This window comes from Celeribacter litoreus, assembly GCF_020165855.1.
Classification (GTDB): Bacteria; Pseudomonadota; Alphaproteobacteria; order Rhodobacterales; family Rhodobacteraceae; genus Celeribacter; species Celeribacter litoreus.
Genome location: NZ_JAIUFY010000005.1, coordinates 168,873 through 222,698, shown reverse-complemented (window position 1 = coordinate 222,698; position 53,826 = coordinate 168,873). Strand labels below are relative to the sequence as shown.

Genomic DNA, 53,826 nt, shown 5'->3' with positions numbered 1-53,826 from the left:
GCGGCGCGGCTTCACGCATGTTGTAGCGCAGGACCGGCCCGAGCATGAGCGCGTTCGTCAGACCGTGCGGCAGGTGGTAGTGCCCCCCGAGCGGATAGGCGAGAGCATGCACCGCAGCCACAGGGCTATTGGAGAACGCCTGCCCTGCGAGGTTCGCCCCCAAGAGCATCGCTTCACGCGCAGCGCGATCCTTGCCGTCCTCGCAAGCTTTCACGAGGTTTGCGGCCATGAGACGCAGGGCCTCTTTTGCGAACACGTCAGACAGCAGGTTTTTCTTGTGCTGGCTGGTGAAGGCCTCAATCGCGTGCACCATAGCGTCAATGCCCGTCGCAGCCGTCTGAACCGGCGGCAGGCCAATGGTCAGTTCTGCATCCAACAAAACGCGGTCGGCGTAGAGCTGGTGGGAAACGATCCCCATCTTGGTGGTTTCGCCGGTCGTAAGAATGGTGATGTTCGTCACCTCGGACCCTGTGCCAGCAGTCGTCGGAACCTGCACCAGCGGAGTGCGTTTGCCCTTCACGTTACCGATGCCATAGAGATCGGCGAGCGGCTGCTCCGACAGGAGCATCACGGCGACGAGTTTGGCGATATCCATAGAAGACCCGCCCCCGAGGCCCATCACGATATCTGCGCCAGCGGACTTTGCGCGTTCGACACAGGACATTAGAACTGCTTCGGGCGGATCGGCGACAACATCGTCAAACACTGTGACGGAGAACCCGTGTTCTTCGAGCGACGCAATCGCAGGAGCAAGCAAGCCGTTCTCATGCAGGAACTTGTCGGTCACGATCAGCAGGTTGCGTTCGGGAAACCAGCTTTCCAAAAGCTCGCCCATCCGTTTCGCGCCGCCCCATTCCACGAGCATGGAGCCAGGCGTGTCGAAGGAGAATGGTTTGATGCCATCAGTCATTGATCTTGTCCTTGAAAGTATAAAGGGCGCGGCCCGCTCGGTGTGAGGCAGGCCGCGCATGGGGAAGGGATTACAGAGCGCTGCAGACGTATTTGAGCTCGAGGTAGTCCTCGATGCCGTATTTGGAGCCTTCGCGCCCCAGACCGGACTGCTTCACGCCACCGAAAGGTGCCACTTCGTTGGAGATCAGGCCGGTGTTGTGACCGACCATGCCGTATTCGAGGCCCTCGGAGACACGCACCATCCGGCCGTGATCCTTAGTGTAGAAATATGCCGCCAGACCGAAGATCGTGTCGTTCGCCATAGCGATCGCTTCTTCTTCTGTGTCGAACGGGAAAAGCGGGGCCAGAGGTCCAAAGGTCTCCTCGGTCGCAACGACCATGTCCGGCGTGACGCCCGTCAGGATCGCAGGTTCGAGGAACAGACCGCCGAGACGTTTGCCGCCTTGCACGAGCGTCGCGCCTTTGGACACAGCGTCCGCGATATGGCTCTCGACTTTATCGAGCGCTTTCGCCTCGATCATCGGGCCAATGTCCGTGCCGTCCTCGGTGCCGTCCCCAACGGTGAGCGCACTGACTTTCTCCGCGAGCTTTTTCGCGAACTCATCATAGACGCCACGCTGCACGAGGATCCGGTTTGCACAGACGCAGGTTTGGCCCGCATTGCGGTATTTGGACGCCATGGCCCCCTCCACCGCCGCATCGAGGTCTGCGTCATCGAATACGATGAACGGCGCGTTGCCGCCGAGTTCGAGAGAGACTTTTTTGATGGTATCGGCACACTGAGCCATAAGAAGGCGGCCGACTTCGGTCGAGCCGGTAAAGGATAGCTTTCGAACGACGTCGCTGTCCGTGATCACCTTGCCGATTTTCGACGCCGGACCGGTGACGACTTGGAACACGCCTGCCGGAATGCCAGCACGTTGGGCCAATTCGCCCAGCGCCAAGGCAGTCAGAGGCGTGAGGTCTGCGGGACGTACGATCATCGAACAACCGGCGGCCAGCGCAGGCGCGGCCTTGCGGGTGATCATTGCGGCCGGAAAGTTCCACGGCGTGATTGCTGCGGTCACACCAATCGGCTGACGCAGCACGGTGATGCGTTGGTTGCGGGCGGGCGCAGGGATCGTGTCGCCGTAGACGCGCTTGGCTTCTTCTGCGAACCATTCGACGAAAGAGGCCGCGTAAGCGATCTCGCCTTTTGCTTCCTTGAGAGGCTTGCCCTGCTCCAGCGTCATGATGAGACCGAGGTCTTCGGTGTTTTCGATCATAAGCTCGAACCACTTGCGCAGGACGGCGGCGCGCTCTTTTGCAGCCCACGTCGCCCATTCAGCTTGAGCAATCTGAGAGGCCTCGATTACTGCCGGGATTTCATCAGGCGACATAAACGGCACGGTTCCGACGACAGAGCCATTTGCCGGGTTGGTGACGGCAATGGTTTCACCAGAAGCCGCCTGAATCCACTCGCCATTCACGAGGCAGGCGTCTTTCAGGAGGGTCGGATCTTTAAGCTCGGGCAATTGAGACCTCATATTCTTAACTTGTAAAATTGTTTCAAATATGGAACGATGTTTTCCATGTGGAACGTATGCCGATGTATACCGCTATGTCAATTGTTCAAAAATTGAGGTAGGATTGTGTGCCAAAGGAGTAATCATGACCGAACCGAGCAAGCGGCGCGCACCAGCAGCCGAACGCACCGTGTTGATCCTTGATCGCCTCGCCGCGAGCCCAACGCCGCTCGGGGTGTCGGAACTTGCGCGCGATATCGGCGCGCCTAAAAGCTCCGTCTATGGTATCTGCGAAACCCTCGTGGAGACCGGCGTCCTTCACGCGGAATCACGCGGTTATAGCCTGAGTGCGCATTGCTTGCGGTGGAGCGGCGCGTATCTGAACCGCTCGTCTCTCGTCTCGGAATTCCAACGGATTCTCGCCGCCGATTGCAGACTGGCGAATTACACCGTCACCCTCTCGACGCTCGAAGAGGACCAGGTCGTTTATCTCGCGTGTCGAAACTCCAACAAACCGCTTGGATTCACCTTCCAGATCGGGATGCGCCTGCCCGCTGCATATTCTGCGACAGGCAAAGCAATGCTTTCTCATGTGCCCGTTGAAGAGCGACACACGATTCTTTCGAACGGCTGGGATACCCCCTTCACAGAAAATAGCGTGTCCGATCTCAAAGCCTTCGACGCAGACGCCGAAAAATGGCGCGCGCAAGGCTACGCTGTAGACGATGGTGAAATTCGTGAGGGAATGGTGTGTCTTGGCGCGCCTGTTCTCGGCCCCGACGGCGCACCTATCGCAGGCATCGCCATCTCGATGACGAGCGCTGAGGCACGCCCGGACAAGCAAAAAGAGCTTGGCGAAATCACCCGAGAAATCGCTAACATGCTCGCGCGCCATTACACCGGATAGGGTTTTGAGGGGCCTATCGCCCCAGCAAATTCTGAATGGATAACAGAGAAAGAAGCGCGCTCGTCAGCCGCGCTTTGCTCGGCTGGATCATCATCTTAGACTTAAGGGGAGGTAGTGGCGGACCGAGGAGGATTCGAACCCCCGACCCCTTGATTCGTAGTCAAGTACTCTATCCAGCTGAGCTATCGGTCCACTGAGGGCGGGGAATACATAGTCTCTCTGGGGGGTGCAAGAGCGATTTTTCAGGAAAGTGAAAAAAACTTCATTTCGCCGAAAAATTAGACCTGGTGAGCTGCCACCATTTTTTCTGCTGCACTCCCCTGCCCCTCCTCAACGAGAGAGAACCCTTTCGGCAGATGAATCGCGAAGGCCGTGCCGGTCTCATCCGTTTGCTCAAGGACGAGACGCCCACCATGTCCGCGCACCAGTTCCGCCGCGATTGCCAATCCCAAACCGAAGCCACCTTTGCGTGCGCCACCTTGGAACGGCTGGAACAAATACTCCCGCGCCTTGGGCGGCAAGCCCGGTCCCGTATCAGTCACTGAGACCACCCACTCGTCTTCATCCTCGCGGGCGGCCACAGCGATTTCACCGCACGCGCCAGTCGCCATAATCGCCTGCCGCGCATTTCGCACCAGATTGGACAACACGCGATGCATCTGCTCCGGATCGGCACGCACGACCATCGTCGCGGGCACATCCTCAGCAAACGAGAGATCAAAGTCCCCGATCGCAAGACGCTCTGCGTCTATGACTTCACCGACGAGTTCAGCGAGCCGCACACCTGTCAGAGCGGGGGCAGGCTCTTCAGCCTTGCCAAATGCGAGTGTGGTTTCACAGAGGTTTACGGCCCGCTGAATGGAGTTCACGAGTTTCGGAGCGGATCGTGTCACCGCAGGATCCTGAGACATCTCCAGTCGGTCCGTAAAGAGCTGGGCCGTGGTCAAAATATTACGGAGATCATGAGACACCTTAGCGACAGCCCCACCTAGCTGCGCAAGACGCTCTTTCTGACGCAAGGCCGAGGTGATTTCCGTCTCCATAGACTTAAGTGCGACCTCCGCCTCTCGCAGCTCGGCCACTTTTGCAGAGGGCTCAATGATCCGACGCGTATCCTCGGGCGCGAGGGTATAAGACGTCATGGCACTCACGACGCGCTTGATCGGTCGGACGAGCAGCGCCCGCACGGCAATAAAGAGCAAGGACGCAGTAAAGAACGAAATCACCGCCGACAGCATGAGAATACGCAGGCCGTAGTCGAGCATTGCGGCGCGCAATGGGGCCGTCGGCAATGTTACTTCGATCAGTAGGCCAGCTTGTTTAACCGGATCGCCGATCACGCGGATGACACGCTCTTCAGGATCGAACAATGTGACCGTCGCATCGCGGATCAGTTCGAGCGCACTGGCATCGCGCAGGTCATAGGTGGCGTAAATCTGTTCGGGAATCGGCGATGAGAGAACCAGCTGACGAATCTCGTTCCGTCGAAGGACGACGTTGTAGACCCCCGCGTTGGCGAGCAACTCGTCCTCGAGATCCATGTCGAGGCTATCGTTCGCCAAGAGCGCCAAAGACGCGATCTGCGCCCGCTCCAATCGCGACAGGAGAAAATCCTCACGGAACCGCGCCACGGACGGCACAAAGATCATGACCTCCGCAGCCATCACGAAGATGACTGTGAGCATCAGGAACCGCCCTGTCAGTGTGTTGAGAAATTTCGGCAACCGGAAAACCTCTTTTGTCGCGCTATGGTACGAGCTTTTGTATCAAACGCACGATCCAATTCACCTTGCGATTTTCAAACAACCTAGGCGTAAAATAGGCACTGGCTGCCCGTTTGTTAAGTTCTGCAAGTGTCGGATAAGGCGCGACCATTCCGGCAATCTGACTCATTTTCAGTTTGGCGGATATGGCGAGGGACCAAAGCGCGATGAGTTCACCTGCGTCGGGGCCGACGATGGTGACGCCCACGGGTCGCCCCTTGAGCACCATCAACTTCAGAAATCCGTGACCAGCGCGGACCGTGGCGATGGCGCGATCATTACCGGAATAGTCGACACGGTAGACTTCCAATTTTTCCCCATAGAGGTCTTTGGCAGCGGCCTCGGTCAGACCGACCTGCGCAAGTTCCGGGTCGGTGTAAGTTGCGTGGGGAAGATGCGCTTCCTTGAGCTTTGCGGGCAGACCAAACAGAACCTGCCTCACGATGAGGCCCGCCTGATCCCCCGCGACATGGGTGAAACGTCGCTGTCCTGAACGCACATCTCCGAGCGCATAGATCGCGCGGTTGCTCGTTCGAAGGTTTGGCCCCGTCACGATGCCATCCGGATCGACCTCCACTCCTGCGGCGTCGAAGCCAAGCCCTTCGACATTGGCGCTACGCCCAGTGGCGATCAGCAAGTGAGAACCGGAAATACGTTCGCCGCTCTCCAGTGTCAGTTGGATGTTTTCACCGTCCAACGCCGCGCGAACTGGCCGTGCGCCCTCTCGCAAGTGGATGCCCTCTGAAGCAAGTGCCCCGCGCACGACACCAACCGCTTCGGCATCCTCCCGCCCGAGAATCGCATGTGGTGTCACGACGGTGACCTCGCCGCCAAACCGCCGGAACGCCTGAGCCATTTCCATGCCGATTGGTCCACCGCCGATGATCAACAGATGTTCCGGCAGGTCAGACAGAGACCAAATCGTCTCATTGGTGAGATAGGGCACATCCCCGAGACCATCGATATCCGGAATGCGAGGACGAGAGCCCGTCGCAACGATAAATCGGCGAGCGGAGACACTGACGTTTCCCGCAATCAAACTCCGAGGACCAGTAAAGCAAGCCTCGGCACGGATCACAGTGCAGCCGAGCCCTTCGAACCGTTCTTGGCTATCGTGCGGCGCAATTGTTTCGATCGAGGATCGCACATGGGCCATCCCTTCTTTAAACCTCTGGCCTGTGGCTGAGGCATGAAGCAGCGACTTCGAGGGAACACAGCCAAAGTTGAGGCAATCGCCGCCCATCTCACCCTTTTCAATGAGAACAACCTTTGCCCCCATTTGAACGGCCCCTGCTGCCACAGACAGCCCGCCGGAGCCAGCTCCGATCACACATAGATCCGTACTTATCTCTCTCATACGACCTCACACCTCATGTCGATGCCTTCCGACGCATTTTCCGAACCACAGGGATCAGCACCAGAATACACAGGGCCAAAATCGGCAAAAGGATGTGGGGCTCAAAGATCACGCTCAGGTCCGGCATCTCGCCGTTTTCGAACACAGAGCCAAGCCCCGCGCCCACGGAGGTATAGATCAGTGCGCCCGGCACAATGCCCAGCGCCGTCGAGACAACAAACCGGAACAGTGGAACCCCGAGCAACGCAGGCAACAGGTTCGCAACGAAAAAAGGAACGACAGGAAGGAGCCGGATCAGAAACAGCATCGACCACTGGTTTTCATCGAGCCCTTTCTTGATCCGATGCACGCGTCCCTCGGAGGCATCAATCTTTGACGACAGCCACTCCCCGAGCCCCCATCGCGCCGCCAGAAACAGCAGTGACGCCCCAAGCGTCGCAGCGAAGATGTTATAGAGCACACCGGGCAAGACGCCAAAAAGAAAGCCCCCTGTCAGCGTCGCCACAGTCGCCCCCGGCAACGACAGAGAAACGATCACCGTATAGCAGAGAACAAAAACAAGCACCGAAAGCACACGATGCGAATCTGTATAGTCGATGAGCATCGCGCGATTTTCGGCCAGCGCATCAAAGCTCAGGTGATCACGGAGCGCCACGGCCAGCGCCAGACCGACCGCGAAGAGCGCAAGCGGCAACCAGAGATGCTGTTTAGATCGCGCGCGCGCCACGGGGGATGTCCTGTCTTACGGGTTGTCGTCCTTGATATTCATTGCAAAGATGCGCCATCGGTTCGCACCGCGCCAGCGCATTACAGGCATCTCACGTCCGAGTGATGGAATGTCAGGATAATCCGGCAAAGAGGCGGAATTTGTTTCAACAAACCGCCCGCAGAGAATTGACAAGACGCCAAGAGCCTCCTATTGGCAGGGCTTCGAACGATTACTCGCCTTCGAATCCCTTTGTCGTGCCAGACGGTGTGGGGATTTGGGCCCCAACGCAACCGATGGAGATAGCGCGATGAAACGCACCTATCAACCGAGCAACCTCGTCCGCAAGCGTCGTCACGGCTTCCGTGCACGTATGGCAACCAAAGCGGGCCGCAAGGTTCTGAACGCTCGCCGCGCCCGCGGCCGCAAATCCCTCTCCGCGTAATTTACGCCTCAGGGATTGCCTGAAAAGGCATAAAGCTGATGACACCGCCGGACGCACCCGAGGACAAGGCACACGCCGACGCCGAAGGGTCGCAGTCGGCGGTTTTGTCATGCGCGGATGAAAAGATGACGATTGAGACCCTCGCCAAACGCGCCGACTTTCTCAGAGCCGCCCGCGCACGACGTCAGGGAACGGGCAGCTTTCTCCTACAGGGTCGGAAACGGGCCGAGACGGAAGACGCGACCGGCATTAGGGTCGGATACACCTGCTCCAAAAAGGTCGGCAACGCCGTCGCACGCAACCATGCGAAGCGCCGCCTTCGCGAAGCTGCGCGCCTTGTCATTCCGGATCTCGGAAAAGACGGATGGGACTATGTGCTCATCGGCAAAAAAACCGATACGAGCGGACGCCCCTTTGACCTTCTCCTCAAGGACCTCCGTTACGCATTGAGAAAAGTGCATGGCGAAAATCGGGGACCGCGCGCATGACCCCCCTCGCGTGCATCGCCTCCCTGCCCGTCCGCGCCTACCGCCGCATTTTTTCGCCCTTCGTTGGGCACAATTGTCGCTATCAGCCGACCTGCTCTGCGTATGCATTAGAGGCGCTGGAAAAACACGGTGGGGTCAAAGGGACCTGGCTGACCATTCGGCGGATCGGACGATGTCACCCGCTCGGTGGCATGGGGTATGATCCGGTTCCCGACGTGAAAGACAAATCTTCCGAGGACACACCTGATGCTTGACGATCTCGACGATATCCATCCGCTGTTCCACGGCGCGCCCTCCACCACGGAGTTCAAAAAGCTGCGCAAGCGGATCATCCGCAATGTTCGTGAGGCCATCGAGCAATACGGCATGGTCGAACGCGGCGCGAAGTGGCTTGTGTGTCTCTCCGGCGGCAAGGACAGCTATACGATGCTGGCTGCGCTCTATGAGTTGAAATGGCGCGGCATGTTGCCGGTCGAACTGGTCGCCTGCAATCTCGATCAGGGCCAGCCGGGCTTTCCCGCCACGGTGCTCCCCGAGTTTCTCGAAAAGATGCAAGTGCCCCACCGGATCGAGTATCAGGACACTTATTCCATCGTCATGGACAAAGTCCCGCAAGGTCGGACCTTCTGCGCGCTGTGTTCTCGCCTGCGTCGCGGGAACCTCTACCGGATTGCCCGTGAGGAAGGCTGCACAGCCGTCGTTCTCGGCCACCATCGCGATGACATCCTCGAGACGTTTTTTATGAACCTCTTCCACGGCGGACGCCTCGCGACGATGCCGCCGAAACTTGTGAATGAGGAAGGCGATCTTTTTGTCTACCGCCCCCTCGCGCATGTCGCCGAGGAGGATTGCGAGAAATTCGCGCGGGCGATGAACTATCCCATCATTCCCTGCGATCTCTGTGGTTCTCAGGACGGGTTGCAACGCCAGCAGGTCAAACAGATCCTCGACGGCTGGGAGAAGAATAGCCCCGGTCGCCGTCAGGTGATGTTCAAGGCGCTCACCAACATCCGCCCGTCCCACATGCTCGACCCGAAACTCCACGATTTTCTCGGTCTCGCACTGTCCGGAGCGCCGCTGGAGGCCTCTGATAGCGACAATTCAACGGAAATTCCGAAGCTGCGTTAACTGCGCGGCTACATTTATGCCCCAAAGTCCGACGCAAACGGTCCTCTGGACCTTTGACGTCGGAGGAAACCGTGGCCAAGAATGCTTTGGGAACGCTTTGGGCAGCGCGTAGAGAGCAAACGCAGAGCATTGGTATTGCACTCATCCCTTTGGCTGGCCTCGTGGCATTTTTGCTTGGCGGCGAGCTCGCGCTCATCGCTTTCACCATTGGATTTCCATTAGCGCACCAGGCTTTCCTTTCGTTGAACGCAAAGGCACTCCCTCGCCCCTCGCATTTGCCCGAGCCGCTCACCGGATTGCCAAAGCGCACTGAGGCACTCGAACACCTTGATGCTCTCTTCGTGGAGGGGGCAGACTTCGACCAAAAAACGATCTGCCTTGCAGTCGAAGTCGACGAGTTTCACGCGCTTGCGACACAGTTTAGCGCGGCGGCGACGCAGCAACTTTTGCTAAATTTCAGCGCACGACTGCAGTCGGCCCTGAGAGAGGACGACTTTGTCGCTTGCCTGGACGTCGCTCGGTTTGCGGTCATTCTCACCACCAAACGACTGACCGATCTCGAAAAGTCGATCCAAATCGCCGCACGTCTTCAGGCCGCCCTATCGGAACCTTTTTTTGTTTCCGGAACAAAAATTTACGCAACGTGCTCCATTGGCTTTTGCCAACCATCGCATCTCGGCACGCGAACGGGAAAAGCACTTCTGGGAGCCCTCGAATGCGCTTTGGGAGAAGCCCTAGTCAACGGGCCGGGCGCAATCAGAGCCTACAGTCCCGCTATGCCTCATCGGCTTTCACAGGAAACCGACCTTGCCATAGAACTGGAAGCCGCACTCGAAAACGGCCAGATCGTTCCCTGGTTCCAGCCGCAGCTTTGCACTGATACAGGACGCGTGTCCGGCATGGAGGCGCTCGCACGCTGGGAGCATCCGGATAATGGCCTCATTTCGGCGGATGCCTTTGTCTCTCTCATTTGGGAGCACGGCCTGACCGACCGGTTTAACGAGGTCATTCTCTATCAGTCGCTTCGTGCGCTGCAGCAATGGACAAAGGCCGGCTTTCACGTTCCAACGGTTGCCGTGAACTTTTCCGCCTCTGATTTGGCAAACCCCAAGATCGTCGACAAAGTGAAATGGGAACTCGACCGGTTTGAAATCGAGCCGGGACGCCTCGCTGTCGAAATTCTCGAAAACGTCCTTACGTCCTCCGACAACCACACAATTAGTCGCAACATCAGCGCCTTACATGATCTCGGTTGCCGAATTGATTTGGATGATTTCGGAACAGGTCACGCATCGCTTGCGAGCATTCGACGGTTCAGCGTCAACCGGATCAAGATCGACCGATCATTTGTGTCGCGATGTGATCTCGATCGCGAACAACAAAACATGCTCGCAGCAATTCTGACGATGGCGGAGCATCTTAACGTCGAAACGCTTGCCGAGGGTATTGAGAGCATTGGAGAGCACGCCATGCTCGCACAACTCGGATGCAATCACGTTCAAGGTTTCTCCATCTCGCGTCCGTTGCCGAGCCACAAATGCATAGACTGGATGGAGACGCACCGGCGCAAACAAGCGCAGACACCACAGATCGGAAAGCGCGCAGGTTGAGCCTTTTCCCGCATTTTACGGTGAAATCCGCCAAAACTGCTTGACCTCAGCCCCTCTGGACGGTTGAACCACCGAGACAAAGTTTATCCTAAATCGGGCGGCCTCCATGGACGATCAAAACAAGAACCTGATTCTTGCGGTAGTGCTGAGCGGCATCGTGTTGCTTGCGTGGACCTATTTCTTTCCGGCACCAGAGCCGGTAACGGACCCTAATGCAGTCGTTGTGACGGAATCGGCAACTGGCGGCAGCGTCGCAGTGACGCCACCGTCAGACACGGCGACCTTCGGCGCGACTGGCGAAACGGCTGAGCAGGTCGAAGACGCGCCACGCATTGAGATCGACACGCCGCGCGTTATCGGCTCCATCTCTCTTACTGGCGGCCGCATCGACGACCTCTCGCTCAAAGACTACAAAGTCGAGCTCGACGGCGACGAAATCGTTACCCTGCTCTCACCGGTTGGCACAGATGCGCCCTACTACGCGACCTATGGCTGGGCTCCGGGCGGCGCTCTGAACATTGAGGATGTGCCCGGCGCAAACACGCTTTGGACCGCTCCTGCAGGCGCGCGCCTTACGGTCGATAGCCCGGTCACACTGACATGGGACAATGGCAAGGGCCTTGTATTCGAGCGCGAGATTTCGATCGACGCGGATTACCTCTTTACGATCACGCAATCCGTGAACAACACTTCGGCAGACACGGCGCGTCTCTTTGCCTACGGCGTGGTTGCACGTCACGGCACGCCTGAAGTGTCGAAGTACTTCGTTCTCCATGAAGGTCTGGTGCGCCTTTCCGACAAGGAATTGAACGAAGAGAAATACAAAGATATTGCTGACTTCGACTTCAGCGATCGCGAAGCGGGCCGCGCGTCCATCATTCAGGTCGAAGAAAACGGCTGGACCGGTTTCACCGACAAGAACTGGATGACTACGCTCGTCCCAGCTCCGGGTCAAAGCTTTACCTCTGTTGCAAAATACGTCGGCAATTCGGACATTTACCAAGTCGAAACCCGCATGCCGACCGTCGAGGTTGCTCCGGGCTCGTCAACGGAAACGACGTCTTACCTCTTTGCCGGTGCAAAAGAATGGGAAACCATCAAGCACTACGAGGAAGACAACGGCGTCTACCGCTTCGTCGACTCGATTGACTGGGGTTGGTTCTGGTACTTCACGAAGCCGATTTTCCGCATTCTGCATGCTCTGAATGGCCTGATTGGCAACATGGGCTGGTCGATCATCGTGCTGACGCTGATCATCAAAGGCATCATGTTCCCGCTCGCCTACAAATCCTACGTCTCCATGGCGCGGATGAAAGAGCTGCAGCCGGAAATGGAGAAGCTCAAAGAAGCTGCTGGTGATGACCGCGAAAAGCTTCAGCGCGGCATGATGGAACTCTACAAAAAGAACAAGGTGAACCCGGCCTCCGGTTGTTTGCCGCTTCTTCTGCAGATCCCGGTGTTCTTCTCGCTCTACAAAGTGATCTTTGTGACCATCGAACTGCGTCACGCACCGTGGATCGGTTGGATTCGCGACTTGTCCGCACCTGATCCGAGCTCGATCCTCAACCTGTTCGGCCTGCTGCCGTTTGCAGCACCGGACGCCACCTCCTTCCTCGCGATCATCAGCCTTGGCGTCCTGCCGATCCTGCTCGGGATTTCGATGTGGCTGCAGCAAAAACTGAACCCGGCTCCAACCGATCCGTCTCAGGCCATGATCATGGCATGGATGCCGTGGGTGTTCATGTTCATGCTCGGCAACTTTGCATCCGGCCTTGTGCTCTACTGGATTGCGAACAACACGATCACATTTACGCAGCAGTATCTGATCATGCGGAGCCACGGACACAAACCCGATGTCTTCGGCAACATCCTCCGCTCTCTGCGGTTGAAAAAGAAGGACGCCTGACCAGGCGGAAACGCGAATGGAATTACAATTCCCCATCGCTGAACCAGATGAAGCGGCCCTCGAGAAGGGCCGCTTGCTGTTTGCAGGCGAGACTGACTTTCTCAAAGGCGTCGTCGCAATGGACGGCATGCCACCAGACGACCGACTGGAGATCTGCTTCGCAGGGCGCTCGAACGTTGGCAAATCGACCCTGATCAATGCATTGACGGGTCGCAAGGCACTCGCGCGGGCCTCCAACACCCCCGGCCGGACGCAAGAGATCAACTTCTTCACCTGTGCAGACAGCCATTATGTCGTCGATTTGCCAGGCTACGGCTTTGCAAAAGCGCCTGTCAAAACCGTTGAAAAGTGGCAGCGCCTTCTTAAGGCCTATCTGTCTGGTCGCGCGACCCTGCGCCGCGCTTTCGTCCTGATCGATAGCCGACACGGCATTAAGGACGTTGATGAAGAGATCATGACACTCCTCGACAAGTCTGCCGTGACCTTTCAGATCGTGATGACGAAGGCTGACAAGGTCAAAGAAAACGAACGTGAAAAGGTGATCGCACAGGTGAGGAGCAAGGTCTCAAAACACCCCGCCGCCTACCCCGAGATGATTGTGACGTCCTCGGAAAAAGGCTGGGGCATTGACGTTTTGCGCGCCGTGATCGCAACGCTCGTCTGAGGCGCTTGGCCTACGCCGTCGAACGCGGTATTGAGAGCCAAACCCATCTGGAATCCGATAGACATGAAGAAGCAAGACATGAACAGAGACTGGATCGCAACTGCCCGCACTCTTTCCGAGGCGCTGCCATACCTGCAGCGATACGAAGGCGCGACGGTCGTGATCAAACTGGGCGGTCATGCCATGGGATCGGACGAAGCGATGGACAGCTTCGCGCGCGACGTCGTGCTCATGCAGCAGGTTGGTGTCAAACCGGTCATCGTTCATGGCGGCGGCCCGATGATCAACAAGATGCTCGACCAACTTGGGATCGAAAGCACCTTCGTGAACGGCAAACGCGTCACCGACAAAGCAACCGTTGAAGTCGTTGAGATGGTGCTCTCCGGCCTCGTAAACAAGCGCATCGTGCAAGCGATCAATGGTCAGGGCGGCCGCGCGGTCGGGATTTCCGGCAAGGACGCGAACCTGATGGTCTGTGAGCAAACGAACCCTGATCTGGGCTTCGTCGGCACGCCTGTCTCCATGAACCCCGGCATCATTCGCGAACTCGGCGACGAGAACCTCATTCCCGTGATCGCGCCGGTCGGCGCCGGTCGCAATGGCGAGACCTTCAACGTGAACGGCGATACCGCCGCGGGTGCCATCGCGGGTGCACTTCATGCCGATCGCCTTTTGCTTCTGACGGATGTCTCTGGCGTTAAAGGCGCGGACGGCGCGGTGCTCACCTCGCTGAACTCGCAGCAGATCAAAGATTTGACCGAGGAAGGCGTGATTGCGGGCGGAATGATCCCGAAGACGCAAACAGCCCTCGACGCCCTCAAAGACGGCGTTCGGGCCGTTGTGATCCTTGACGGTCGCGCGCCGAATGCATGTTTGCTGGAACTCTACACAGAGCACGGTGCAGGCTCTCTGATCCGCGACACGCAGCCGCGCATTCGCCCCTCGAAAGGCTAAGCTGACCTGTAGTTGGCGCTTGAAACAGGATGGCACGCGGCATTAGCATCACGCTATGACACTCCGCCTCATTCTCATGCGCCACGCCAAATCCAGCTGGGATGATCCATTGCAGGACGATATTGACCGGCCTCTGAACGAGCGCGGTCATCGGAATGCTCTGATGATGGGGCATTGGCTGGAGCAGAACGGATATGTTCCGGATCAGGCGCTGGTCTCCGCCGCGGCACGTACCCGAGAAACGTTTGAGCGCGTTCAGGTGGGCCTCCGGAAAAAGCCGGAAGCACGGATTTTGGACGAGCTATACCTCGCCTCAGATCTCGCCATCCTTCGCACCCTTCAGCGCGCGACCGGCCAAACGGTTTTGGTGGTTGGCCACAATCCAGGGATCGCCGAATTTGCGTCCCGATTTGCCGCCAGAGGCCATGCAAGGCCAAAATTCGATCATTATCCGACATGCGCCACAACGGTCTTCAATCTCGGGAGCACAGATTGGTCCGAGGCGAAATATGGCGAGAACCCGGTGATCGACTTTGCCGTCCCGCGCGAGATCGAAGCGGCGGGATCGGTCGTCTTTCGGCATCATCCAGAACCGACCAAATGAAAAAGGGCGCCCAACTGGGCGCCCCTTCTGATTTCGGTTTCCGTCGGCTTAATGGCCGAGGATCTGGCTCAGGAAGAGCTTCGTCCGTTCCGACTTCGGGTTGTTGAAGAATTCTTCCGGCTCGTTCTGCTCGACGATCTGACCTTGGTCCATAAAGATCACGCGGTTCGCAACCTGACGGGCAAAGCCCATCTCGTGCGTCACGCAGAGCATCGTCATTCCCTCTTCCGCGAGCTCGATCATGGTGTCGAGCACCTCTTTGATCATCTCTGGGTCGAGTGCCGAGGTCGGTTCGTCGAAGAGCATGATGCGCGGCTTCATGCAAAGCGAGCGGGCGATTGCCACACGCTGCTGCTGACCACCAGAGAGCATGCCCGGATACTTATGCGCCTGATCCGGGATCTTCACCTTCTCGAGGAAGTGCATCGCAATTTCCTCGGCCTCTTTTTTCGGGGTCTTACGAACCCACATCGGCGCGAGGGTGCAGTTCTCCAGAATGGTAAGGTGCGGGAAGAGGTTGAAGTGCTGGAAGCACATGCCAACTTCGGAGCGGATCTTGTCGATGTTTTTCAGATCCGACGTCAGTTCGGTCCCATCGACGATGATCTTGCCCTGCTGGTGCTCTTCGAGACGGTTGATGCAGCGGATCATGGTCGATTTACCGGAGCCGGACGGCCCCGCAATCACGATCCGCTCGCCACGGTTCACGGTCAGGTTGATGTCACGGAGAACGTGAAACTCTCCGTACCATTTGTTCATGTTCGTGATCTGAATGGCCACCTCATCGGAGACGGTCATGTTGGAACGATCGATTGCACGTTCGACAGCTTGAGACATCTGGTCGTCTCCTTTCTTAACGATGATCGGTGCGGAGCTTGCGCTCCAGCCACTGAGAATAGCGGGACATTGCGAAACAGCAGATCCAGAAGACCAAGCCGATGAAGATGAACAGCTCCCAATACACGCCGTTCCAAGCCGCGTTGGCGCGGATGGCGTTCGAGAGGCCCAGCATGTCGTAAATGCCGATGAACATCACGAGCGTGGTATCTTTGAACAGACCGATGAAGGTGTTCACGATGCCCGGGATAGAGATCTTCAAGGCCTGCGGCATGATGATAAGGCGCTGTGCCTTCCAGTAATCGAGACCAAGCGCATCGGCCGCCTCATACTGACCTTTCGGGAGAGCGGCGAGACCGCCCCGGATCACCTCGGCCATGTAGGCGGAGGAGAAGAAGGTCACCATGATGATCACGCGCAGTGTCAGGTCGAACGTCGTGCCGGGAGGCAGGAAGTAGTTCAAGAGAAGCGATGCGGTGAACAGCAGAGTGATCAGCGGCACGCCACGGATAAATTCGATGAACCCAACGCAGATGGTTTTCACGATGAACAAGTCCGACTTGCGACCAAGCGCAAGAACGATCCCGAGAGGAAGCGAAAACGCGATACCGGAGATACCGATGATCACACAGATCATGAACCCGCCGAGTTCACGGCTCTCGACCTCTTGAAGGTGCCCAACCGGAAGCGCGGAATCCAAACCACCGACGATGATTGGTCCAATGACGAGCCACCAAAGGAAAGCGACAATCACAGCCGAGATTGCGGAAACCGCCATCGAGTCGAGCGCATCAGTCAGTTTAAACGCGAGACCAGCGAGCGCGAAGCCCACCGCGACGGAAAGCGGTCCCCAAATCGTTCCGCCCCAGACGAGCCAAACGAGGATAAAGGGGAATGCAATGGTGAGCCATAGCAGTTTCCTCGGTACGGCATCAAACAGCACAGGAGCCAAAGCAACAAGCATCAGGACAAACGCGAGGTTTGCGCGCCAGTATTCGGTGTCCGGATAGAACCCATAGATCAGCTGGTTCCAGCGCTCGGTGATGACCGCCCAACAGGCGTAATGCGTATTGCCAAAGCGTTCATTCAGGATAGCGCGACATTCTTCGAGAGAGGTCGCATCCCAGACACCGCCAAAGAGCCACGGGAGGGAGCCGGCGAGTACCTTGTAGATCACAAAGATCGAGATCAGCGTCAGGATGGAGTTGAACCAGCCGTTGAACAGGTTCTCACGGATCCACCGTGACGCGCCCACTTGGGATCGCGGCGCCGGTTGTTGATCGAGCATCTCCTTGCGAACATAGGAGAGAGAGTTGGTCGTATCGCTCATCTCACCGCTCCTTCAGCTTAACAGATTTGTTGTAGACGTTCATGCCCGTGGAGATCAGCAAACTCACAACGAGATAAATCGCCATCATGAGCAACATGCTCTCAAGCTCACGCCCTGTCGTGTTGAGCGTGGTGCCCCCCAAGGTCGAGCGAAGGTCCATGTACCCCACGGCCAGAGCCAGAGAAGAGTTCTTCGTGAGGTTCAGATACTGAGAGATCAGCGGCGGGATGATGACGCGCATCGCCTGCGGCAAAATCACGAGGTTCATCGTGCGGGACGGACGTAGACCGAGTGCGAAGGCTGCTTCTGTCTGGCCTCGTGAAATCGCGAGAATACCCGAGCGAACGATCTCGGCGATGAACGCCCCTGTATAGAAGGACAGCGCGAGCCACAGCGCCAACATCGAGTTCCGCATGTGGAGACCTCCGCCGAAGTTGAAGCCCTTCAATTCCGGCATGGACAAGCCGATCGGGCGTCCGAGCAGGAAAAAGACGATCAACGACGGCACGAAGAAGATGGCAAGCTTGATCCAGAAGGTCGGGAGCATCTGACCCGTCGACTCAAAACGCCGCATCGCATACTTCCCGAACGCCCAGATCGCGAGGATAGAAAGCAGGAAGGTAATCACGACAAAGGCAGAGCCGCTGCCCCAGACCGGCGCGGGAATATATGTCCCGCGGTTGGTAACGGCGATACTGTCAAACAGCCACATGCTCGCCTCGGGGTTCTCTCCGCGGAAAGCGCGCGGGGTCGGCAGCGCTTCGGACAGAACAGCCATGAATGCGAGGATCCAGAGAAGCACCGGAATGTTCCGGAAGCTTTCGACATAGAACGTCATGATCCGGGCGGTCAGCCAGTTCTTGGACAGGCGAAGCACGCCGGCGATCACACCAATAATCGTCGCCAGGATACAGCCCAGGATGGCAACAAGCAGCGTATTCAGCAGGCCGACGATCGTCGCCCGCAGGTGCGTGCTATCCGAGCTATATGGAATAAGTTGTTGGTTGATATCGTAAGCCGCTCGATTGAACAGGAAGCCGAAATCGATGTCCTTGCCCAAATTCGAGAGGTTGATGATCGTGTTACGCACAAGGAAGGCTGCAATCGCCATGAATGCGATTAACGCGATCACCTGAATCGTTATAGAGCGATAACGCGTGTCGTAGATCAGCTGACTGAGCCGGAACCCGTCTTGCTGCGGATCTGGTGCTGTCGTCATGAGTGACGGTCCCCTATTTCCCCAGTTTATACCCCGCCAACGCCCAGAGCTGTCCGTGCGTTGAATTGTCTTTGTTAAATCATTCAGGGTTCACAAAGGCGAAGGGCGCGGATTGCTCCGCGCCCTTCCCTGAGTTGGTATTAGCGGAAGGGCGGCGAGTAGATGAGGCCGCCTTCGGTCCACTGAGCGTTCAGGCCGCGAGCAAGTGCCACCGGAGTGTTTTCGCCGATGTTTTTCTCGAAGCTTTCGCCGTAGTTGCCGACTTGGGTCAGGATGTTCAGAGCCCAGTCGTTTTCGAGACCGAGCATCGCACCCAGCTCACCGGAAACACCGAGGAGACGGTTGATTTCTGGGTTGTCGGTGCCGTTGGCCATTTCTGCAGCGTTTGCAGAGGTCACGCCGTATTCTTCAGCAGCGATCATAGCGTTGAGGGACCAACGCACGATGTCACCCCAAGCGTCGTCGCCGTGACGTACGAGCGGGCCGAGCGGCTCTTTGGAGATGATTTCCGGCAGAACCACATATGCATCAGGATCTTCGAAGGATGCGCGGGACGCAGCCAGAGCGGACGCGTCGGTGGTGTACACGTCGCAAGCGCCAGCAAGGAACTGGGTCTGAGCTTCGGTGAAGCTTTCAACCGGAACCGGTTCGTAATCCATGTTGTTCACACGGAAATAGTCGGCGAGGTTGAGCTCGGTCGTGGTGCCGGTCTCGATGCAGACCGTCGCGCCAGAAAGCTCTTTCGCGGAGGACACGCCGAGGTCTTTCGGGACCATGAAGCCCTGACCGTCATAGTAGTTCACGCCCACGAAGGTGTTTTTCAAGTCAACGTCACGGGAGAAAGTCCACGTGGTGTTGCGGGCGAGCATGTCAACTTCGCCGGAAGCCAGTGCGGTAAAGCGCACTGCGGAGGTCAGCGGGGTGTATTCAACAGCTTCGGAGTCACCGAGGACGGCGGCAGCAACTGCGCGGCACACGTCTACGTCAAAACCGACAAATTTGCCGTTTGCATCCGGCGCAGCGAAGCCGGGGGTGCCCGGGTTCACGCCACATTTCAGCATGCCACGTTCTTTAACGGCGGCAAGAGTAGACGAGTCCTGAGCCATTGCAGCCCCGGCGGCCAAACCAGCCATCGTCAGCGCGCCAAGAAACACGGATTTTTTCATATTTACCTCTTCCTGATACTGCGTCCTTAATGAACGCTTTTTTCGACCCTCCCTGGGGGTCGAGGCGATATCGAATTGGGCAAATGCCCGTTCAATGGGCTTAGTTTGGGAGGATTCATTCAGGAAGGTCAAGGGCGCGATCACAGAAATGCATGACCACTGATCATTTGATCAAATCGTAATCAGATGTGCGCGACGATTGTGCTTTCGCCCTTGAGAGCGCCACTTATTTGACCAAGCAATAAAATCGCGCGGCATGAAGGAAGCTTTGGCGCTTGACCTCAGCAGCTTCCGCCGCCTCTTCGTCTTCACCCCACTGCTCGACTTGGAAGTCCTCGTCGATCCTAGATAGGCGCCAAGCCTCATTCGGATCCAGATATCCCTGAGTCACAGCGAACCCGAGAATCAGTGACCCCGAGAGACCCACGAGATCGTGGAAGGCTGTGAGTTGAAAGGCGTCAAATTCGTGCGTCAGCGCGCTTAGGCGGGCAAGCGCATCCGGGTCCTGGGGTGCGTGGATGACACCACTCCGGGGAGTCAATTTGGCACTCAGAGCGCCCTCAGCCCACTCCAAGATCGGGTCCCAGGAGGCCGCTTGACGATTGATCAGGTCAGTCGGAAAGTCCGCACGGTAGCAGAGAAGGTCACTGTCGCCATACTCAGCGAGCATATCCGCCACCTCGGCATGCTGAATCGTGACTTTATCAATGGCCGCATTCGCGCTTCGGGTTGCGGGCATGGTATTCGGATTGATCTCGTTTTCCTGCGCCTCCCATTCCGACGCGATCCAGTCTGCGAGTTCGCGGCTCGGGACGACGAGCGGTGCTTTGGCAGGCGTCCGCACTGCGCGCCCGTCGAGGTGCACCGTATATCCGCCACCTGCTTCGGCAACGGTCGTCTCTTTCCAAAACCGTTTCGCAGCCCATTCCGCCATATCAATCGTCCTTCTTGCTCAGTTCCGGCCAAAGTCTCGTAAGGGCAGTCTCCAACGCGGAGAAGTCCGACAAAACTTCAACTGCACCAGCCGTCAAAAGGGCATCTGGTCCATGATACCCCCAATTGACCCCAATCGCATGACAGCGCGCAGCCTTGGCCATTTCCATATCGTATGTCGTGTCCCCGATCACAACGGCGTCTGAAGCCTCAAGACCGCACTCCATCAGACAGGTCTCGACCATCGATGGATGCGGTTTTGACGGATGTTCGTCCGCTGACTGCGTCGAGACAAACACATCTGCGAAGTCCCAACCGTCCAAGAGAGCATTTAGACCCCGGCGGCTTTTGCCGGTGGCAATCGCGAGATAAAGGTCTCCGCGCCCCGCCAAACGGCGCACCATCTCCTCGGCTCCGGGATAAAGCGGAGAGGCCGCCGCGCCCTGCGCCAATCGATGTTTCTGGAACGCGGATTTATAGGCCTCAACCATGCGCCCGAGCGTCTCGTCGTCAACGTCAGGGGCAAGTTCGCGCATCGCGAGCGGCAAAGACAATCCGACGATCGAAAGAATTTCGCCGCGGTCAGGCGCGGGGCGGCCAGCCTCAGCGAAGGCAGCACTCATCGACATGATGATATACGCCTGACTGTCTACCAGCGTCCCGTCAACGTCGAAGATGACGAGTTTCAACCGAGGATCTCCTCAAACGGATCGTCCGCTGCGAGATCTTCCGTCCAGCCGAACGTATCCCAGCTGTGCTTCATGTGATCCGGCAAAGGTGCCGTCACCGTCATTGTCTTTTTGGTCTCCGGATGCTCGAACGTCAGAGACCGTGCGTGCAGATGCAGCTTCTTGGAGATAATGCCGCCAAGTTGGGCGCCCCAGCCGTCACCGAGGTTCTCTTGGGACGACCCGCCGTATTTCCCGTCGCCAATAATCGGATGCCCGATCGCAGCCATGTGGGCACGCAATTGGTGTGTTCGGCCTGTGATCGGCTCCATAGCCACCCATGATGCCCGCGAGGCGACGCGGTAAAGCGTAGCATAGAGCGTATGCGCCCGTTTCGCACCGTCCGTCGCGTCGATGTCGCGCGGGTGGACCGTGATCATCTTCTCGCCTTCGCCACGCTTGCCATGTCCTGCAGCTTTGGCGAGGCCGTATTTGATCTCGCCGAGATACGGCGTCGGCACACCTGCGACCAATGCCCAGTAAATCTTGCGCGTATTCTTGTGACGGAACGCTGCAGTGAGCTTTGTGGCAACCACCGGCGTCCGGGCCAGCACAAGAACACCGGACGTGTCTTTGTCGAGGCGGTGCACAAGGCGCGGCTTCTCAGGGAAATCACCGCGAAGCGCCTCCGAGAGACCATCAACGTGGCGCGTCTGTTTAGAACCACCCTGTGTCGGCAAACCGGAGGGCTTGTTGATGACGATGAGATAGTCGTCCTCATAGAGCACAGCATCGCGCATCATCTTCGCGTCCGCATTGCTCACCTTGCTAGCAACAGGTTTCGGCCGCTCCGCCCCTGCATCCGGCAACGGAGGGATACGCACTTCCATCCCCGGAGCGACGCGTGTGTTCGACTTTACACGGGCCCCGTCAACACGGATCTCGCCTTTTCGGCACATCTTTTCGATGGCCCCTTGCGTGACGTGTGGAAACATCTTCCGGAACCAGCGGTCGAGCCGCTGCTCTGGCTGACTATCTTCGATTTGGATGAGTTGAACCTGGCTCATGCGTAGAATCCCCGTGCGGCGTAAAGGCCAAGTGCAATACCACCCAGCGCCAAGAAAAGCGTTCCGACGACATAGATCGCGGCCAAACCGTAGTCACCGCGCTCAAAGATGGTCATCGCATCAAGCGAGAACGCAGAATAGGTCGTGAAACCGCCCAAAACACCGGTCATTAGAAGCGGCGCAAATTTGTTGCCGTTCTCGTGGGCGAGCACCACGACAATGACCCCCATGAAGAAGCATCCGAAGAAATTCACTGTGAGAGTGCCCCACGGAAATCCCTTCCCCATGAGGCGGCTCATGAGAAGTCCAGTGAGATATCTTCCGGACGCGCCGAGTGCGCCGCCCAAGGCTACTTGGATCAAAGGTGCCATTCTGTGTCCTCTTTTCGTTCTCGCGTTCCTGTGCGCAGGAGGCTTGAATGTCAAGTTCCACGCTGTTTACGGAGCTTTTCGAAGTAAGAAACCCGTTTTGACAGCTCGCGTTCGAAACCGCGCTCGACCGGTTTGTAGAACTGGGTGCGTGGCAGACTGTCCGGAAAGAAGTTCTGGCCCGAAAACCCGTCTTCTGCATCGTGATCGTAGATGTAGCCCTCCCCGTAACCTTGCTCCGCCATCATCTTGGTCGGCGCATTCAGGATATGCTTGGGAGGCGGCTCCGAACCAGTCCTCCGCGCGGCTTCACGCGAGGCCTTCAGCGCGGCATAGACAGCGTTCGATTTAGGTGCGAGCGACAGATAGACAACACACTGTGACAGCGCCAATTCGCCCTCCGGCGATCCGAGGCGTTCGTAGGTTTCCCATGCGTGAAGCGCCACGGTGTGTGCTTGTGGATCCGCGAGCTGGATGTCCTCGACAGCCATGCACAGCAGACGCCGCGCAATATATTTTGGGTCCTCACCACCTTCGATCATGCGATTGAACCAGTAGAGGGCCGCATCGGGATCAGACCCGCGCACGGATTTATGCAAAGCCGAGATCAGGTTGTAGTGCTCTTCGCCGGACTTATCGTACTTTGAAGCGCGTCGCATAAGGCGTTTGCCGAGGGCTTCCGTCTCTAGTGGCGCCGGGACTTTCCACGCCGCAACCTGTTCAATGAGGTTCAGCAGCGTGCGCCCGTCCCCATCCGCCATCTCAAAGAGGGCGCGGCGGGCCGCCTCCGTCAATGGCAACTGAACCCCGAGCTCCGCCTCTGCGCGCTCCGTCAAACGTGCGAGATCATCAGGCGACAGACGAGTCAGCACCATAACTTGCGAGCGAGACAGCACAGCAGCATTCAGCTCGAACGAAGGGTTCTCTGTCGTCGCACCGACCAAGAGGATCGTGCCATCCTCCATATGCGGGAGAAAGCTGTCCTGCTGCGCTTTGTTGAAGCGGTGGATCTCATCGACGAAGAGGAGGGTCCCCTGCCCGTTCTGCCGGCGCAGTTTGGCCGCCTCGAATACCTTTCGAAGATCGGGCACACCTGTGAAGATCGCCGAAATCTGAACAAAATGGAGATCCGTCTCATCCGCGAGCAGACGTGCGATCGTCGTCTTCCCGACGCCCGGCGGCCCCCAGAAAACAATCGACGACAAAGATCCGGACGCCAGCATAACACCCAGAGGCGATTCCGGTCCGAGCACTTGTTCTTGACCGATCACTTCGGACAGGTTTTGGGGTCGCAACCGATCCGCCAGAGGGCGATGCGCGCCCGTCGCCTCCGGTGTCGGTTCATCTTGGGAAAAGAGGTCAGCCATGGCGCAGAGACTACGCCGCGGCGAGACCGGTGGAAAGATGAGTCGGGACCGAAATGGCAGCGTTCCGGCCCCGCTTCAAAACACATCGCTCAATGCAGCTTGTTGCTGAGATTGATGCGCATACAGGCGTTGCGCGCGCCTTCGATGTCCATGACCGGACCGATCACATCGATATCGAGGCCAACGCGGCGCCCCCAACGATTGCCGTTCTCAGGGATCAAACAAATCACAGAGGTCGCGCCGAATTCACGCGCACTATTTGTCATCTCACCAATCAAGTTCATCTGAACCTTCAGACGACTTTTTGCAGGCACGCGCGGCGAGACAAAGATACGGCTCGATTCCCAAACGTGTTGGGCAACGGGCGCTTCTTCGAACAACAAATCGGACGGGATACTATCGAGCAATCCGCGTTGAGCATCGCGGATCATATAGGAATAAATGCCACATTTCGTGGTCGTCGGCGTTAGCCGAATGCCGGCCAAGACCTCTCCGAACTCATGCACCGCGATCCAGCGCGATGCAGGCGTGTCGTATTGGTCGTATTCCATTCCATCTGCTTGCGGGAGGTCCCATTTGGCGTGCTGAATGAATGTTTCGTGTCTAGCGCGAAGCATATTCGCAAAAAGATCGCCATGGTTGTGCAGATTGGAAAAAGAAAGAGTGGTCGTTTGCATGGTAGGTCTCCAGATGAGTTGATTGAACAACGCATCGCAAAGACGGCTACCGTCAGAGCAGCTTGATCTCCTTGGCTTTTTGAATGGCCTCTGAGGTCGTCCGGGCCATGAGACGTTCGCGCGCGGAAACGAGACGCGCCTTTAGAGCGCTCTCAGAAATTCCGAGCTTGGCCGCGGCTGCTGCATGACGATCACCGCCTGCAATGCACCGGAGGGCCTGAATTTGCGCCTGTGTCAGATCGACCTGCGGCTCAGAGATTTCGTGTAGAGTTCGCACAACCTTCGCAATCGACCGGATTTCATCATCTGTGAATTCACGATCTGCGCGCGCGCACCCAACAATAGATCTCGATTGAACCGGGCCGCAGGACACCGCGACTCCAAAGTTCAGGCCGAATTCTGCGGCCTGCCTCCAAAGATTAAATGGATCGGGGAGTTCTATCTCGCTCCACCTTATTGCCCCTTCACTGCTCAGACCCCACGCGATCATCGGATCACGAAGCGCATATGCATTCGCCGTGTAATGCTCTAACCACTTCGGGTCATAAGTCGACGCCGCAACCAGCGGAGACGCAAATCGAATATGAAGCCCGGCCGAGTAACCGGCAGGCGACGCAGCGCGAAGCTGGGCAAAAAGTCGATTGAGTTCCGTTGTATCGGCCATTGAGATCATTTGCTGTATAAAGGGCGCGACAACCTAAAGGCGATCACTGTTCTTAGAGTTAAACTATAGATTTTCATTTGAAAACAAAAAATCTTGAGACCTAGTTAACTGCCGTCTCATCCGGGATGGAGTTCGCCCTGAATTTCAGCCATCGCCGCGCGATAACACACTCATTTTTAAAGGTCATTTGGGAGCGCTATCGCGTCAAGTCACAGCGACGCAGCCATTGGCCATAGCGCATAAAATCAAAGAAACATGTAAAACCTGTCATTTTAGACAAAGAAAACCCCGCACAATGGCGGGGTCTCCATGATTCGCTTGTCAGCAAAGAAATCTGAAAATCAGTCTTCTTCAGCGAAAGCAGCTTCTTCAGCTTCGAGGCGTGCTTTGTCAGCTGCACCTTTCGCTGCCGGGTCACGGTCAACGAGTTCGATGATCGCCATCGGAGCCATGTCGCCGTAGCGGAAGCCAGCTTTCAGAACGCGGGTGTAGCCACCCTGACGCTCGGCGTAACGCGGACCGAGAACTTCGAAGAGTTTCGCAACGTCTTTGTCTTGTTTCAGCTGAGCAGCAGCCTGACGACGGGCGTGCAGATCGCCACGTTTGCCGAGGGTGATCAGCTTGTCCATGATGCGCTTAAGCTCTTTGGCTTTCGGCAGCGTGGTTTTGATTTGTTCGTGCTCAATGAGCGAGCCAGCCATGTTGGAGAACATCGCTTTGCGGTGTTCGTGGGTCCGGTTGAGGCGGCGGTAACCTTTAGCGTGACGCATTTTCTATCTCCTTAGCGTGTTTTGCTTTGTCTGGCAGCCGATGCGTGTCAGCCACTCTCCTTGGGGCATGTGCCCGGATATTCCCCGCCTACGCGGGCATTGAGCGGGGGAGATCGAAACCTCCCCCGAAAGTCTTAGAACTGGTCTTCGAATTTCTTCGCCAGGTCTTCGATGTTTTCTGGCGGCCACTCTTCGACATCCATGCCGAGGTGCAGGCCCATGCCGGACAGAACCTCTTTGATCTCGTTGAGAGACTTACGGCCGAAGTTCGGCGTGCGGAGCATCTCTGCTTCGGTCTTCTGGATGAGATCGCCGATGTAAACGATGTTGTCGTTCTTGAGGCAGTTCGCGGAGCGCACGGACAGTTCCAGCTCGTCCACTTTCTTGAGCAGAAGCGGGTTGAACTCGAGACCATCGTCTTCTTCCTGACGACCTGCTGCTTCCGGCTCGTCGAAATTCACGAAGATGCCCAGTTGATCCTGAAGGATGCGTGCAGCGAATGCCACAGCGTCTTCCGGGGTCACGGAGCCATCGGTTTCGATTTTCATGGTCAGTTTGTCGTAGTCGAGAACCTGACCTTCGCGGGTCGGCTGAACGTCGTAGGAGACTTTCTTGACCGGCGAGTAGATCGCATCAACCGGGATCAGACCGATCGGCGCATCTTCCGGTTTGTTTTTGTCTGCAGAGACATAGCCTTTGCCGGTGTTCACAGTCAGTTCCATAAACAGGTCAGCGCCATCGTCGAGGTGACAGATCACGTGATCTTTGTTCAGGACTTCAATGCCAGCGGACTCAGAAATGTCACCAGCGGTCACGACGAGCGGACCTTTGGCGGAGATCGACAGGCGTTTCGGGCCTTCGACGTCCATGCGCAGGGATACACCTTTGAGGTTCAGGATAACGTCGGTCACATCCTCACGCACGCCCGCAATGGACGAGAATTCGTGCAGAACGTTGTCGATCTGAACGGAGGTGATTGCCGCGCCCTGAAGAGACGACATCAGCACGCGACGCAGCGCGTTGCCCAGCGTCAGGCCAAAGCCGCGCTCAAGCGGTTCAGCAACGACGGTCGCCTGACGTGCCGGCTCATTGCCCGGTTTCACGTCCAGCTGTTGCGGTTTAATGAGCTCGGCCCAATTCTTGTGGATCATGCTAGTGCCTCCATTCTTGTTCTAACGCCCATGTCCTAAAGCGAAAGAACGCCCGAGGGGTCTCAAAAACGCAAAGAGACCGCGGGCAACATGGCCCGCGATCCTTAAATCGTAGTCTGTGATTACACGCGGCGGCGCTTCGGCGGGCGGCAGCCGTTGTGTGCAATCGGGGTCACGTCACGAATAGACGTGATGTTGAAGCCGATAGCTGCGAGTGCGCGCAGAGCGGACTCACGACCAGAGCCTGGGCCCTGAACTTCGACTTCGAGAGTTTTAACGCCGTGATCCTGAGCTTTTTTGCCCGCATCCTCAGCAGCCATCTGAGCGGCGTACGGAGTGGATTTGCGGGAACCTTTGAAGCCCATGGTGCCAGCAGACGACCAGGAGATCGCATTGCCTTGCACGTCGGAGATCAGGATTTTGGTGTTGTTGAAGGTGGAGTTCACGTGAGCAACGCCTGCGGCGATGTTCTTGGAAACTTTTTTCTTCGTAGTACGACGGGTATCGCGTGCCATTGGTCAGATCTCCCCTTACTTCTTCTTACCAGCGATGGCCTTTGCCGGGCCTTTGCGGGTGCGAGCGTTGGTGTGGGTGCGCTGGCCGCGAACCGGAAGGTTACGACGGTGACGCAGGCCGCGGTAGCAGCCGAGGTCCATCAGACGCTTGATGTTCATCTGCGTTTCACGGCGAAGGTCGCCTTCAACGGTGTAGTTCGCGTCGATGTGCTCGCGGATCGCGAGAACTTCGGCGTCAGACAGTTCGTTCACACGACGGGTGAAGTCGATGCCAACTGCTTCGCAGATTGCTTCAGCAGAGGTCGTGCCAATGCCAGTGATGTAGGTGAGCGCGATCGGAACGCGCTTCGCGGTTGGGATGTTTACGCCGGCGATACGTGCCACGTTATTTTCCTTTCGTTGCGGTTCCGTAGTCCCGGAACCTTTTTTCACAACGGAAGCTCGCAAGGCAAAGCAAGCGAGCAACAGCTGAATTCAGGTGACGATTGAAACGGGAGCTGCCCGTTTGCGAATCTTTTACCCCTAAAGGGATGGTGTGCCATAGATGCGAATCGTGCGAGGGTCAAGGCCTTATGGCTGCCTTTGCCTCAAATAGAAAGGGCAGCGGTGATTGCTGCCCTCTACTCTCTTCTGCAAGACGTCGGCTCACGCCAGCGCTTCTGCAATCCCTGCGGCCACTTCGTCCATGGACTGGAGGCCGTCGACCGTCTTCAGGTCCGCTTTGGCATAGTAGTAGCCGATCAGCGGAGAGGTCTTTTTGTAGTATTCCATCAAGCGAATCTTGACGCTCTCTTCGTTGTCGTCTGCGCGGGCTTCCTTGCCAGCAGCGACAGCTTCAGCAGCGCGGTTGACGATACGCTTCACGAGGGTTTCGTCGTCCACTTCGAGCTGAACCACAGCATCGAGTTTCTGGCCCTTTTCAGCGAGCAGCGCATCAAGTGCATCTGCCTGACCAAGGGTGCGCGGAAAGCCGTCGAAGATGAAGCCCCCTTCGGAGCCCTTCTCGAGCTGTTCAGCAATAAGGCCGATCACGATCTCGTCGGTCACGAGCTGACCTGCGTCCATGATCGCGGCAACTTTTTTGCCCATTTCCGTGCCAGAGGTCTTTGCCGCACGCAGCATATCTCCGGTGGAAAGTTGCACCATGCCTCGCTCCTCCACGAGACGCTGCGCCTGTGTGCCTTTGCCCGCGCCCGGCGGTCCAAGCAGAATAATATTCATCGTCTTGTTGTCCCTCTTTTGCTGCGCTTCCTCCCGCGCAGCTGAGATTTCTCGATCAGCCCCTCATACTGGTGAGCCAGCAGGTGGGATTGGACTTGTTGAATTGTGTCCATCGTCACCGATACCACAATCAACACCGAAGTGCCGCCAAAATAGAATGGAATGGCGAACTGGCCCCGCAGGATCTCAGGCAGCAGACAAACAGCAGCGAGATATGCGGACCCGATCACGAGAAGACGTGCCACGATATAATCGAGGTGCTCCTCGGTTTTCTTCCCCGGGCGAATGCCAGGAATGAAGCCGTTCTGGTTCTTCAGGTTCTTGGCAACGTCTTCGGATTTGAAGGCAACGTTGGCCGTATAGAAATAGGCAAAGAAGACGATCATTGCCGTGAAGAATAGAAGGTAAAGCGGTTGACCCGGGCCGAAGTAGGCGAGGATCGTCGACATCACCGGACCTACATCGGACTGACCAGAGAAGGTCGCGATGGTGGTCGGCAGAAGCAGAAGGGAAGACGCGAAGATCGCAGGGATCACACCAGCTGGGTTCACCTTGATCGGAAGGTGAGACGACTGGGCGTCATAGATCTTCATGCCCTGTTGGCGACGCGGATACTGGATATGCACCTTGCGAAGCGCGCGTTCCATGAACACGACAAAGGCAATCACAGCAACAATCATCACAATGACGATCAGGGTCACGAGCGGAGAGATCGCGCCAGAACGGCCTGATGCAAAGAACTGAGCGAGTGCACCCGGAATCTCGGCGACGATGCCGACGAAGATGATGAGAGAGATACCGTTGCCGATGCCGCGGTTGGTAATCTGCTCACCGAGCCACATCAGGAACATGGTGCCACCAACGAGGGTGATCACGACGCCAGCGCGGAAATACCAGCCCGGATCGTGGGCGAGGTTGCCCGCTTCGAGAGAGGCCGCGAGGCCGTAGGCTTGGAACAGCGCAAGAGCGACCGTGCCGAAACGCGTGTATTGGTTGATCTTCTTACGACCCGCCTCACCCTCTTTCTTGAGGTTTTCGAGCGACGGAACCATTGAGGTCATCAGCTGCACGATAATGGAGGCCGAGATGTACGGCATGATCCCGAGGGCGAAGATACCCATACGGCCCAAGGCGCCGCCGGTGAACATGGACAGGATACCACCAAGACCAGAGGCGGCTTGCTCCATAAAGTCGCGAAGCGCGTTACCGTCGATGCCAGGAACCGGAATGAAGGTCCCGAGACGGTAAACAATCAATAGGCCGATGGTGAAAACGATGCGTTGGCGAAGCTCTTTGGCTTTCCCGAAGGTGCCCCAGTCGAGGTTCGCCGCCATTTGTTCTGCTGCGGATGCCATTTAGGTCTCTCTAATCACGTCAGCGCCGCCCGTCCGGGTTTTCCGGGGGGCGGCGCTTGGAAAACTTAAGCATGATTTAAGGGGTGTATCCCCTTGCCTCAAGCCTTATTCGGCTGCCGCGTCGGCCTTTGCTGCCACGGAGAGCGAACCGCCTGCTTTTTCAACGGCTTCAATTGCCGATTTGGAAGCGCCGGTTACGGAGATCGTCAGTTTGGATTTGACGTCGCCCTTCGCGAGAACGCGGATGCCGTCGAGCTTGCGACGAACGAGACCGGATGCAACGAGGGTGTCCTCGGTGACGTTCGCAGCGTCGAGTTTGCCAGCTTCGATGAATTTCTCGATGAGGCCGAGGTTCACAACAGCAAATTTCTTTGCGTTCGGCTTGTTGAAGCCGCGCTTCGGAAGACGCTGGTAGAGCGGCATCTGGCCACCCTCGTAGCCTTTGATCGCCACACCGGAACGGGATTTCTGACCTTTGATACCACGGCCACCCATTTTACCTTTGCCCGAACCCGGGCCACGGCCAACGCGCATGCGTTTTTTGGTTGCGCCTTCGTTGTCGCGCAGTTCATGCAATTTCATGTCGCTTCTCCTTGCCGGATGTGCCCTCCAGCGACGGAGCGGGCAACCACGGCTTACATGTGTTGATTCTTATGGACACACTTGTCCACTGGGGGCGTATAGACCCTCACGACACATGGATCAAGGCTTCGTTGAGAAACCCGGAGCGATCAAATCAATAGCAAATCGTCCGCTCACCTGAGAAAAAGGAGCCGTTGATTTGTGCAGCGCTCCATACGCATCCGCCAAGCCGGGCTTGAAGCAAAAGCTTCTCTAGCCCCTTCCCCCTTGAAAATATAACCTCATACTCATTCAGCGAGTTGTTTATTGGTAAAGGAGTAACGAGTGGCGATTAAGTACAATCTCTACCGTGGGACAATGGGAGACGACTATCTCGAAGGCGCACACGATAAGAACAATGCCTACAATAGCCTCGGAGGCGATGACATCGTCGTCGGAGGAAATCAGTTTGATAAAGTAAAGCTCGGATCAGGAAGCGACTTCTTTTACGCGGGAAACGGCCCTAACGTTGTTCTTGGCGGAAGTGGAGCTGACTACTTTGCTCCACTGGAAGGATCTAGCGGTCACACGACGATCCTTGATTGGCAAGCCGGCACCGACCGTTTCAATGTCTCCGGACTTGATCTGACCGACATGTCCGAGATCAGGGTCGGACATCGGGGTGGAGACACCTTCGTCAAGATTGAAGAGGCGACCTTCAGAATACTGGGGAATGTCTCCATCGATGAAGACGACTTCATCTTTGCAGAGCCCGCCCCCACAGGAACTCTGTTGGACTTCGATGATATCGACCTACCAAGCGAAGATACGGCCCGAATGGAGGATGGCTACGCAGGCATCGACTGGGGTGGATTTTTCGTCAAAGAGACGGACGAGTTCGACGAAAACTATGAGACCGGATACGTCCCCAACAGCGGCGACAACATCATCAAGGGCAGTGGTCGAGCCTACATCGAAGCGGAAGACAATTTCGACTTCGAGTCATTTTACGTATCTGCGGCATGGCGCGATGGTATGGAGATCACCATTAGCGGATATGATGACAGTGCGCTGATTGGAAATCAGGTCATCACGTTCGACTATGCCGAAAACCAGTACGTTAAACTGAACGACGCCATCTTTGACTCGGTTGATAGGGTGGAATTCAACATCACCGACGGCGGCACCCATCACGGAGGAGCAAGCGGCAGTGGGTCTGGCTACGCGATCGACGACATGTTTATCTTTTTCTGATACGCGGCGCTCAAGCTAGCGACAACTAAGACGCGGACCAAAACGTATGGAGCGGGCGCAAAAATCTGCTCCATCTCCCTAAGCGAGTTTCAGGCAGGCCCGCGGTGGGTAAAATGCCTCCCGCCACATCGACGCGAGGCATTTTTATCTCTGGTCGTCAGCCGTTTTCAGTCAGATCCTTGAGACCCATCGCGCGGCGCGCTGCGACCGTGCGCACTTCGGCTCGGGAGATGCCCATCTCTTGAAGCTCGCGGTTCGACTTTGCATTCAGGCGGTGGGCTTCTTGCTCCATCTTGCGGACCGCTGTGAACCCTTGGGCAATGCCGGAAATGGTTTCAGCAAGTCCATGCGCGAAGGCGGCGATATGATTTGTAAGCGGTGTCTGCGGAAGATGGAAAGCTGCGAAAGCCATGGGAGGATCCTTTACGTTGTGCGCCTCTCGGGGCCACATTGGAGCTAAACTTTGGTTCGGTTCCTCACTCCCTTTCCAGCAACTTATGCCGCAACGCAGAAAGCGACCACCTCCCTTTCAAGCTTTCCGCCATGCAAAACTTGCAAGGCATCGCTCTCAAACGCAAAACACCCCGCAGTGGCCTGCGGGGTGTCCGTTTGTCCCGAGGGGGAACCATTAAAGCACAAATTATTTCTGGGTCTCTCGAAGGTATTCCGTCCAGCTTGGCGCAGGATCTTGAGCAAACATGTCGGCAACAATTTTCAGAATTGCTGCGAAGGGGCGAAGTGCCAGCGGGGAGGAAACAGCGATTTGCATCTACAGGAACCTTCTCGATACAGAGTGCGCTTTAGACGCGAGCAGCGGTTGCACGCGCGATGTCGGTGATGTCGGAACGCGACAGGCCGATGTCGTGAAGTTCGTGATCGGAGAGTGCGTCGAGTTGATTGAAGGTAACCGCGTATGCACGTTCTTTTGCGTAGGCGTGGCGGACGCGTTCGATCCAGTTACGAAGTGCGGAGCGCAGACCAAAGTGGGTTGCGTGGGTCGTATCAGTGTAGTGTGCCATTGTTCTTGTCCTAATTTTGTGTCGCGCCAGCGAGTCGGCGCAGGTATTTCGTCGTTCTTGCGCTCATCTATGGGCTCTCTGGTCAGACGACATCCCCCATTTTTTGCGACCCTGATATGCATATTTTGCAGGCAGTTTTAAAACTGATTATATTTTAGACGGATTTCGTAAAAAGCTCATTAATACAGCGAGATAATACGGGGATTAATCCGATGTCGTGCCGCGAGGACGCAGAACTCGCCCACACAACAGAAAAGCGCCTCGCTGTTTCCAGCGAGGCGCTCCTCAATTTCTAAAGCACGTTCGGCTTAGCCGCGCTCTTCGACAATCTCGACGAGGTGCGGAATGGACGAGACCATGCCGCGAACGGACGGGGTGTCCTCGAGCTCACGGGTCTTGTGCATTTTGTTCAGGCCGAGACCGATGAGGGTCTGACGCTGTTTGGCCGGACGGCGGATCGGGGAACCGATCTGTTTGACAACGATGGTTTTAGCCATGTCTCAGGTCTCCTTACGCTTCGGCGTCTGCCGGAGCTTCATCCTTGCGGAGAATCTCGGCGACTTTTTTGCCACGACGCTGAGCCACGGAACGCGGGGAAGCCTCTTTGGTGAGACCGTCCAGCGTGGCGCGGATCATGTTGTACGGGTTCTGGGAGCCAATGGATTTGGCAACCACGTCCTGAACGCCGAGCATTTCGAACACAGCACGCATCGGACCACCGGCGATGATACCAGTACCGGTCGGCGCGGTGCGCATGACGACTTTACCTGCGCCGTGACGACCGTTCATGTCGTGGTGCAGGGTGCGGCCTTCTTTGAGCGGCACGCGGATCATTTGACGCTTGGCTTGCTCGGTGGCTTTGCGGATGGCCTCAGGGACCTCTTTCGCTTTACCTTTGCCGAAGCCGACGCGGCCTTTTTGGTCGCCAACAACCACGAGTGCGGCGAAGCCGAAACGCTTACCACCTTTCACGGTTTTGGACACACGGTTGATCGCAACAAGACGATCGGCGAATTCCGGAGCTTCGTCGCGCTCGCGACGGTCCCGGCGGTTTTCACGTTCTGCCATAGAACTTTCCTTTGAACAGGTGGCGTAGCTACGCCGGATAAACTCGATCCTAGTGAAGGGCACCGAAAGGGCGCCCGACCTGGATCATCGGGAGGGCGCGAACGCCCTCCACAAGTCGATTAGAACTTCAGACCACCTTCACGCGCAGCGTCGGCCAGAGCCTTCACTTTGCCGTGGAAGAGGAAGCCACCACGGTCGAAGTAGCACTCTTCGACGCCGGCTTTCTTCGCGCGCTCTGCGATTGCTGCGCCAACTTTGGCGGCGGCATCGACGTTGTTCTTGCCAACTACGCCCAGATCTTTCTCCAGAGTGGAGGCAGATGCGAGGGTTTTGCCTTGAACGTCGTCGATCAGCTGAGCGCTGATGTTCTTGTTCGAACGATGGATCGACAGGCGAAGCTTGCCGACATTGTTCTTCCGAAGTTTGTTCCGAACGCGCATGCGGCGTTTCAGAAACAGTGTACGTTTGCTGTTTGCCATGATGAGCGTCCTTACTTCTTCTTCCCTTCCTTGCGGAAGATGTACTCGTCTTTGTATTTGATACCTTTGCCTTTGTAAGGCTCCGGCTTGCGCCATTCGCGGATGTTAGCCGCAACTTGACCGACGAGTTGCGGGTCAGAACCCTCGACAGTGATCTCGGTCGGTTTCGCGGCGGTGACAGTGATGCCAGCCGGAACTTCGAAGTTCACTTCGTGGGAGTAACCCAGGTTGAGTTTGAGCGTGTTGCCCTGCATCTGAGCACGATAACCAACACCGTTGATCTCGAGCTCTTTTTTGAAGCCAGTGCTGACGCCGGTCACCATGTTGGCGACCATCGTGCGGGACATGCCCCACTGCTGGCGAGCACGCTTGGATTTACCACGCGGGGTGACGGTGACGGTGTTGTCTTCGACAGCGATGGTCACGTCGTCCGTTGCGGTGAAGGAGTGAGTGCCTTTCGGGCCCTTCACTTCGATGGTCTGGCCGGACACAGAGGCGGAAACGCCGCTGGGCAGGTCGACCGGTTTCTTACCAATACGAGACATCGAAAGACCTCCTTAGAAGACGGTGCAAAGCACTTCGCCACCAACATTGTTGGCACGAGCGTTTGCGTCCGACATCACACCTTTAGGGGTGGAGACAATCGACACGCCGAGGCCCTGACGGACGGACGGAATGTCTTTGACACCGAGGTATACGCGACGACCGGGTTTGGAGACCCGCTTCAGTTCACGAATGACCGGGGTGCCTTCGAAGTATTTCAGGCTGATTTCGAGGGTCGGGTGACCCGCGGCATCGACGCCTTTTTCGTAGCCACGAATGTAGCCTTCATCGAGCAGCACATCCAGAACCCATGCGCGCAGCTTGGAAGCCGGCGTGGAGACGGTGGATTTGCCACGGAGTTGGGCGTTGCGGATACGGGTGAGCATATCGCCGATAGGATCGTTCATATCTGTGCCCTCCTTACCAGCTGGATTTCACGAGACCAGGGATCTGGCCGAAAGAGCCGAGTTCCCGCAGCATGATACGGGAGACCTTCAGCTTACGGTAGTAAGCGTGAGGACGACCTGTCAGCTGACAACGGTTGTGAAGACGGGTAGCCGAGCTGTTGCGCGGCAGTTCTGCAAGCTTCAGGGAAGCGCGGAAACGCTCTTCCATCGGCTTCTCTTGGTCGTAGATAACCTCTTTGAGAGCAGCGCGCTTAGCGGCGTATTGTGCCACCAGCTTCTCGCGCTTGCGCTCACGGGCGATCATGGATTTCTTAGCCATGTTCTATAAACTCCTCGCGCGATTAGCTGTTGAAGGGCATGTTGAAAGCTTTCAACAGGCTCTTTGCTTCTGCGTCCGTCTTTGCGGTTGTCGCGAAGACGATGTCCATACCCCAGACCTCATCGACTTTGTCGAAGTTGATCTCAGGGAACACGATGTGCTCTTTGATGCCCATGGCGTAGTTGCCACGGCCGTCGAAAGAGGTGCCGGAAACACCGCGGAAGTCGCGGATGCGCGGCATTGCGATCGTGATCAGACGGTCGAGGAATTCGTACATACGGTCGCCACGAAGGGTAACCTTCGCACCAAGCGGCATATCTTCACGAACGCGGAAACCAGCGATGGATTTCTTTGCTTTCGTGGTGAGAGCCTTTTGACCGGCGATGGCAGTGAGATCTTCCTGAGCGGATTTCGCTTTCTTGGAGTCACGCACAGCTTCAGCACCGCAACCGATGTTGAGAACGATTTTGTCCAGACGCGGGATCTGCATGTCGTTCTTGTAGCCGAACTCTTCCTTCAGAGCAGCGCGGATCGAGTCCTTGTATGCTGCCTTCAGGCGCGGGGTGTAATCAGTAGTGTCGAGCATCAGATCACGTCTCCCGTTGTTTTGGCGTAGCGAACTTTTTTGTCGCCATCCATTTTGAAACCAACGCGGGTTGCTTTGCCGTTGGCGTCAAGCAGCGCGAGGTTGGACAGATCGATCGGCATAGCAACCGGACGACGACCGCCCTGGTCACCTTGGGTCGCACGCGTGTGACGGATGGCGACGTTCACGCCTTCCACAACAGCTTTGCCTTTGGACGGGTTCACAGAGGTGATTTCACCCTGTTTGCCTTTGTCCTTGCCAGCGAGCACGACGACCTTGTCGCCTTTTTTCAACTTAGCAGCCATTAGAGCACCTCCGGCGCCAGGGACACGATTTTCATCATGCCTTTTGCGCGCAACTCACGAACAACCGGCCCGAAGATACGGGTACCGACTGGCTCGTTGTTGTTGTTGAGGATCACAGCAGCGTTGCGATCGAAACGGATCGCGGTGCCGTCTTCACGACGGACTTCTTTCGCTGTGCGAACGACGACGGCTTTACGCACGTCACCTTTTTTCACGCGGCCACGCGGAATTGCTTCCTTGACCGACACCACGATGATGTCGCCCACGGAGGCGTAACGACGGTGGGAACCGCCGAGGACCTTGATGCACTGAACACGGCGAGCGCCGGAGTTGTCAGCGACATCCAGATTGGTCTGCATCTGGATCATTTGGTTTCTCCCGACCTTTGGGGCGATCTGCAGTGATCGTGACCCCCAGGGTTTCGATTAAGCTGGGAGGAGGCTTGTTCAATCAAAGATTAAACGAGCACTTCCCAACGCTTGGTTTTCGACTTCGGTGCACATTCCTGGATACGGACGGTGTCGCCGACGTTGAACTGGTTGTTCTCATCGTGAGCCCGGTATTTTTTGGACTTACGGATGGTCTTTTTCATAACCGGGTGCTTGAAGCGGCGCTCCACGGACACAGTCACGGTCTGTTCGTTAGCATTCGAGGTGACAACACCTTGCAGAATACGTTTGGGCATAGGTCAGTCTCCTCTTACTCTGCTGCTGCAGCTTTTTCGTTCAGAACCGTTTTCACGAGTGCGGCTGCACGGCGTGCTTTACGGATCTGAGCGGTGTTTTCGAGCTGGCCGGTGGCCTGCTGAAAGCGCAGGTTGAAGGATTCTTTTTTGAGGTTGGCAAGCTCTGCTTTGAGCTCGTCCGGCGTTTTAGCACGCAGTTCCTGGGCGGTCATAGTTCGCCTCTCCTTGGTTCCTGTTAGCACCGGAAAGCTCCCTATGAGGGGTGACTTTCGGTCCGGTGGGTTATGTCAATGCACACGATTCCCCCGAAGAGGAATCTGTGAGATGCCGCTCTATAAGGGTGTGGGGGAGTGGAGGCAAGGGAAAGTTGGGGAAACTGCAGCTCGGCGCGCATTTAATGCAATGAGGCAGACGCGGTGAAATGCGTCATAGCCTCTCACTTTTCGAGGTAGCGTTCCAGCCGCTCGGGGATTTCCCGCAAAAGCGGGTAAAGCCGGCGATCCAGCTCGGTTGCCGTCCGCTGATAGTCTTCTCCAAGGTTTTCGTCCACATCCGACAGCTGCTCGATATCTTCATAGATCGCGACAAACCCCTCGATCTTCTGCGCTGCCTCCTGCAATCCAAGGGGGTATAACGCAGGAAGAGCCGCAAGTACGTTTTCCGGCTCCATATTGCCGATACCTTTGTCGAGACCGTCATCAAGCAAATAGAGATAAAGCCGATAGGCGCCGTAACACACCTCCGCCTCCTCTGGCACCTCCGCATCTTCGCCACTGCGCTTGATCTCGGCGACGCGCTCATAGAGTTGGACATGAAGCGGTGTCTTTTTCGATTTCGTGAGCAGGCGCCGCGCCGACCAAATGATCAGCGAGAACCCGATGAACATCATCGCGACTGGAATCGTGAGAAAGGCGGAAGAGGGTATCATATCGCGTCACCGAACCTCGCTGTTGGAGCCATCTAAGTGCATGGCATTCCGAACATCATTTTCCAAGGTTTACCCGCGCACAGCAGGCTGCAGCAACGGAATTTCTGGTCTATAAGAGCGCAAATTCCGAGAATACCGAAAGTGAGTCTCCCCAATGGCCAATATTGAGTCCCTCTTCGTCACCCGCCTCTACAAAGCCCGCCTCAATGAATTCGGCCCGGAGGTGAGCGAAGACGAGTTGTTCGACAGCTGCTATGCCATCGCGGAGGATGACGAAGCGGGTCAGGCATGGTGCGATGAAAAAGGCTATCCGGGCTATACGTCCTATGCCTCCCTGACCGACCTGCCGTGGCGGTTCCCGATCTTCAAAGACATCGTTGAGAGCTTGGATCAGCACGTCGCAAAGTTTGCCGAAGACCTGCAATTCGACCTCGGTGGGCGCAAGCTCGTGCTCGAAGACCTCTGGATCAACATCCTGCCCGAGGGAGGCTATCACTCGGCTCACATCCACCCGCACTCCGTCATTTCCGGCACGACCTATGTCGCCATGCCTGACGGCGCCTCAAGCCTGCGTCTCGAAGATCCCCGTCATGCGATGATGATGGCGGCCCCTGCCCGCCTCAAAGATGCCCGCCGCGAAATGCAGAACTTTATCTACATGGCGCCAGAAGCGGGGGACATCATGCTCTGGGAAAGCTGGCTGCGCCACGAAGTCATGATGAACCAGTCCGAATACGACCGCGTGTCCGTCAGCTTCAACTACAAGTGGGCAGACGAGTAACTCAGCGCCGCTCCAGCGCCTTTTCGATCCGGTCCAAACGGCTCAACACGTCGTCGCGGTAACTGTCCGTGGCGGCGTGTTCTTCTTCGACGTGGGCCTCCTGCATCGTGGACACGATGAGGCCGACGACGAGGTTCATGACTGCGAACGCTGTGATCAAAATGAAGGGCACAAAGAACAGCCATGCCTGCGGATGCACCTCCATCACCGGACGCACCACCCCCATGGACCAGCTCTCAAGCGTCATGACTTGGAAAAGAGTGTAGAGCGACTCCCCCAGAGTGCCGAACCATTCGGGGAATGTCGGCCCATAGAGCTTTGTCGCGATCACTGACCCGATGTAGAAGATGATCCCAGTCAGCAGGAAAACAGAGGCCATCCCCGGCAGCGCGAGGATAAACGCCTCGACCACACGGCGCAGGCTCGGGACAACCGACACCACCCGTAGAAGTCGCAGAATGCGGAGCGCGCGAAGGACAGACAGCCCCTCCCCCACCGGTGAGAGTGAAATCCCGACAATCGCGAAATCAAAGAGGTTCCAACCGTCACGGAAGAACCTAAATCCCTTCGCATATATCTTCGCAACGAGTTCAAGCACGAAAACACTCAGACAGATCATATCGAGCGTTTCGATCAGCGCCCCTGCGCGCGCCATTATCGTCTCCGAGGTCTCAAGCCCGAGAATGATCGCGTTGAACAGGATCACCCCCATGATCACGTGGCGGGTCATATCCTGATCGAGAAACTTCGAAATCTGTGCGCGCATTTTCTATCCGTCCGGTTCTTTAGCCCTTTGATATGGAGGGCATTGGAGCTTCTACAAGAGGCGGGCCACTTGATTTTGCACGCGCAGCATGGCCTTCTGTGGGCAGGAGGCTCCCATGCGCTTCACAGTCCGGCACGAAACGCTCTATCGCTACTCGGCCCCCGTCCGCCTCGGGGATCAGGTCCTGCGCCTCAAACCCTTCGGGGTTGATGGTCTCGACCACTCCTATGACATCACCCCTGCCCCATTCTGGCGAGAAGACGGCCTGTCGCCCTTCGGGACCCCAGAGACACGGGTCGGGTTCGACGGCGAAACGGATGTGCTGAAAATTGTCAGTCGCTTTACGTGCGAGACCATCGAAGCAATTGGACCTCCGCCGGAAAGCGACCTGTCGACCTACCTAAAGCCTTCTGGTGCAAGCACCGTAGCTGACTTCGCGAGCGAGCTCCGTTCACAGGCCGGAAGCACCGACAGGTTCCTTCTGCTCCTCACGGAGACACTCTATCGTCAAACCGACCGGCACATCCGACCGACTGGATACGCGCAGACTTCTCTGGAAACTTTAGAAACCCGCAAAGGCGCCTGCCGTGACCTCGCAGTGCTCTTCATTGACGCCTGCAGAAGCCTCGGCATCCCCGCGCGGTTTGTCTCCGGCTATCAGGCCAAGGCGGAGAGCGTTGACGGCAAACGCCACCTCCAGGCCTGGCCAGAGGCCTATCTGCCGGATCTCGGCTGGCGCGGGTTCGACCCGACGCACGGGGTCGCGGTTACAGACGGTCATGTCCCTCTCTCCGCCGCACCGGACCAATTGGCCACGATGCCGATTGAAGGCGGTTTCTGGGGAGAAGGCGTCAGCTCCGAATTGGAGTTCGGGTTGGAAATTGAAGCCCGTTAGACCGACACCGACTTAGTAGGTCGCATCAAAGGAAAGGCCCCGCTCTAAAGCGGGGCCTTCTATCTTTCAAAAGACTGTCAGAACGCCGCTTTCGCGGCACTCGAACTTACCAGTCTTCTTTTTGCACAGTGCGGGTTTTGATCGGGAGTTTCATTGCAGCGAGGCGCAGAGCTTCGCGAGCAACGTCTTCCGACACGCCGTCGATTTCGAACATCACACGGCCCGGCTTCACTTTGCAGACCCAACGGTCAACAGAGCCTTTACCTTTACCCATACGAACCTCGACCGGCTTTGCAGTCACAGGGGTGTCCGGGAAGATACGGATCCATACGCGACCCTGACGCTTCATGTGACGCGTCATGGCACGACGAGCAGCTTCGATCTGACGTGCAGTGATACGCTCCGGCTCAACGGCTTTGAGGCCGAAGGTGCCGAAGTTCAGATCGGAACCGCCTTTTGCCTGGCCGTGGATCCGGCCTTTGTGCATTTTGCGGAATTTTGTACGCTTAGGCTGAAGCATTGATCAGACCCTCCTTAGCGGCGGCCGCCACGGTCACCGCGAGGTGCCGGACCGGCTTGTGCTTCTTCAGCGCGACGGTCACGAGCCTGCGGGTCGTGTTCCATGATCTCGCCTTTGAAGATCCAGGTTTTGATGCCGATGATGCCGTAGGCAGTCGACGCTTCGGCGTGTGCGTAGTCGATGTCAGCACGCAGGGTGTGAAGCGGCACGCGGCCTTCGCGGTACCATTCGGTACGAGCGATTTCAGCACCACCGAGACGGCCAGCAACGTTCACGCGGATGCCGAGGGCACCCATACGCATTGCGTTCTGCACAGCGCGCTTCATGGCACGACGGAAGGACACACGACGCTCGAGCTGCTGAGCGATGGACTCGGCCACCAGAGCAGCGTCGAGTTCCGGCTTGCGCACTTCAACGATGTTGAGGTGCAGCTCGGAGTCGGTCATCGCAGCGACTTTCTTGCGCAGACCTTCAATGTCAGCGCCTTTCTTGCCGATGATGACACCCGGACGTGCGGTGTGGATCGTGACGCGGCACTTCTTGTGCGGACGCTCGATGATCACACGGCTGATGCCGGCTTGCTTGCATTCTTCTTTGATGAAATCGCGGATTTTCAGGTCTTCCAGAAGAAGATCACCGTAATCTTTGGTATCAGCGTACCAGCGGCTATCCCAGGTGCGGTTGACCTGGAGACGCATGCCAATCGGGTTTACCTTATGACCCATTAGTTTTGCTCCTCAACTTGACGCACCTTGATGGTGATTTCCGCGAACGGCTTCATGATCTTGCCAAAACGACCACGTGCACGCGGGCGACCGCGCTTCATGGTGAGGTTTTTACCAACCCAAGCTTCTGCGACGATGAGCTCATCGACGTCGAGACCGTGGTTGTTTTCAGCGTTGGCAATAGCGGACTGAAGGCACTTCTTCACGTCAACAGCGATACGCTTGTTGGAGAACGTGAGGTCGGTGAGAGCCTTGTCCACTTTCTTGCCGCGGATCATCTGAGCCACGAGGTTCAGTTTCTGCGGGGAAACGCGAAGCATTTTGGTTTTTGCCATTGCTTCGTTGTCAGCCACGCGACGGGGATTTGCTACCTTACCCATGACTTATTTCCGTTTCGCTTTTTTGTCTGCGGCGTGACCGTAGTAGGTACGAGTCGGTGCATATTCACCGAACTTCTGACCGATCATGTCTTCCGAGACGTTGACGGGGATGTGCTTCTGACCGTTGTACACACCAAAGGTGAGGCCAACGAACTGAGGCAGGATGGTGGAGCGACGGGACCAGATCTTGATGACCTCGTTACGACCGCCCTCGCGAGCTTTTTCAGCCTTCTTGAGGACGTATGCGTCCACAAACGGGCCTTTCCAGACAGAACGTGCCATATCTTAGCGACCCTTCTTCTTGGCGTGACGCGAGCGGATGATGAGCTTGCTGGACGCCTTATTCTTGTTGCGTGTTTTCGCACCTTTGGTCGGCTTGCCCCAAGGGGTAACCGGGTGACGACCACCAGAGGTCCGGCCTTCACCACCACCGTGCGGGTGGTCGATCGGGTTCATAACAACACCACGAACGGACGGGCGGATGCCCTTGTGGCGGTTACGACCGGCTTTACCGAAGTTCTGGTTGGAGTTGTCAGGGTTGGACACGGCACCGACGGTGCACATGCATTCCTGACGGACGAGACGCAGTTCGCCAGAAGAAAGGCGGATCTGTGCGTAGCCACCGTCGCGACCAACGAACTGAGCGTAGGTGCCTGCAGCGCGGGCGATCTGGCCGCCTTTGCCCGGTTTCAGCTCGACGTTGTGCACGATGGTACCGATCGGCAGACCGGAGAACGGCATTGCGTTGCCCGGCTTCACGTCAGCCTTGGCAGAAGCGATAACTTTATCGCCAACAGCCAGACGCTGCGGAGCGAGGATGTATGCCTGCTCGCCGTCTTCGTATTTGATGAGCGCGATGAACGCGGTGCGGTTCGGGTCGTATTCGATCCGTTCCACGGTAGCTGCGACGTCAAACTTCGTGCGTTTGAAGTCGACGATGCGATAGAGACGCTTTGCCCCGCCGCCTTTGCGGCGCATCGTGATCCGTCCGGTGTTGTTCCGGCCGCCGTTCTTGGTCAAACCCTCGGTGAGAGATTTGACCGGGCGCCCTTTCCAAAGCTCCGAACGGTCGATCAGAACCAGCCCACGCTGGCCAGGCGTCGTCGGTTTATACGACTTGAGTGCCATAGTTTCTGTCTTCCGTTTGCTTTGGGTCATCTCATGTAGCCACTGTGGCTACGACCCGTTTTCGTCTAAGGCCGGGGGCCTTACGACCCTCGTCCCACACAAATCACGGGCCCCAAGAACGAATCCGGGGCCGTGAGATGGGCGGGGTATAGTGCGAGTTGGGGGAGGAGTCTATAGCGGAGTGGAAATAATCCACTGTGGCTGGGAAATGAGCGCGAGCGCCTGCCCGTGGGGTGGCGCACTATGTTCAGATCGGCGCACTTTATCTCAGCCAAGCTACTCCATGATCTAAGCGTTGCACAAAGATAGCCAAAGCGCCAGCCCTCTGGGGCGGGCAGGTGCTCGCGCGGCGGCTACGCCTTGATTCCGCGCGGTTGCGCTCCATCGACGGTTCACAACAAAAAAGCCCCCCGGCTCTCACCGAAGGGCTTCTTCATTTCTGCCGATCTAAGCGGTGTGCTTAAAGACCGGTGGACACGTCGATGGCGTTGCCGTCTTCGAGCGTGACGTAGGCTTTTTTGACGTCTTTACGCTTGCCCGGCTGACCGCGGAAACGCTTGGTCTTACCTTTGGTGACAACCGTGTTGACCGCTTTCACCTTCACACCAAAAAGCTCTTCAACAGCTTTTTTGATCTGCGGTTTGTTGGAGTCGATGGCGACTTCAAAAACAACAGCACCGTTTTCGGAAGCCATGGTGGCTTTCTCGGTGATGATCGGCTTGCGGATCACGTCGTAGAGTTCAGCTTTGTTGGTCATTTCAGGCGAGCCTCCAGAGCTTCGACACCTGCTTTGGTGATCACGAGAGTGTCACGCTTCAGGATGTCATAGACGTTAGCGCCAATGGTCGGCAGCACGTCAACGCCAGCGAGGTTCGCAGCCGCAGCTTTGAAGTTCGCATCAACGTCAGCACCGTCGATCACCAGAACGCGCTTCCAGCCCTGCTCTTTGACAGCTTTGGCCAGCAGTGCGGTTTTGGCTTCTGCGAGTTTCGCATCTTCCACAACCACGAGATTGCCGGAGGCAGCTTTCGCGGAGAGTGCGTGCTTCAGGCCGAGCTTACGGAATTTCTTCGTAAGATCGTGACCGTGGGAACGCGGGGTCGGGCCTTTGTAGATACCACCTTTGCGGAAGATAGGCGCCTTACGGGAACCGTGACGTGCGCCGCCGGTGCCTTTCTGACGATAGATCTTCTTGGTGGAGTAAGACACTTCAGAACGGGTCTTGACCTTGTGGGTACCCTGCTGCGCGTTGTTGCGCTGCCAACGAACCACGCGGTGCAGAATGTCTGCACGCGGCTCGAGACCGAACAGAGCCTCATCGAGGTCGAGTTTGATCACGTTAAAAGTCATGCTTCACCTCCTTCTGCCGGAGCTTCTTCAGCCGGAGCTGCAGTTGCCTCGGTGGCAGCGGATTTCAGAGCGGCAGGAAGCGGCAGATCAGCCGGAGCGGCTTTCTTGACAGCATCCTTGATGGTGACCCAGCCGCCTTTGGAGCCAGGAACGGCGCCTTTGACCATGATCAGGCCACGGTCGGCGTCGGTCTTGACGACCTGAAGGTTTTGGGTGGTGACACGGGCAGCACCCATGTGACCGGCCATCTTTTTCCCTTTGAACACACGACCCGGGTCTTGACACTGACCGGTGGAACCGTGGGAACGGTGGGAGATGGACACACCGTGCGACGCACGCAGACCGCCAAAGTTGTGACGCTTCATCGCACCGGCAAAACCTTTACCGATGGACGTGCCGGAGACGTCAACGAACTGACCTTCGAGGTAGTGCTCAGCGGAAAGCTCAGCGCCAACTTCGATCAGCTTGTCTTCGTCTACGCGGAACTCAGCAACTTTACGCTTCGGAGCCACGTTCGCAGCAGCGAAGTGACCGCGCATAGCTTGCGAGGTGCGTTTTGCTTTTGCGTTGCCAGCACCGAGCTGAACGGCTGTGTAGCCGTCTTTCTCGATCGTGCGCTGAGCGACGACTTGCAGGTTTTCGAGCTGGAGAACGGTAACAGGGATCTGTTTACCGTCTTCCATGAAGAGGCGGGTCATGCCGACCTTCTTCGCGATAACACCAGAGCGCAACATCTCTATTGCCCTCCTTAAACTTTGATCTCGACGTCCACACCAGCAGCGAGGTCGAGCTTCATGAGCGCGTCAACGGTCTGGGGGGTCGGGTCAACGATGTCGAGAAGACGCTTGTGCGTACGGATCTCGAACTGATCGCGGGATTTTTTGTCGATGTGAGGACCACGGAGAACCGTGAACTTCTCAATCTTGTTCGGCAGCGGGATCGGGCCACGGACCTGAGCGCCAGTGCGCTTTGCCGTGTTGACGATTTCCTGGGTCGATGCGTCGAGCACGCGGAAATCGAATGCCTTCAGCCGAATACGGATGTTCTGGCTTTGCATTACATTGCCTTTCAATAGGCTTTAAGGTTGAGAGGAAGATGCACGCTCATCGCACACCCTCGTCGAACCTGATGAAAAGGGCGCTAGAGCGAATCCCTCTCCATGCGTTCTCCCAAAAGAGAACTCGCGCCCTATACAGGGAGCTCGCCCTCAATGGCAAGTCTTTTCCTCTTCAACTCCGCAAGATGTTCCAAAGCCGGGCCTTTTACCTCGGTATACAGCAATTCAAACCATTCGGTACCGGTCCCACCGCGAAGGCGTGGCCTATCAAAATGTCGATGCAGATAAATTTCCAATGAGGCCGCATCATTTGTTCGCATAATATAGCGCAAAATCGGGATTCCAGGGTTACCCGTGCCATATTGACCAAACACACGCCCCAGCACTGCGCCAATATCATCGCTTACATGTCGCCCAATCTTGCAACATGGAAAATTGGCTCGATCCAAGATACTATCAGTATAGACATAAACACACTCGCTTCCCTCCCCGAAAAATTTGGTGTTCGCGGAGGAGATTTTCCTTTCCTCAATCAGTCTGCTGTTCCCGCCATGTTCAATTTCGAGGTTGCCAGCGTCTGTAAGCGCCTGAACATCTGTTATCCAGTTCGTTAACGCGTCCGCTACTTCATCATAATCAAGGGCGCCACCTCGAATTAGACCATGTTCAAGGAGGCAAATAATCGCTGCATGTCGAATATCGCCTGCCCACCCCTTCCGGGTATCGAAACTGAATCCAGGACCCATTTTAGAAGAGTAGCGCGCAAAGGCTTCGCTCCGTGAGCTCGGTAAGTTACCAAGCTCAGCGTCAGCCAAGATTAATTGCAAGGCCTGCCTCTGAAGCGGTCGCATTGCGCGAACGACCGCAGCGTGTCCCATAATACGCGTAGTCAATACATACTCCCTTAATAAATAATTGAATCAAAAATGGCCATCAGCAGCCTATCGACGCCTCGCTCGTTGTCAAAGAATAGAAAAAGGGCCCCACTTTCGTGGAGCCCTTTCTAACTTTCAAATCAGCGAGAGATTACTCGATGATTTTGGAGACAACGCCGGAACCCACGGTGCGGCCGCCTTCGCGGATAGCGAAGCGGAGGCCTTCTTCCATGGCGATCGGTGCAATCAGCTCAGCGGAGAGCTTCAGGTTGTCGCCAGGCATAACCATCTCGGTGCCTTCCGGCAGGATGCAGGTACCGGTGACGTCCGTCGTACGGAAGTAGAACTGCGGACGGTAGTTCGCGAAGAACGGGGTGTGACGGCCACCTTCTTCTTTGGTGAGGATGTAGACCTCAGCCTCGAATTTGGTGTGCGGGTTCACGGAGCCCGGCTTACACAGAACCTGACCACGCTCAACGCCGTCACGGTCAACGCCGCGCAGCAGGGCGCCGATGTTGTCGCCAGCTTCACCGCGGTCAAGCAGTTTGCGGAACATTTCAACACCGGTACAGGTGGTTTTCTTCGTGTCGTGGATACCAACGATTTCGATCTCGTCACCTACGTTGATCACGCCGCGCTCAACACGACCGGTCACAACGGTACCACGACCGGAGATCGAGAACACGTCTTCGATCGGCATCAGGAACGGCTGGTCGATCGCACGCTCAGGCTCAGGGATGTAATCGTCCACTGCAGCCATCAGTTCTTTGATCTTCTCTTCGCCGATTTCCGGATCGCGGCCTTCCATAGCGGCCAGAGCGGAACCTGCGATGATCGGAATATCGTCGCCCGGGAAGTCGTACTCGGACAGAAGCTCACGGATTTCCATTTCGACGAGCTCGAGAAGCTCTTCGTCGTCAACCTGGTCAACTTTGTTCATGAACACGACGAGAGCCGGAACGCCAACCTGACGCGCAAGCAGGATGTGCTCACGGGTCTGCGGCATCGGGCCGTCTGCTGCGTTCACAACCAGGATACCGCCGTCCATCTGGGCAGCACCGGTGATCATGTTTTTCACGTAGTCAGCGTGACCCGGGCAGTCAACGTGTGCGTAGTGACGGTTCTCGGTCTCGTACTCAACGTGAGCCGTCGAGATCGTGATGCCGCGAGCTTTCTCTTCCGGCGCACCGTCAATCTGGTCGTACGCTTTGAAGTCACCAAAGTACTTGGTGATCGCTGCAGTCAGAGTCGTTTTGCCGTGGTCAACGTGGCCGATCGTGCCGATGTTGACGTGCGGTTTGTTACGTTCAAACTTACCTTTAGCCATGAAGGCCTCCTGTCTTATTCGAAGTGGGGATCAGGCTCCTGCCCGACCCCCGATTTGGGTTTTGACCTACGCCCTTAGGCGTATTTGGCCTGAATTTCTTCCGAGATGTTGCTCGGGACCGGCTCGTAGTGGTCGAACTGCATCGTAAACTGCGCACGACCAGAGGACATGGAACGCAGGGTGTTGATGTAGCCGAACATGTTGGCGAGCGGCACGAACGCGTTGATGGCAACTGCGTTGCCGCGCGGTTCCTGACCGGTCACCTGACCACGACGGGAGGTAAGGTCACCAATGATACCACCGGTGTATTCTTCCGGGGTGATGACTTCCACTTTCATCATCGGCTCGAGCAGTTTCGCGCCAGCTTTGCGCATGCCTTCACGCATACACATACGGGATGCGATTTCGAACGCGAGAACGGAGGAGTCAACGTCGTGGAACTTACCGTCGATGAGAGCCACTTTGAAGTCGATCACCGGGAAGCCAGCAAGCGGACCGGAGTCCATGACGGAGTTGATGCCTTTTTCCACACCCGGGATGTATTCCTTCGGAACAGCACCACCAACGATGCGGGATTCGAAGGAGTAACCTTCGCCCGGCTCTGTCGGAGAGATGATGAGTTTCACCTCAGCGAACTGACCAGAACCACCCGACTGTTTCTTGTGGGTGTAGGCGTGCTCGACTTCGTGGGAGATCGTCTCGCGGTAAGCCACCTGCGGAGCGCCGATGTTGGCTTCCACTTTGAACTCGCGCTTCAGACGGTCGACGAGGATGTCGAGGTGAAGTTCGCCCATGCCTTTCATGATGGTCTGACCGGACTCGAGGTCGGTCTCCACACGGAAGGACGGGTCTTCAGCTGCCAGACGAGCGAGACCTTGAGACATTTTCTCTTGGTCGCCTTTGGTTTTCGGCTCAACTGCGATCTCGATAACAGGATCCGGGAAGGTCATGGTTTCGAGAACAACCGGCTCTTTGACGTCGCAGAGGGTATCACCGGTGGTCGTGTCTTTCAGACCGGCCAGAGCGATAATGTCGCCTGCAAATGCCTCTTCGATCTCCTCACGGTTGTTGGAGTGCATCATCATCATACGACCGACGCGCTCTTTCTTACCTTTGGTGGAGTTCAGAACGGTGTCGCCCTTGCTCATCACGCCGGAGTAGATACGGGTGAAGGTCAGGGAGCCAACAAACGGGTCGTTCATGATTTTGAACGCGAGGCCGGAGAACGGCATCTCGTCGTCTGCACGACGCGCGATGTTCCGAACTTCTTCTTCGTCACCCGGTTTGAAGCCCATGTAATCAACAACGTCGAGCGGGCTCGGCAGGTAGTCGATCACAGCGTTGAGCAGCGGCTGAACACCTTTGTTTTTGAACGCGGAACCACCGAGAACCGGAACGAAGTCCAGAGCGAGGGTACCTTTGCGCAGCAGTTTGCGCAGGGTAGCTTCGTCAGGCTCGTTGCCTTCGAGGTATTCCATCATGGCGTCGTCGTCTTGCTCAACAGCAGCTTCGACCATTTTGCCGCGCCACTCGTCTGCCATGTCCTTGAGGGAGTCACGGATCGGAGCTTTGACCCAGGATGCACCAAGGTCTTCACCCTGCCACAGCCACTCTTCCATGTTGACGAGATCGATCAGACCTTCGAGTTCGGTCTCGGCACCGATCGGAATACCAACCGGAACAGCGCGTGCGCCGGTGCGGTCTTCGATCATGTGAACGCAGTTGAAGAAGTCTGCGCCGATCTTGTCCATTTTGTTGACGAACACGATACGCGGAACCTTGTAGCGGTCAGCCTGACGCCACACGGTTTCGGTCTGCGGCTCAACACCAGCGTTGGCGTCGAGAACAGCCACGGCACCATCGAGAACGGCGAGCGAACGTTCCACCTCAATGGTGAAGTCCACGTGGCCGGGGGTGTCGATGATGTTCAGACGGTGCTTCGGCGTCTGAGCGGTTTCACCGTCTTCGGTGCGTTCCCAGAAGGTGGTCGTCGCAGCGGAAGTGATGGTGATACCGCGTTCCTGCTCCTGCTCCATCCAGTCCATGGTGGCTGCACCGTCGTGCACCTCACCAATGTTGTGGGACTTGCCGGTGTAGAAGAGGATGCGCTCGGAACAGGTGGTTTTACCTGCATCGATGTGCGCCATGATACCGAAGTTGCGGTATCGGTCGAGGGGATATTCGCGTGCCATGGGGCTCGTGTCCTTCGGGTTTGATTACCAGCGGTAGTGGCTGAACGCTTTGTTGGCGTCGGCCATCTTGTGGGTGTCTTCGCGTTTCTTCACGGCGGCACCGCGACCGTTCACTGCGTCGAGCAGCTCACCGGCGAGGCGTTCTTCCATCGTGTTTTCGTTGCGAGCACGGGACGCGGTGATCAGCCAACGGATGGCCAGAGCTTCGCGGCGCTCGGTGCGAACTTCAACCGGAACCTGATAGGTTGCACCACCCACACGACGGGAGCGAACCTCAACGGAAGGCTTCACGTTGTCGAGGGCTTCGTGGAACACTTCAACCGGTGCTTTTTTCAGCTTGGACTCAACGCGGTCAAGCGCGTTGTAGACGATCTTTTCGGCAACAGATTTTTTGCCGTCGATCATCAGGTTGTTCATGAATTTGGTCAGCACGCGATCGCCATACTTGGCGTCGGGCAGGACTTCGCGCTTCTCAGCGGCGTGACGACGAGACATTCTATGATCTCCTTACTTCGGACGCTTCGCGCCGTATTTGGAACGACGCTGCTTACGGTCTTTGACGCCCTGGGTATCCAGAACACCGCGGAGGATGTGGTAACGAACACCCGGAAGGTCTTTTACACGGCCGCCGCGGATCAGAACCACAGAGTGCTCCTGAAGGTTGTGGCTTTCACCCGGGATGTAAGAGATGACCTCGAAACCGTTGGTCAGGCGCACTTTGGCAACCTTACGCATAGCGGAGTTCGGCTTCTTCGGGGTGGTGGTGTAGACGCGTGTGCAAACGCCACGCTTCTGGGGGCATTGCTCCAAGTGCTGAGACTTGGAGACCTTACGTTTAGGCTGACGCGGCTTGCGGATCAGCTGCTGAATCGTCGGCATAGGGCTCTTTCCCGTTTCCTAACTAGATGAACCTCGGCGGCGGCTTTTGACGGCCCGCCGGGGCGATTACGATGTTTGATGTGCCACACGCGTCCGCATAACACGAAAACCCGCAATCGTTCCCATTCCGAGGCGAACGACGCGGTGAGTTCCCAGAGGATGTTCGCCTCAAAGCGGCTCGCATCTTGATCACTACGATTTAGAAGTCGGCAAAACAGGGACGTCCCCTGAGCCGGATGCGCGCGGTATAGGTAGAGTCGGACACCTTGTCAACAGCCACCCCTCCCGATGTCATCCTTGCGCGGCGCGCAGCGCACGGCGCCTCAGCTGTGCTTCACGCCAAACGGTATAGACCCCGGTGCCTGCAATCACGAATGCACCCGTCAACGCCATCGCGTTCGGCCATTCGCCGAAAGCGAAGAAGCCGATCAACAATGCCCAGACCAAAGCCGTGTAACGGAACGGAGAGACAAACGACATCTCCCCTACCCGCATAACGGTCACCGATGTCACATATCCGACGACAAGGCAGATTCCGGAACCGAACAACTGCCCCCAATGGGTGAGTGAGACGGGTTTCCAGTCCACGCCGATCGACGCGAGCCCCGTCACGAGCCAGACTCCAAACACTGCCCCCAGCGTGACGGTTGTCGTTGGAACAGTCGCGCTCATCTTGCGCACAGAAATATCGCGCACTGTCACGCAAAGCATCGCGAAAATCGCAAAGAATGCGTAACCGCTAAAGCCCTCGCGGCCCGGCTGGACAATCAACATCACCCCCGCAAATCCGATGAAGATTGCAACGAGCCTGCGCCACCCCAGTGGATCACGAAACAGGAGAAAACCGGCAATCGTGATACTCAGAGGCATCGTCTGCATAATTGCTGTCGCGTTCGCGAGCGGCATATGGCTCACCGCCGTGAGGAACGCCATCGCTGCAAGCACTTCAGCGAAAGAGCGGACAAAGACGAACATCCAATCGCGCTTCGAGAGATCGAAACGCACCGGGCCGATAATTGGGACCAGAATGAGGAGCACCATCACAATATTCAGAGAGGCGCGAAGGAAGAGGGCTTGAAACAGCGGCAGGTCAGCGAGAACTGCCTTCATGAAGCTGTCGTTCGTCGTGAACGCAGCCATAGACAACGTCATGATCAGCGCGCCGCGCGTATTTTCAGGAAGAGACGACAGGATTCGAGTCATAAAGGCACCTTTCGAGTTCCCGCTAACATCCGCTCGGCCACTTGGGAAGGGATCTTAGCTGTGCACGATCGCGACACCCCGCCTCTTGCTCCTGCGCAACGGGATTTGCATAATGAGCTCAATAGTTTCGGGAATTGATTTATGGGCGAACGTCTCGTCGTCACCACCATGCGCAACGAGGGTCCGTTCATTCTCGAATGGGTGACTTGGTATTTGATGCTGGGCTTCGACCACATTGTCATCTTTTACAATGACTGCACTGACCATTCACCCGGTCTCTTGCGGCGTCTCTCCGACGCAGGGCTTGTCACCGCCGTAGAGTACAAACCCAAACCGAAGAAACCCGTCAAGCAAACAGCTCTCCCGCTCATAATGGCGCACCCGCGGGTGCAGGCGGCCGAATGGGTTTTGAACATCGATGTGGATGAGTTTCTGGTGATCCATGTCGGCGACGGGCGCCTCGATGACCTCTTTTCCGCGTTCAAGGTGAACCGGCTTCATGGGATCGGGATCTATTGGAAGTGCTTCGGCGACAGCGGACGCGCACAATGGGAAGACGGTCTCACGCATCGCCAGTTCAACAAGGCGTCAGAAAGCAAAGACCGGGCAAATATCTTTTTTAAGACTCTTATTCGTAATCCTGCTGATTTTAAAAAGATCGGCATCCACTCTCCAAAAGGCTGGCAGGGCGAGGGTCAGTGGGGCACTGCGCCGAACGTGTTTAAGCGCTGCGATGGGGCTACGATGCGCAGCTTCGACCCGGACACAAACTCGATTCTCTTCACCAAATCCCGCTGGATTACGCACGAGTATGCCCAACTCAACCATTACGCAGTCCGAACTCGGGAGAGTTTCGAGCTTAAATTCGGCACCCCGTCCCCTGCCGCGAATAAGGATCGCTACACCGAAAAATTCTTTGAGGCGAAGAACCTCAACACCGAGACAGATGAGAGTGCACTGAAATACGCAGAGCTTTTTGATGCGATCTATAAAGAAGTCTCGGCTCTACCGGATGTGATGAAACTCCACCACCGCTGTTGCATGGATTACGTAGAGCGACTGGGAGAAGTTCACGGGTTCGATGCGAAAGATGACCCGCGTTGGAAGCATCATCGCCGCGAAAAGAACGCGCGTAGCTAAACGCCCGTCCCGACACTGAGAGAGTCAAAAGAAAAGGCCCCGCGTTTCCGCAGGGCCTTTCAAATTTTCTATCGAAGATCTTAGTCTTCGGAACCTTCCGGCGTTTCGACAAAGAGCGTATCGCCAGCATCGTCGCCCATATCCATGGTCGGAGCTGCCAGCTGTGCAGCGGCTTCTGCCTCTGCGCGGGCTTCCTC

General features: G+C 56.8%; 68 protein-coding genes, 1 tRNA gene and 1 pseudogene (2 of these 70 running past the window's edge). 15 read left to right on the top strand and 55 right to left on the bottom strand.

Annotated features, from left to right (window positions below; genetic code table 11):
• Together LA304_RS03110 and LA304_RS03105 are read right to left on the bottom strand one after the other, a co-directional pair.
• On the bottom strand, window positions 1-910 hold the 5' portion of the coding sequence (locus LA304_RS03110) for an iron-containing alcohol dehydrogenase (protein ID WP_224501657.1). The gene continues 257 nt to the left of window position 1, outside the view; 910 of the gene's 1,167 nt are visible here — the first part of the coding sequence; the start codon lies at window positions 908-910; its stop codon lies off the left edge, out of view.
• Between the two features lie 70 nt (window positions 911-980).
• Window positions 981-2,438, bottom strand: coding sequence for an NAD-dependent succinate-semialdehyde dehydrogenase (locus LA304_RS03105; protein WP_224501656.1), 1,458 nt, complete (start codon window positions 2,436-2,438; stop codon window positions 981-983).
• A gap of 124 nt (window positions 2,439-2,562) precedes the next feature.
• Here LA304_RS03105 and LA304_RS03100 point away from each other — a divergent pair, with 124 nt between their 5' ends.
• The gene (locus LA304_RS03100) at window positions 2,563-3,324 is read left to right on the top strand and encodes an IclR family transcriptional regulator (protein ID WP_224501655.1); all 762 of its coding nucleotides are present in this window, start codon (window positions 2,563-2,565) and stop codon (window positions 3,322-3,324) included.
• A 115-nt stretch (window positions 3,325-3,439) separates the two neighbouring features.
• Here the strand turns inward: LA304_RS03100 and LA304_RS03095 are convergent.
• The 4 genes from LA304_RS03095 to LA304_RS03080 all read right to left on the bottom strand — a co-directional run bounded on the left by LA304_RS03095 (window position 3,440) and on the right by LA304_RS03080 (window position 7,171).
• Window positions 3,440-3,516, bottom strand: a tRNA-Arg gene (locus tag LA304_RS03095).
• Window positions 3,517-3,602: 86 nt separating this feature from the next.
• On the bottom strand, window positions 3,603-5,009 hold the full coding sequence (locus LA304_RS03090) for a sensor histidine kinase (protein ID WP_224501654.1): 1,407 nt from the start codon (window positions 5,007-5,009) through the stop codon (window positions 3,603-3,605).
• A 61-nt stretch (window positions 5,010-5,070) separates the two neighbouring features.
• The gene (locus LA304_RS03085; RefSeq protein ID WP_224501653.1) at window positions 5,071-6,444 is read right to left on the bottom strand and encodes a dihydrolipoyl dehydrogenase family protein; all 1,374 of its coding nucleotides are present in this window, start codon (window positions 6,442-6,444) and stop codon (window positions 5,071-5,073) included.
• A 13-nt stretch (window positions 6,445-6,457) separates the two neighbouring features.
• A complete protein-coding gene (locus tag LA304_RS03080; RefSeq protein ID WP_224501652.1) occupies window positions 6,458-7,171 on the bottom strand; it encodes a TVP38/TMEM64 family protein in 714 nt (237 codons plus the stop codon).
• Window positions 7,172-7,460: 289 nt separating this feature from the next.
• Here LA304_RS03080 and rpmH point away from each other — a divergent pair, with 289 nt between their 5' ends.
• The 10 genes and pseudogenes from rpmH (at window position 7,461) to LA304_RS03030 (ending at window position 14,949) form a co-directional block, all read left to right on the top strand.
• Window positions 7,461-7,595: a 50S ribosomal protein L34 gene (gene rpmH / locus LA304_RS03075; protein ID WP_043868490.1), complete on the top strand. Its 135-nt coding sequence runs from the start codon at window positions 7,461-7,463 to the stop codon at window positions 7,593-7,595.
• 38 nt (window positions 7,596-7,633) lie between these two features.
• Window positions 7,634-8,083, top strand: a complete 450-nt coding sequence (gene rnpA / locus LA304_RS03070) for a ribonuclease P protein component (protein ID WP_224501651.1) — start codon at window positions 7,634-7,636, stop codon at window positions 8,081-8,083.
• Window positions 8,080-8,337, top strand: a complete 258-nt coding sequence (yidD, locus tag LA304_RS03065) for a membrane protein insertion efficiency factor YidD (RefSeq protein WP_224501650.1) — start codon at window positions 8,080-8,082, stop codon at window positions 8,335-8,337. Before rnpA ends, yidD begins: the two co-directional genes overlap by 4 nt.
• Window positions 8,330-9,211 carry a tRNA 2-thiocytidine(32) synthetase TtcA gene (ttcA, locus tag LA304_RS03060; protein WP_224501649.1) on the top strand — a complete coding sequence of 294 codons (882 nt, stop codon included), beginning with the start codon at window positions 8,330-8,332 and terminating at the stop codon, window positions 9,209-9,211. The genes yidD and ttcA overlap by 8 nt, the downstream gene beginning before the upstream one ends.
• A gap of 71 nt (window positions 9,212-9,282) precedes the next feature.
• A pseudogene (locus LA304_RS03055) lies at window positions 9,283-9,933 on the top strand (diguanylate cyclase domain-containing protein); the annotation flags it as partial.
• A gap of 54 nt (window positions 9,934-9,987) precedes the next feature.
• A complete protein-coding gene (locus LA304_RS03050; RefSeq protein WP_224502470.1) occupies window positions 9,988-10,821 on the top strand; it encodes an EAL domain-containing protein in 834 nt (277 codons plus the stop codon).
• 106 nt (window positions 10,822-10,927) lie between these two features.
• A complete protein-coding gene (gene yidC, locus LA304_RS03045; RefSeq protein WP_224501648.1) occupies window positions 10,928-12,727 on the top strand; it encodes a membrane protein insertase YidC in 1,800 nt (599 codons plus the stop codon).
• 16 nt (window positions 12,728-12,743) lie between these two features.
• A complete protein-coding gene (gene yihA, locus LA304_RS03040) occupies window positions 12,744-13,391 on the top strand; it encodes a ribosome biogenesis GTP-binding protein YihA/YsxC (protein WP_224501647.1) in 648 nt (215 codons plus the stop codon).
• A gap of 63 nt (window positions 13,392-13,454) precedes the next feature.
• Window positions 13,455-14,345 carry an acetylglutamate kinase gene (gene argB, locus LA304_RS03035; RefSeq protein ID WP_224501646.1) on the top strand — a complete coding sequence of 297 codons (891 nt, stop codon included), beginning with the start codon at window positions 13,455-13,457 and terminating at the stop codon, window positions 14,343-14,345.
• Between the two features lie 55 nt (window positions 14,346-14,400).
• Entirely contained in the window at window positions 14,401-14,949 is a 549-nt protein-coding gene (locus LA304_RS03030) for a SixA phosphatase family protein (protein WP_224501645.1), read from the top strand.
• Window positions 14,950-14,997: 48 nt separating this feature from the next.
• Here the strand turns inward: LA304_RS03030 and LA304_RS03025 are convergent, their stop codons facing one another.
• From LA304_RS03025 to rplO, 18 genes are all read right to left on the bottom strand, one after another.
• Window positions 14,998-15,786 (bottom strand): amino acid ABC transporter ATP-binding protein, encoded by a 789-nt coding sequence (locus tag LA304_RS03025; protein WP_318010675.1) that lies wholly within the window; start codon window positions 15,784-15,786, stop codon window positions 14,998-15,000.
• A 16-nt stretch (window positions 15,787-15,802) separates the two neighbouring features.
• On the bottom strand, window positions 15,803-17,116 hold the full coding sequence (locus tag LA304_RS03020; protein ID WP_224501644.1) for an amino acid ABC transporter permease: 1,314 nt from the start codon (window positions 17,114-17,116) through the stop codon (window positions 15,803-15,805).
• A gap of 1 nt (window position 17,117) precedes the next feature.
• A complete protein-coding gene (locus LA304_RS03015) occupies window positions 17,118-18,335 on the bottom strand; it encodes an amino acid ABC transporter permease (protein WP_224501643.1) in 1,218 nt (405 codons plus the stop codon).
• Window positions 18,336-18,475: 140 nt separating this feature from the next.
• A complete protein-coding gene (locus LA304_RS03010; RefSeq protein WP_224501642.1) occupies window positions 18,476-19,501 on the bottom strand; it encodes an amino acid ABC transporter substrate-binding protein in 1,026 nt (341 codons plus the stop codon).
• A gap of 226 nt (window positions 19,502-19,727) precedes the next feature.
• Window positions 19,728-20,435 (bottom strand): ATP12 family chaperone protein, encoded by a 708-nt coding sequence (locus tag LA304_RS03005; protein ID WP_224501641.1) that lies wholly within the window; start codon window positions 20,433-20,435, stop codon window positions 19,728-19,730.
• A gap of 1 nt (window position 20,436) precedes the next feature.
• Window positions 20,437-21,123, bottom strand: a complete 687-nt coding sequence (locus LA304_RS03000) for an HAD-IA family hydrolase (protein WP_224501640.1) — start codon at window positions 21,121-21,123, stop codon at window positions 20,437-20,439.
• Window positions 21,120-22,169 (bottom strand): RluA family pseudouridine synthase, encoded by a 1,050-nt coding sequence (locus tag LA304_RS02995; RefSeq protein WP_224501639.1) that lies wholly within the window; start codon window positions 22,167-22,169, stop codon window positions 21,120-21,122. Before LA304_RS02995 ends, LA304_RS03000 begins: the two co-directional genes overlap by 4 nt.
• Window positions 22,166-22,540 carry a fluoride efflux transporter CrcB gene (gene crcB / locus LA304_RS02990; RefSeq protein ID WP_224501638.1) on the bottom strand — a complete coding sequence of 125 codons (375 nt, stop codon included), beginning with the start codon at window positions 22,538-22,540 and terminating at the stop codon, window positions 22,166-22,168. The genes LA304_RS02995 and crcB overlap by 4 nt, the downstream gene beginning before the upstream one ends.
• Before the next feature lie 50 nt (window positions 22,541-22,590).
• Window positions 22,591-23,904 carry a replication-associated recombination protein A gene (locus LA304_RS02985; protein ID WP_224501637.1) on the bottom strand — a complete coding sequence of 438 codons (1,314 nt, stop codon included), beginning with the start codon at window positions 23,902-23,904 and terminating at the stop codon, window positions 22,591-22,593.
• Window positions 23,905-23,993: 89 nt separating this feature from the next.
• Entirely contained in the window at window positions 23,994-24,581 is a 588-nt protein-coding gene (locus LA304_RS02980; RefSeq protein ID WP_224501636.1) for an acyl-homoserine-lactone synthase, read from the bottom strand.
• A gap of 52 nt (window positions 24,582-24,633) precedes the next feature.
• Window positions 24,634-25,245, bottom strand: coding sequence for an autoinducer binding domain-containing protein (locus LA304_RS02975; RefSeq protein WP_224501635.1), 612 nt, complete (start codon window positions 25,243-25,245; stop codon window positions 24,634-24,636).
• A 341-nt stretch (window positions 25,246-25,586) separates the two neighbouring features.
• Window positions 25,587-26,015, bottom strand: a complete 429-nt coding sequence (gene rplQ / locus LA304_RS02970; RefSeq protein ID WP_224501634.1) for a 50S ribosomal protein L17 — start codon at window positions 26,013-26,015, stop codon at window positions 25,587-25,589.
• Between the two features lie 134 nt (window positions 26,016-26,149).
• Window positions 26,150-27,166 (bottom strand): DNA-directed RNA polymerase subunit alpha, encoded by a 1,017-nt coding sequence (locus tag LA304_RS02965; RefSeq protein ID WP_224501633.1) that lies wholly within the window; start codon window positions 27,164-27,166, stop codon window positions 26,150-26,152.
• Window positions 27,167-27,288: 122 nt separating this feature from the next.
• Window positions 27,289-27,681, bottom strand: coding sequence for a 30S ribosomal protein S11 (gene rpsK / locus LA304_RS02960; RefSeq protein ID WP_090060708.1), 393 nt, complete (start codon window positions 27,679-27,681; stop codon window positions 27,289-27,291).
• 15 nt (window positions 27,682-27,696) lie between these two features.
• Complete coding sequence (gene rpsM, locus LA304_RS02955) at window positions 27,697-28,065, bottom strand: 30S ribosomal protein S13 (RefSeq protein WP_224501632.1); 369 nt, start codon at window positions 28,063-28,065, stop codon at window positions 27,697-27,699.
• Window positions 28,066-28,326: 261 nt separating this feature from the next.
• Window positions 28,327-28,902: an adenylate kinase gene (locus tag LA304_RS02950; protein ID WP_224501631.1), complete on the bottom strand. Its 576-nt coding sequence runs from the start codon at window positions 28,900-28,902 to the stop codon at window positions 28,327-28,329.
• The gene (gene secY / locus LA304_RS02945) at window positions 28,899-30,257 is read right to left on the bottom strand and encodes a preprotein translocase subunit SecY (protein ID WP_224501630.1); all 1,359 of its coding nucleotides are present in this window, start codon (window positions 30,255-30,257) and stop codon (window positions 28,899-28,901) included. Before secY ends, LA304_RS02950 begins: the two co-directional genes overlap by 4 nt.
• Before the next feature lie 105 nt (window positions 30,258-30,362).
• The gene (gene rplO, locus LA304_RS02940; protein WP_224501629.1) at window positions 30,363-30,839 is read right to left on the bottom strand and encodes a 50S ribosomal protein L15; all 477 of its coding nucleotides are present in this window, start codon (window positions 30,837-30,839) and stop codon (window positions 30,363-30,365) included.
• Window positions 30,840-31,163: 324 nt separating this feature from the next.
• Between rplO and LA304_RS02935 the strand changes: the two genes are divergently transcribed.
• Window positions 31,164-32,072 carry a calcium-binding protein gene (locus LA304_RS02935; RefSeq protein ID WP_224501628.1) on the top strand — a complete coding sequence of 303 codons (909 nt, stop codon included), beginning with the start codon at window positions 31,164-31,166 and terminating at the stop codon, window positions 32,070-32,072.
• A gap of 157 nt (window positions 32,073-32,229) precedes the next feature.
• On the opposite strand, the gene LA304_RS02930 is transcribed toward LA304_RS02935, so the two are convergent.
• The 14 genes from LA304_RS02930 to LA304_RS02865 all read right to left on the bottom strand — a co-directional run bounded on the left by LA304_RS02930 (window position 32,230) and on the right by LA304_RS02865 (window position 38,411).
• Window positions 32,230-32,484 carry a DUF1127 domain-containing protein gene (locus LA304_RS02930; protein WP_224501627.1) on the bottom strand — a complete coding sequence of 85 codons (255 nt, stop codon included), beginning with the start codon at window positions 32,482-32,484 and terminating at the stop codon, window positions 32,230-32,232.
• A 388-nt stretch (window positions 32,485-32,872) separates the two neighbouring features.
• Window positions 32,873-33,091, bottom strand: a complete 219-nt coding sequence (locus LA304_RS02925) for a DUF1127 domain-containing protein (RefSeq protein WP_224501626.1) — start codon at window positions 33,089-33,091, stop codon at window positions 32,873-32,875.
• A 308-nt stretch (window positions 33,092-33,399) separates the two neighbouring features.
• Window positions 33,400-33,588: a 50S ribosomal protein L30 gene (gene rpmD, locus LA304_RS02920; RefSeq protein WP_224501625.1), complete on the bottom strand. Its 189-nt coding sequence runs from the start codon at window positions 33,586-33,588 to the stop codon at window positions 33,400-33,402.
• A gap of 13 nt (window positions 33,589-33,601) precedes the next feature.
• Window positions 33,602-34,159, bottom strand: coding sequence for a 30S ribosomal protein S5 (gene rpsE / locus LA304_RS02915; RefSeq protein WP_224501624.1), 558 nt, complete (start codon window positions 34,157-34,159; stop codon window positions 33,602-33,604).
• Between the two features lie 119 nt (window positions 34,160-34,278).
• Window positions 34,279-34,638 (bottom strand): 50S ribosomal protein L18, encoded by a 360-nt coding sequence (gene rplR, locus LA304_RS02910; RefSeq protein WP_224501623.1) that lies wholly within the window; start codon window positions 34,636-34,638, stop codon window positions 34,279-34,281.
• An 11-nt stretch (window positions 34,639-34,649) separates the two neighbouring features.
• Window positions 34,650-35,183, bottom strand: a complete 534-nt coding sequence (gene rplF / locus LA304_RS02905; RefSeq protein ID WP_224501622.1) for a 50S ribosomal protein L6 — start codon at window positions 35,181-35,183, stop codon at window positions 34,650-34,652.
• Window positions 35,184-35,195: 12 nt separating this feature from the next.
• Window positions 35,196-35,588 carry a 30S ribosomal protein S8 gene (gene rpsH / locus LA304_RS02900; RefSeq protein ID WP_224501621.1) on the bottom strand — a complete coding sequence of 131 codons (393 nt, stop codon included), beginning with the start codon at window positions 35,586-35,588 and terminating at the stop codon, window positions 35,196-35,198.
• 13 nt (window positions 35,589-35,601) lie between these two features.
• Window positions 35,602-35,907, bottom strand: coding sequence for a 30S ribosomal protein S14 (gene rpsN / locus LA304_RS02895; RefSeq protein WP_224501620.1), 306 nt, complete (start codon window positions 35,905-35,907; stop codon window positions 35,602-35,604).
• Window positions 35,908-35,929: 22 nt separating this feature from the next.
• On the bottom strand, window positions 35,930-36,493 hold the full coding sequence (gene rplE / locus LA304_RS02890) for a 50S ribosomal protein L5 (RefSeq protein ID WP_224501619.1): 564 nt from the start codon (window positions 36,491-36,493) through the stop codon (window positions 35,930-35,932).
• Window positions 36,493-36,798 (bottom strand): 50S ribosomal protein L24, encoded by a 306-nt coding sequence (gene rplX / locus LA304_RS02885; RefSeq protein WP_224501618.1) that lies wholly within the window; start codon window positions 36,796-36,798, stop codon window positions 36,493-36,495. The genes rplE and rplX overlap by 1 nt, the downstream gene beginning before the upstream one ends.
• Window positions 36,798-37,166, bottom strand: a complete 369-nt coding sequence (gene rplN, locus LA304_RS02880) for a 50S ribosomal protein L14 (RefSeq protein WP_090060723.1) — start codon at window positions 37,164-37,166, stop codon at window positions 36,798-36,800. Before rplN ends, rplX begins: the two co-directional genes overlap by 1 nt.
• Window positions 37,167-37,255: 89 nt before the next feature.
• A complete protein-coding gene (gene rpsQ, locus LA304_RS02875) occupies window positions 37,256-37,483 on the bottom strand; it encodes a 30S ribosomal protein S17 (protein WP_224501617.1) in 228 nt (75 codons plus the stop codon).
• Window positions 37,484-37,497: 14 nt separating this feature from the next.
• Complete coding sequence (rpmC, locus tag LA304_RS02870) at window positions 37,498-37,695, bottom strand: 50S ribosomal protein L29 (protein ID WP_224501616.1); 198 nt, start codon at window positions 37,693-37,695, stop codon at window positions 37,498-37,500.
• A 224-nt stretch (window positions 37,696-37,919) separates the two neighbouring features.
• Window positions 37,920-38,411: a hypothetical protein gene (locus LA304_RS02865; RefSeq protein WP_224501615.1), complete on the bottom strand. Its 492-nt coding sequence runs from the start codon at window positions 38,409-38,411 to the stop codon at window positions 37,920-37,922.
• Window positions 38,412-38,565: 154 nt separating this feature from the next.
• On the opposite strand from LA304_RS02865, the gene LA304_RS02860 reads away from it, so the two are divergent.
• A complete protein-coding gene (locus tag LA304_RS02860) occupies window positions 38,566-39,192 on the top strand; it encodes a TIGR02466 family protein (RefSeq protein ID WP_224501614.1) in 627 nt (208 codons plus the stop codon).
• Between the two features lies 1 nt (window position 39,193).
• On the opposite strand, the gene LA304_RS02855 is transcribed toward LA304_RS02860, so the two are convergent.
• Window positions 39,194-39,958, bottom strand: coding sequence for an ion transporter (locus LA304_RS02855; RefSeq protein WP_224501613.1), 765 nt, complete (start codon window positions 39,956-39,958; stop codon window positions 39,194-39,196).
• A gap of 115 nt (window positions 39,959-40,073) precedes the next feature.
• On the opposite strand from LA304_RS02855, the gene LA304_RS02850 reads away from it, so the two are divergent.
• Window positions 40,074-40,853: a transglutaminase family protein gene (locus LA304_RS02850; protein ID WP_224501612.1), complete on the top strand. Its 780-nt coding sequence runs from the start codon at window positions 40,074-40,076 to the stop codon at window positions 40,851-40,853.
• Between the two features lie 106 nt (window positions 40,854-40,959).
• On the opposite strand, the gene rplP is transcribed toward LA304_RS02850, so the two are convergent.
• The 15 genes from rplP to LA304_RS02775 all read right to left on the bottom strand — a co-directional run bounded on the left by rplP (window position 40,960) and on the right by LA304_RS02775 (window position 52,489).
• Window positions 40,960-41,373 (bottom strand): 50S ribosomal protein L16, encoded by a 414-nt coding sequence (rplP, locus tag LA304_RS02845; protein WP_224501611.1) that lies wholly within the window; start codon window positions 41,371-41,373, stop codon window positions 40,960-40,962.
• A gap of 14 nt (window positions 41,374-41,387) precedes the next feature.
• On the bottom strand, window positions 41,388-42,098 hold the full coding sequence (gene rpsC, locus LA304_RS02840; RefSeq protein WP_224501610.1) for a 30S ribosomal protein S3: 711 nt from the start codon (window positions 42,096-42,098) through the stop codon (window positions 41,388-41,390).
• Window positions 42,098-42,478, bottom strand: a complete 381-nt coding sequence (gene rplV, locus LA304_RS02835; protein ID WP_167601426.1) for a 50S ribosomal protein L22 — start codon at window positions 42,476-42,478, stop codon at window positions 42,098-42,100. The genes rpsC and rplV overlap by 1 nt, the downstream gene beginning before the upstream one ends.
• Window positions 42,479-42,481: 3 nt before the next feature.
• Complete coding sequence (gene rpsS / locus LA304_RS02830) at window positions 42,482-42,760, bottom strand: 30S ribosomal protein S19 (RefSeq protein WP_224501609.1); 279 nt, start codon at window positions 42,758-42,760, stop codon at window positions 42,482-42,484.
• Window positions 42,761-42,763: 3 nt separating this feature from the next.
• Window positions 42,764-43,606: a 50S ribosomal protein L2 gene (gene rplB / locus LA304_RS02825; RefSeq protein ID WP_224501608.1), complete on the bottom strand. Its 843-nt coding sequence runs from the start codon at window positions 43,604-43,606 to the stop codon at window positions 42,764-42,766.
• Window positions 43,607-44,066: 460 nt separating this feature from the next.
• Window positions 44,067-44,363 (bottom strand): 50S ribosomal protein L23, encoded by a 297-nt coding sequence (locus LA304_RS02820; RefSeq protein ID WP_224501607.1) that lies wholly within the window; start codon window positions 44,361-44,363, stop codon window positions 44,067-44,069.
• The gene (gene rplD, locus LA304_RS02815; RefSeq protein ID WP_224501606.1) at window positions 44,360-44,956 is read right to left on the bottom strand and encodes a 50S ribosomal protein L4; all 597 of its coding nucleotides are present in this window, start codon (window positions 44,954-44,956) and stop codon (window positions 44,360-44,362) included. Before rplD ends, LA304_RS02820 begins: the two co-directional genes overlap by 4 nt.
• Window positions 44,953-45,687 (bottom strand): 50S ribosomal protein L3, encoded by a 735-nt coding sequence (gene rplC / locus LA304_RS02810; protein ID WP_224502468.1) that lies wholly within the window; start codon window positions 45,685-45,687, stop codon window positions 44,953-44,955. The genes rplD and rplC overlap by 4 nt, the downstream gene beginning before the upstream one ends.
• A 17-nt stretch (window positions 45,688-45,704) precedes the next feature.
• Window positions 45,705-46,013 (bottom strand): 30S ribosomal protein S10, encoded by a 309-nt coding sequence (rpsJ, locus tag LA304_RS02805; protein ID WP_066607445.1) that lies wholly within the window; start codon window positions 46,011-46,013, stop codon window positions 45,705-45,707.
• A gap of 131 nt (window positions 46,014-46,144) precedes the next feature.
• Window positions 46,145-46,906: a GIY-YIG nuclease family protein gene (locus tag LA304_RS02800; protein WP_224501605.1), complete on the bottom strand. Its 762-nt coding sequence runs from the start codon at window positions 46,904-46,906 to the stop codon at window positions 46,145-46,147.
• Window positions 46,907-47,039: 133 nt separating this feature from the next.
• Entirely contained in the window at window positions 47,040-48,215 is a 1,176-nt protein-coding gene (gene tuf / locus LA304_RS02795; protein WP_224501590.1) for an elongation factor Tu, read from the bottom strand.
• 74 nt (window positions 48,216-48,289) lie between these two features.
• Window positions 48,290-50,407, bottom strand: a complete 2,118-nt coding sequence (fusA, locus tag LA304_RS02790) for an elongation factor G (RefSeq protein ID WP_224501604.1) — start codon at window positions 50,405-50,407, stop codon at window positions 48,290-48,292.
• Between the two features lie 24 nt (window positions 50,408-50,431).
• Window positions 50,432-50,902 (bottom strand): 30S ribosomal protein S7, encoded by a 471-nt coding sequence (rpsG, locus tag LA304_RS02785; protein WP_224501603.1) that lies wholly within the window; start codon window positions 50,900-50,902, stop codon window positions 50,432-50,434.
• A 12-nt stretch (window positions 50,903-50,914) separates the two neighbouring features.
• A complete protein-coding gene (gene rpsL, locus LA304_RS02780) occupies window positions 50,915-51,286 on the bottom strand; it encodes a 30S ribosomal protein S12 (RefSeq protein WP_008204009.1) in 372 nt (123 codons plus the stop codon).
• Between the two features lie 291 nt (window positions 51,287-51,577).
• Window positions 51,578-52,489 (bottom strand): DMT family transporter, encoded by a 912-nt coding sequence (locus tag LA304_RS02775; RefSeq protein WP_224501602.1) that lies wholly within the window; start codon window positions 52,487-52,489, stop codon window positions 51,578-51,580.
• A 141-nt stretch (window positions 52,490-52,630) separates the two neighbouring features.
• Between LA304_RS02775 and LA304_RS02770 the strand changes: the two genes are divergently transcribed.
• A complete protein-coding gene (locus tag LA304_RS02770) occupies window positions 52,631-53,629 on the top strand; it encodes a glycosyltransferase family 2 protein (RefSeq protein ID WP_224501601.1) in 999 nt (332 codons plus the stop codon).
• Window positions 53,630-53,709: 80 nt separating this feature from the next.
• Here the strand turns inward: LA304_RS02770 and rpoC are convergent, their stop codons facing one another.
• Window positions 53,710-53,826, bottom strand: partial view of a DNA-directed RNA polymerase subunit beta' gene (gene rpoC, locus LA304_RS02765; protein ID WP_224501600.1) — the end only. The gene runs 4,125 nt beyond the window's last position; only the last 117 of its 4,242 coding nucleotides appear in the window; the start codon falls outside the window, past its right edge — the gene reads right to left on this strand; the stop codon is at window positions 53,710-53,712.

Excerpts from the sequence above, each read along its gene's own strand:
- LA304_RS03105 (WP_224501656.1), bottom strand. The coding sequence starts at position 2,438 with ATGAGGTCTCAATTGCCCGAGCTTAAAGATCCGACCCTCCTGAAAGAC.
- LA304_RS03100 (WP_224501655.1), top strand. The coding sequence starts at position 2,563 with ATGACCGAACCGAGCAAGCGGCGCGCACCAGCAGCCGAACGCACCGTG.
- LA304_RS03090 (WP_224501654.1), bottom strand. The coding sequence starts at position 5,009 with ATGCTCACAGTCATCTTCGTGATGGCTGCGGAGGTCATGATCTTTGTG.
- LA304_RS03085 (WP_224501653.1), bottom strand. The coding sequence starts at position 6,444 with ATGAGAGAGATAAGTACGGATCTATGTGTGATCGGAGCTGGCTCCGGC.
- rpmH (WP_043868490.1), top strand. The coding sequence starts at position 7,461 with ATGAAACGCACCTATCAACCGAGCAACCTCGTCCGCAAGCGTCGTCAC.
- rnpA (WP_224501651.1), top strand. The coding sequence starts at position 7,634 with ATGACACCGCCGGACGCACCCGAGGACAAGGCACACGCCGACGCCGAA.
- yidD (WP_224501650.1), top strand. The coding sequence starts at position 8,080 with ATGACCCCCCTCGCGTGCATCGCCTCCCTGCCCGTCCGCGCCTACCGC.
- ttcA (WP_224501649.1), top strand. The coding sequence starts at position 8,330 with ATGCTTGACGATCTCGACGATATCCATCCGCTGTTCCACGGCGCGCCC.
- LA304_RS03050 (WP_224502470.1), top strand. The coding sequence starts at position 9,988 with ATGCCTCATCGGCTTTCACAGGAAACCGACCTTGCCATAGAACTGGAA.
- yidC (WP_224501648.1), top strand. The coding sequence starts at position 10,928 with ATGGACGATCAAAACAAGAACCTGATTCTTGCGGTAGTGCTGAGCGGC.
- yihA (WP_224501647.1), top strand. The coding sequence starts at position 12,744 with ATGGAATTACAATTCCCCATCGCTGAACCAGATGAAGCGGCCCTCGAG.
- argB (WP_224501646.1), top strand. The coding sequence starts at position 13,455 with ATGAAGAAGCAAGACATGAACAGAGACTGGATCGCAACTGCCCGCACT.
- LA304_RS03030 (WP_224501645.1), top strand. The coding sequence starts at position 14,401 with ATGACACTCCGCCTCATTCTCATGCGCCACGCCAAATCCAGCTGGGAT.
- LA304_RS03025 (WP_318010675.1), bottom strand. The coding sequence starts at position 15,786 with ATGTCTCAAGCTGTCGAACGTGCAATCGATCGTTCCAACATGACCGTC.
- LA304_RS03020 (WP_224501644.1), bottom strand. The coding sequence starts at position 17,116 with ATGAGCGATACGACCAACTCTCTCTCCTATGTTCGCAAGGAGATGCTC.
- LA304_RS03015 (WP_224501643.1), bottom strand. The coding sequence starts at position 18,335 with ATGACGACAGCACCAGATCCGCAGCAAGACGGGTTCCGGCTCAGTCAG.
- LA304_RS03010 (WP_224501642.1), bottom strand. The coding sequence starts at position 19,501 with ATGAAAAAATCCGTGTTTCTTGGCGCGCTGACGATGGCTGGTTTGGCC.
- LA304_RS03005 (WP_224501641.1), bottom strand. The coding sequence starts at position 20,435 with ATGGCGGAATGGGCTGCGAAACGGTTTTGGAAAGAGACGACCGTTGCC.
- LA304_RS02995 (WP_224501639.1), bottom strand. The coding sequence starts at position 22,169 with ATGAGCCAGGTTCAACTCATCCAAATCGAAGATAGTCAGCCAGAGCAG.
- crcB (WP_224501638.1), bottom strand. The coding sequence starts at position 22,540 with ATGGCACCTTTGATCCAAGTAGCCTTGGGCGGCGCACTCGGCGCGTCC.
- LA304_RS02985 (WP_224501637.1), bottom strand. The coding sequence starts at position 23,904 with ATGGCTGACCTCTTTTCCCAAGATGAACCGACACCGGAGGCGACGGGC.
- LA304_RS02980 (WP_224501636.1), bottom strand. The coding sequence starts at position 24,581 with ATGCAAACGACCACTCTTTCTTTTTCCAATCTGCACAACCATGGCGAT.
- LA304_RS02975 (WP_224501635.1), bottom strand. The coding sequence starts at position 25,245 with ATGGCCGATACAACGGAACTCAATCGACTTTTTGCCCAGCTTCGCGCT.
- rplQ (WP_224501634.1), bottom strand. The coding sequence starts at position 26,015 with ATGCGTCACGCTAAAGGTTACCGCCGCCTCAACCGGACCCACGAACAC.
- LA304_RS02965 (WP_224501633.1), bottom strand. The coding sequence starts at position 27,166 with ATGATCCACAAGAATTGGGCCGAGCTCATTAAACCGCAACAGCTGGAC.
- rpsK (WP_090060708.1), bottom strand. The coding sequence starts at position 27,681 with ATGGCACGCGATACCCGTCGTACTACGAAGAAAAAAGTTTCCAAGAAC.
- LA304_RS02950 (WP_224501631.1), bottom strand. The coding sequence starts at position 28,902 with ATGAATATTATTCTGCTTGGACCGCCGGGCGCGGGCAAAGGCACACAG.
- secY (WP_224501630.1), bottom strand. The coding sequence starts at position 30,257 with ATGGCATCCGCAGCAGAACAAATGGCGGCGAACCTCGACTGGGGCACC.
- rplO (WP_224501629.1), bottom strand. The coding sequence starts at position 30,839 with ATGAAATTGCATGAACTGCGCGACAACGAAGGCGCAACCAAAAAACGC.
- LA304_RS02930 (WP_224501627.1), bottom strand. The coding sequence starts at position 32,484 with ATGGCTTTCGCAGCTTTCCATCTTCCGCAGACACCGCTTACAAATCAT.
- LA304_RS02925 (WP_224501626.1), bottom strand. The coding sequence starts at position 33,091 with ATGGCACACTACACTGATACGACCCACGCAACCCACTTTGGTCTGCGC.
- rpmD (WP_224501625.1), bottom strand. The coding sequence starts at position 33,588 with ATGGCTAAAACCATCGTTGTCAAACAGATCGGTTCCCCGATCCGCCGT.
- rpsE (WP_224501624.1), bottom strand. The coding sequence starts at position 34,159 with ATGGCAGAACGTGAAAACCGCCGGGACCGTCGCGAGCGCGACGAAGCT.
- rplR (WP_224501623.1), bottom strand. The coding sequence starts at position 34,638 with ATGGCAAACAGCAAACGTACACTGTTTCTGAAACGCCGCATGCGCGTT.
- rplF (WP_224501622.1), bottom strand. The coding sequence starts at position 35,183 with ATGTCTCGTATTGGTAAGAAACCGGTCGACCTGCCCAGCGGCGTTTCC.
- rpsH (WP_224501621.1), bottom strand. The coding sequence starts at position 35,588 with ATGAACGATCCTATCGGCGATATGCTCACCCGTATCCGCAACGCCCAA.
- rpsN (WP_224501620.1), bottom strand. The coding sequence starts at position 35,907 with ATGGCTAAGAAATCCATGATCGCCCGTGAGCGCAAGCGCGAGAAGCTG.
- rplE (WP_224501619.1), bottom strand. The coding sequence starts at position 36,493 with ATGCTCGACACTACTGATTACACCCCGCGCCTGAAGGCAGCATACAAG.
- rplX (WP_224501618.1), bottom strand. The coding sequence starts at position 36,798 with ATGGCTGCTAAGTTGAAAAAAGGCGACAAGGTCGTCGTGCTCGCTGGC.
- rplN (WP_090060723.1), bottom strand. The coding sequence starts at position 37,166 with ATGATCCAGATGCAGACCAATCTGGATGTCGCTGACAACTCCGGCGCT.
- rpsQ (WP_224501617.1), bottom strand. The coding sequence starts at position 37,483 with ATGCCCAAACGTATTCTGCAAGGTGTTGTCACCTCGAATGCTAACGAA.
- rpmC (WP_224501616.1), bottom strand. The coding sequence starts at position 37,695 with ATGACCGCCCAGGAACTGCGTGCTAAAACGCCGGACGAGCTCAAAGCA.
- LA304_RS02865 (WP_224501615.1), bottom strand. The coding sequence starts at position 38,411 with ATGATACCCTCTTCCGCCTTTCTCACGATTCCAGTCGCGATGATGTTC.
- LA304_RS02860 (WP_224501614.1), top strand. The coding sequence starts at position 38,566 with ATGGCCAATATTGAGTCCCTCTTCGTCACCCGCCTCTACAAAGCCCGC.
- LA304_RS02855 (WP_224501613.1), bottom strand. The coding sequence starts at position 39,958 with ATGCGCGCACAGATTTCGAAGTTTCTCGATCAGGATATGACCCGCCAC.
- LA304_RS02850 (WP_224501612.1), top strand. The coding sequence starts at position 40,074 with ATGCGCTTCACAGTCCGGCACGAAACGCTCTATCGCTACTCGGCCCCC.
- rplP (WP_224501611.1), bottom strand. The coding sequence starts at position 41,373 with ATGCTTCAGCCTAAGCGTACAAAATTCCGCAAAATGCACAAAGGCCGG.
- rpsC (WP_224501610.1), bottom strand. The coding sequence starts at position 42,098 with ATGGGTCATAAGGTAAACCCGATTGGCATGCGTCTCCAGGTCAACCGC.
- rplV (WP_167601426.1), bottom strand. The coding sequence starts at position 42,478 with ATGGGTAAGGTAGCAAATCCCCGTCGCGTGGCTGACAACGAAGCAATG.
- rpsS (WP_224501609.1), bottom strand. The coding sequence starts at position 42,760 with ATGGCACGTTCTGTCTGGAAAGGCCCGTTTGTGGACGCATACGTCCTC.
- rplB (WP_224501608.1), bottom strand. The coding sequence starts at position 43,606 with ATGGCACTCAAGTCGTATAAACCGACGACGCCTGGCCAGCGTGGGCTG.
- LA304_RS02820 (WP_224501607.1), bottom strand. The coding sequence starts at position 44,363 with ATGACCAACAAAGCTGAACTCTACGACGTGATCCGCAAGCCGATCATC.
- rplD (WP_224501606.1), bottom strand. The coding sequence starts at position 44,956 with ATGACTTTTAACGTGATCAAACTCGACCTCGATGAGGCTCTGTTCGGT.
- rpsJ (WP_066607445.1), bottom strand. The coding sequence starts at position 46,013 with ATGCAAAGCCAGAACATCCGTATTCGGCTGAAGGCATTCGATTTCCGC.
- tuf (WP_224501590.1), bottom strand. The coding sequence starts at position 48,215 with ATGGCTAAAGGTAAGTTTGAACGTAACAAACCGCACGTCAACATCGGC.
- fusA (WP_224501604.1), bottom strand. The coding sequence starts at position 50,407 with ATGGCACGCGAATATCCCCTCGACCGATACCGCAACTTCGGTATCATG.
- rpsG (WP_224501603.1), bottom strand. The coding sequence starts at position 50,902 with ATGTCTCGTCGTCACGCCGCTGAGAAGCGCGAAGTCCTGCCCGACGCC.
- rpsL (WP_008204009.1), bottom strand. The coding sequence starts at position 51,286 with ATGCCGACGATTCAGCAGCTGATCCGCAAGCCGCGTCAGCCTAAACGT.
- LA304_RS02775 (WP_224501602.1), bottom strand. The coding sequence starts at position 52,489 with ATGACTCGAATCCTGTCGTCTCTTCCTGAAAATACGCGCGGCGCGCTG.
- LA304_RS02770 (WP_224501601.1), top strand. The coding sequence starts at position 52,631 with ATGGGCGAACGTCTCGTCGTCACCACCATGCGCAACGAGGGTCCGTTC.